The organism is Micromonospora sp. BQ11 (assembly GCF_052068135.1).
Taxonomy (GTDB): domain Bacteria; phylum Actinomycetota; class Actinomycetes; order Mycobacteriales; family Micromonosporaceae; genus Micromonospora.
In genome coordinates, this window is the sequence record NZ_JBQHDB010000011.1 from 1 (window position 1) to 57,163 (window position 57,163).

The 57,163-nt window shown below is 72.1% G+C and carries 48 protein-coding genes and 2 pseudogenes; 28 read left to right on the top strand and 22 right to left on the bottom strand.

The features are described 5' to 3' along the window. Positions 1–174 precede the first annotated feature (174 nt). The 4 genes from ybaK to ACTMSW_RS22060 form a co-directional block, all read right to left on the bottom strand. On the bottom strand, positions 175–654 hold the full coding sequence (gene ybaK / locus ACTMSW_RS22045; protein ID WP_441182574.1) for a Cys-tRNA(Pro) deacylase: 480 nt from the start codon (positions 652–654) through the stop codon (positions 175–177). A 227-nt stretch (positions 655–881) separates the two neighbouring features. Further along, positions 882–2,102, bottom strand: a complete 1,221-nt coding sequence (locus tag ACTMSW_RS22050) for a THUMP-like domain-containing protein (RefSeq protein ID WP_441182575.1) — start codon at positions 2,100–2,102, stop codon at positions 882–884. Positions 2,103–2,146: 44 nt separating this feature from the next. After that, a complete protein-coding gene (locus tag ACTMSW_RS22055; protein WP_441182576.1) occupies positions 2,147–2,338 on the bottom strand; it encodes a DUF397 domain-containing protein in 192 nt (63 codons plus the stop codon). Then, positions 2,329–3,129, bottom strand: a complete 801-nt coding sequence (locus ACTMSW_RS22060) for a helix-turn-helix domain-containing protein (protein WP_441182577.1) — start codon at positions 3,127–3,129, stop codon at positions 2,329–2,331. The genes ACTMSW_RS22055 and ACTMSW_RS22060 overlap by 10 nt, the downstream gene beginning before the upstream one ends. 330 nt (positions 3,130–3,459) lie before the next feature. On the opposite strand from ACTMSW_RS22060, the gene groES reads away from it, so the two are divergent. From groES to ACTMSW_RS22075, 3 genes are all read left to right on the top strand, one after another. Next, positions 3,460–3,774 carry a co-chaperone GroES gene (gene groES, locus ACTMSW_RS22065; protein WP_084757526.1) on the top strand — a complete coding sequence of 105 codons (315 nt, stop codon included), beginning with the start codon at positions 3,460–3,462 and terminating at the stop codon, positions 3,772–3,774. 70 nt (positions 3,775–3,844) lie between these two features. Continuing rightward, on the top strand, positions 3,845–5,491 hold the full coding sequence (groL, locus tag ACTMSW_RS22070) for a chaperonin GroEL (protein WP_441182578.1): 1,647 nt from the start codon (positions 3,845–3,847) through the stop codon (positions 5,489–5,491). Positions 5,492–5,624: 133 nt separating this feature from the next. Then, positions 5,625–7,274 (top strand): molybdopterin-dependent oxidoreductase, encoded by a 1,650-nt coding sequence (locus ACTMSW_RS22075; RefSeq protein WP_441182579.1) that lies wholly within the window; start codon positions 5,625–5,627, stop codon positions 7,272–7,274. A 221-nt stretch (positions 7,275–7,495) separates the two neighbouring features. On the opposite strand, the gene ACTMSW_RS22080 is transcribed toward ACTMSW_RS22075, so the two are convergent. After that, entirely contained in the window at positions 7,496–7,879 is a 384-nt protein-coding gene (locus ACTMSW_RS22080) for a WhiB family transcriptional regulator (protein ID WP_357041335.1), read from the bottom strand. 253 nt (positions 7,880–8,132) lie between these two features. Between ACTMSW_RS22080 and ACTMSW_RS22085 the strand changes: the two genes are divergently transcribed. Next, positions 8,133–8,954, top strand: a complete 822-nt coding sequence (locus tag ACTMSW_RS22085) for a response regulator transcription factor (RefSeq protein WP_441182580.1) — start codon at positions 8,133–8,135, stop codon at positions 8,952–8,954. Between the two features lie 122 nt (positions 8,955–9,076). On the opposite strand, the gene ACTMSW_RS22090 is transcribed toward ACTMSW_RS22085, so the two are convergent. Next, on the bottom strand, positions 9,077–9,481 hold the full coding sequence (locus ACTMSW_RS22090; protein WP_441182581.1) for a DUF5319 domain-containing protein: 405 nt from the start codon (positions 9,479–9,481) through the stop codon (positions 9,077–9,079). 186 nt (positions 9,482–9,667) lie between these two features. Here ACTMSW_RS22090 and guaB point away from each other — a divergent pair, with 186 nt between their 5' ends. The 4 genes from guaB (at position 9,668) to ACTMSW_RS22110 (ending at position 15,359) form a co-directional block, all read left to right on the top strand. Continuing rightward, positions 9,668–11,230, top strand: a complete 1,563-nt coding sequence (guaB, locus tag ACTMSW_RS22095) for an IMP dehydrogenase (protein WP_441182582.1) — start codon at positions 9,668–9,670, stop codon at positions 11,228–11,230. 33 nt (positions 11,231–11,263) lie between these two features. After that, complete coding sequence (locus ACTMSW_RS22100; protein ID WP_441182583.1) at positions 11,264–12,382, top strand: GuaB3 family IMP dehydrogenase-related protein; 1,119 nt, start codon at positions 11,264–11,266, stop codon at positions 12,380–12,382. 50 nt (positions 12,383–12,432) lie between these two features. Continuing rightward, positions 12,433–13,842 carry a M1 family metallopeptidase gene (locus ACTMSW_RS22105; RefSeq protein ID WP_441182584.1) on the top strand — a complete coding sequence of 470 codons (1,410 nt, stop codon included), beginning with the start codon at positions 12,433–12,435 and terminating at the stop codon, positions 13,840–13,842. 71 nt (positions 13,843–13,913) lie between these two features. Next, a complete protein-coding gene (locus ACTMSW_RS22110) occupies positions 13,914–15,359 on the top strand; it encodes a M1 family metallopeptidase (RefSeq protein ID WP_441182585.1) in 1,446 nt (481 codons plus the stop codon). A 1-nt stretch (position 15,360) separates the two neighbouring features. Here the strand turns inward: ACTMSW_RS22110 and ACTMSW_RS22115 are convergent, their stop codons facing one another. After that, on the bottom strand, positions 15,361–16,473 hold the full coding sequence (locus ACTMSW_RS22115; RefSeq protein ID WP_441182586.1) for an LCP family protein: 1,113 nt from the start codon (positions 16,471–16,473) through the stop codon (positions 15,361–15,363). Positions 16,474–16,612: 139 nt separating this feature from the next. On the opposite strand from ACTMSW_RS22115, the gene ACTMSW_RS22120 reads away from it, so the two are divergent. Together ACTMSW_RS22120 and guaA are read left to right on the top strand one after the other, a co-directional pair. Then, the gene (locus ACTMSW_RS22120; protein WP_441182587.1) at positions 16,613–18,310 is read left to right on the top strand and encodes an FAD-dependent oxidoreductase; all 1,698 of its coding nucleotides are present in this window, start codon (positions 16,613–16,615) and stop codon (positions 18,308–18,310) included. Positions 18,311–18,395: 85 nt separating this feature from the next. Next, on the top strand, positions 18,396–19,952 hold the full coding sequence (guaA, locus tag ACTMSW_RS22125; RefSeq protein ID WP_441182588.1) for a glutamine-hydrolyzing GMP synthase: 1,557 nt from the start codon (positions 18,396–18,398) through the stop codon (positions 19,950–19,952). A 7-nt stretch (positions 19,953–19,959) separates the two neighbouring features. Here guaA and ACTMSW_RS22130 read toward each other — a convergent pair whose 3' ends face one another. Beyond that, a complete protein-coding gene (locus ACTMSW_RS22130; protein WP_441182589.1) occupies positions 19,960–20,346 on the bottom strand; it encodes a PspC domain-containing protein in 387 nt (128 codons plus the stop codon). A gap of 144 nt (positions 20,347–20,490) precedes the next feature. Between ACTMSW_RS22130 and ACTMSW_RS22135 the strand changes: the two genes are divergently transcribed. The 3 genes from ACTMSW_RS22135 to ACTMSW_RS22145 all read left to right on the top strand — a co-directional run bounded on the left by ACTMSW_RS22135 (position 20,491) and on the right by ACTMSW_RS22145 (position 23,847). After that, positions 20,491–21,438 carry an NUDIX hydrolase gene (locus tag ACTMSW_RS22135; protein WP_441182590.1) on the top strand — a complete coding sequence of 316 codons (948 nt, stop codon included), beginning with the start codon at positions 20,491–20,493 and terminating at the stop codon, positions 21,436–21,438. A 182-nt stretch (positions 21,439–21,620) separates the two neighbouring features. Continuing rightward, positions 21,621–22,541, top strand: a complete 921-nt coding sequence (locus tag ACTMSW_RS22140; protein ID WP_441182768.1) for an NUDIX hydrolase — start codon at positions 21,621–21,623, stop codon at positions 22,539–22,541. A gap of 385 nt (positions 22,542–22,926) precedes the next feature. Further along, positions 22,927–23,847 (top strand): CDP-alcohol phosphatidyltransferase family protein, encoded by a 921-nt coding sequence (locus ACTMSW_RS22145; RefSeq protein ID WP_441182769.1) that lies wholly within the window; start codon positions 22,927–22,929, stop codon positions 23,845–23,847. 57 nt (positions 23,848–23,904) lie between these two features. On the opposite strand, the gene ACTMSW_RS22150 is transcribed toward ACTMSW_RS22145, so the two are convergent. The 3 genes and pseudogenes from ACTMSW_RS22150 to ACTMSW_RS22160 all read right to left on the bottom strand — a co-directional run bounded on the left by ACTMSW_RS22150 (position 23,905) and on the right by ACTMSW_RS22160 (position 27,406). Next, positions 23,905–25,158: a phosphatidylserine decarboxylase gene (locus ACTMSW_RS22150; protein ID WP_441182591.1), complete on the bottom strand. Its 1,254-nt coding sequence runs from the start codon at positions 25,156–25,158 to the stop codon at positions 23,905–23,907. A 341-nt stretch (positions 25,159–25,499) separates the two neighbouring features. Next, a pseudogene (locus ACTMSW_RS22155) lies at positions 25,500–25,733 on the bottom strand (hypothetical protein); the annotation flags it as partial. Next, positions 25,730–27,406: a PspC domain-containing protein gene (locus tag ACTMSW_RS22160; RefSeq protein ID WP_441182592.1), complete on the bottom strand. Its 1,677-nt coding sequence runs from the start codon at positions 27,404–27,406 to the stop codon at positions 25,730–25,732. The pseudogene ACTMSW_RS22155 and the gene ACTMSW_RS22160, both read right to left, overlap by 4 nt. Positions 27,407–27,604: 198 nt before the next feature. Between ACTMSW_RS22160 and ACTMSW_RS22165 the strand changes: the two genes are divergently transcribed. From ACTMSW_RS22165 to ACTMSW_RS22195, 7 genes are all read left to right on the top strand, one after another. After that, positions 27,605–28,843 carry a PspC domain-containing protein gene (locus tag ACTMSW_RS22165; protein ID WP_441182593.1) on the top strand — a complete coding sequence of 413 codons (1,239 nt, stop codon included), beginning with the start codon at positions 27,605–27,607 and terminating at the stop codon, positions 28,841–28,843. Next, positions 28,843–29,529 (top strand): response regulator, encoded by a 687-nt coding sequence (locus ACTMSW_RS22170; RefSeq protein ID WP_441182594.1) that lies wholly within the window; start codon positions 28,843–28,845, stop codon positions 29,527–29,529. The genes ACTMSW_RS22165 and ACTMSW_RS22170 overlap by 1 nt, the downstream gene beginning before the upstream one ends. A gap of 805 nt (positions 29,530–30,334) precedes the next feature. Beyond that, on the top strand, positions 30,335–31,975 hold the full coding sequence (locus ACTMSW_RS22175; RefSeq protein WP_441182595.1) for a peptide ABC transporter substrate-binding protein: 1,641 nt from the start codon (positions 30,335–30,337) through the stop codon (positions 31,973–31,975). Between the two features lie 99 nt (positions 31,976–32,074). Next, positions 32,075–33,085 (top strand): ABC transporter permease, encoded by a 1,011-nt coding sequence (locus ACTMSW_RS22180; protein ID WP_441182596.1) that lies wholly within the window; start codon positions 32,075–32,077, stop codon positions 33,083–33,085. An 81-nt stretch (positions 33,086–33,166) separates the two neighbouring features. After that, entirely contained in the window at positions 33,167–34,108 is a 942-nt protein-coding gene (locus tag ACTMSW_RS22185) for an ABC transporter permease (protein ID WP_441182597.1), read from the top strand. 5 nt (positions 34,109–34,113) lie between these two features. Then, positions 34,114–35,151: an ABC transporter ATP-binding protein gene (locus tag ACTMSW_RS22190; protein ID WP_441182598.1), complete on the top strand. Its 1,038-nt coding sequence runs from the start codon at positions 34,114–34,116 to the stop codon at positions 35,149–35,151. Beyond that, entirely contained in the window at positions 35,144–36,154 is a 1,011-nt protein-coding gene (locus ACTMSW_RS22195) for an ABC transporter ATP-binding protein (protein ID WP_441182599.1), read from the top strand. The genes ACTMSW_RS22190 and ACTMSW_RS22195 overlap by 8 nt, the downstream gene beginning before the upstream one ends. 151 nt (positions 36,155–36,305) lie before the next feature. Here the strand turns inward: ACTMSW_RS22195 and ACTMSW_RS22200 are convergent, their stop codons facing one another. Beyond that, on the bottom strand, positions 36,306–36,653 hold the full coding sequence (locus tag ACTMSW_RS22200; protein ID WP_441182600.1) for a chorismate mutase: 348 nt from the start codon (positions 36,651–36,653) through the stop codon (positions 36,306–36,308). A 336-nt stretch (positions 36,654–36,989) separates the two neighbouring features. On the opposite strand from ACTMSW_RS22200, the gene pcrA reads away from it, so the two are divergent. Continuing rightward, complete coding sequence (gene pcrA / locus ACTMSW_RS22205) at positions 36,990–39,392, top strand: DNA helicase PcrA (protein WP_441182601.1); 2,403 nt, start codon at positions 36,990–36,992, stop codon at positions 39,390–39,392. Positions 39,393–39,482: 90 nt separating this feature from the next. On the opposite strand, the pseudogene ACTMSW_RS22210 reads toward pcrA, so the two are convergent. Both ACTMSW_RS22210 and ACTMSW_RS22215 read right to left on the bottom strand, forming a co-directional pair. Continuing rightward, positions 39,483–40,262 (bottom strand): annotated as a pseudogene (locus ACTMSW_RS22210) (M23 family metallopeptidase). 273 nt (positions 40,263–40,535) lie between these two features. Further along, on the bottom strand, positions 40,536–41,249 hold the full coding sequence (locus ACTMSW_RS22215) for a M23 family metallopeptidase (RefSeq protein WP_441182602.1): 714 nt from the start codon (positions 41,247–41,249) through the stop codon (positions 40,536–40,538). Between the two features lie 466 nt (positions 41,250–41,715). On the opposite strand from ACTMSW_RS22215, the gene ACTMSW_RS22220 reads away from it, so the two are divergent. From ACTMSW_RS22220 to sucD, 3 genes are all read left to right on the top strand, one after another. After that, positions 41,716–42,120: a cobalamin B12-binding domain-containing protein gene (locus ACTMSW_RS22220; RefSeq protein WP_441182603.1), complete on the top strand. Its 405-nt coding sequence runs from the start codon at positions 41,716–41,718 to the stop codon at positions 42,118–42,120. 441 nt (positions 42,121–42,561) lie between these two features. Continuing rightward, the gene (gene sucC / locus ACTMSW_RS22225; RefSeq protein ID WP_441182604.1) at positions 42,562–43,740 is read left to right on the top strand and encodes an ADP-forming succinate--CoA ligase subunit beta; all 1,179 of its coding nucleotides are present in this window, start codon (positions 42,562–42,564) and stop codon (positions 43,738–43,740) included. A gap of 2 nt (positions 43,741–43,742) precedes the next feature. After that, entirely contained in the window at positions 43,743–44,630 is an 888-nt protein-coding gene (gene sucD, locus ACTMSW_RS22230) for a succinate--CoA ligase subunit alpha (protein ID WP_441182605.1), read from the top strand. A 48-nt stretch (positions 44,631–44,678) separates the two neighbouring features. Here sucD and ACTMSW_RS22235 read toward each other — a convergent pair whose 3' ends face one another. After that, positions 44,679–44,954, bottom strand: coding sequence for a DUF4190 domain-containing protein (locus ACTMSW_RS22235; RefSeq protein WP_441182606.1), 276 nt, complete (start codon positions 44,952–44,954; stop codon positions 44,679–44,681). Positions 44,955–45,109: 155 nt separating this feature from the next. Here ACTMSW_RS22235 and ACTMSW_RS22240 point away from each other — a divergent pair, with 155 nt between their 5' ends. Further along, positions 45,110–46,396 (top strand): cell division protein PerM, encoded by a 1,287-nt coding sequence (locus tag ACTMSW_RS22240; protein ID WP_441182607.1) that lies wholly within the window; start codon positions 45,110–45,112, stop codon positions 46,394–46,396. A 45-nt stretch (positions 46,397–46,441) separates the two neighbouring features. Here ACTMSW_RS22240 and ACTMSW_RS22245 read toward each other — a convergent pair whose 3' ends face one another. Further along, complete coding sequence (locus tag ACTMSW_RS22245; protein WP_441182608.1) at positions 46,442–47,005, bottom strand: DUF4190 domain-containing protein; 564 nt, start codon at positions 47,003–47,005, stop codon at positions 46,442–46,444. A 216-nt stretch (positions 47,006–47,221) separates the two neighbouring features. On the opposite strand from ACTMSW_RS22245, the gene purN reads away from it, so the two are divergent. Next, complete coding sequence (gene purN / locus ACTMSW_RS22250; protein ID WP_441182609.1) at positions 47,222–47,842, top strand: phosphoribosylglycinamide formyltransferase; 621 nt, start codon at positions 47,222–47,224, stop codon at positions 47,840–47,842. Beyond that, complete coding sequence (gene purH, locus ACTMSW_RS22255; protein ID WP_441182610.1) at positions 47,839–49,410, top strand: bifunctional phosphoribosylaminoimidazolecarboxamide formyltransferase/IMP cyclohydrolase; 1,572 nt, start codon at positions 47,839–47,841, stop codon at positions 49,408–49,410. Before purN ends, purH begins: the two co-directional genes overlap by 4 nt. 109 nt (positions 49,411–49,519) lie before the next feature. Here purH and ACTMSW_RS22260 read toward each other — a convergent pair whose 3' ends face one another. From ACTMSW_RS22260 to ACTMSW_RS22285, 6 genes are all read right to left on the bottom strand, one after another. Continuing rightward, positions 49,520–49,810: a hypothetical protein gene (locus tag ACTMSW_RS22260; RefSeq protein WP_441182611.1), complete on the bottom strand. Its 291-nt coding sequence runs from the start codon at positions 49,808–49,810 to the stop codon at positions 49,520–49,522. A gap of 318 nt (positions 49,811–50,128) precedes the next feature. Further along, complete coding sequence (locus ACTMSW_RS22265; RefSeq protein WP_441182612.1) at positions 50,129–51,151, bottom strand: ABC transporter ATP-binding protein; 1,023 nt, start codon at positions 51,149–51,151, stop codon at positions 50,129–50,131. Beyond that, the gene (locus ACTMSW_RS22270; protein WP_441182613.1) at positions 51,135–52,172 is read right to left on the bottom strand and encodes an ABC transporter ATP-binding protein; all 1,038 of its coding nucleotides are present in this window, start codon (positions 52,170–52,172) and stop codon (positions 51,135–51,137) included. Before ACTMSW_RS22270 ends, ACTMSW_RS22265 begins: the two co-directional genes overlap by 17 nt. A gap of 64 nt (positions 52,173–52,236) precedes the next feature. Then, positions 52,237–53,205 (bottom strand): ABC transporter permease, encoded by a 969-nt coding sequence (locus ACTMSW_RS22275; RefSeq protein WP_441182614.1) that lies wholly within the window; start codon positions 53,203–53,205, stop codon positions 52,237–52,239. Further along, positions 53,198–54,136: an ABC transporter permease gene (locus tag ACTMSW_RS22280; RefSeq protein ID WP_441182615.1), complete on the bottom strand. Its 939-nt coding sequence runs from the start codon at positions 54,134–54,136 to the stop codon at positions 53,198–53,200. Before ACTMSW_RS22280 ends, ACTMSW_RS22275 begins: the two co-directional genes overlap by 8 nt. A gap of 82 nt (positions 54,137–54,218) precedes the next feature. Continuing rightward, positions 54,219–55,823 (bottom strand): peptide ABC transporter substrate-binding protein, encoded by a 1,605-nt coding sequence (locus ACTMSW_RS22285; RefSeq protein WP_441182616.1) that lies wholly within the window; start codon positions 55,821–55,823, stop codon positions 54,219–54,221. A gap of 443 nt (positions 55,824–56,266) precedes the next feature. On the opposite strand from ACTMSW_RS22285, the gene ACTMSW_RS22290 reads away from it, so the two are divergent. Continuing rightward, on the top strand, positions 56,267–57,127 hold the full coding sequence (locus tag ACTMSW_RS22290) for a bifunctional methylenetetrahydrofolate dehydrogenase/methenyltetrahydrofolate cyclohydrolase (protein WP_441182617.1): 861 nt from the start codon (positions 56,267–56,269) through the stop codon (positions 57,125–57,127). Positions 57,128–57,163 lie beyond the last annotated feature (36 nt).

Here is a 57,163-nt window from a genome sequence, read left to right on the forward strand (position 1 = left end):
CATGATCGATGATCGCCGCCGGCTCACCGACGAGGGACACGAGGCGCTTCGCGCAGGGAAGTCGAAGGTCCGGCGGCCGGGCCGCGCCGGGCCGGGCCGCGCCGGGCCGGGCCGCGCCGGGCCGGGCCGCGCCGGGGCCGGGCCAGGGCGGGGCGGGGATCGGGTGGGGGAGGGTCAGGGGGTGGCGAGGGGGGCGGTCAGGGCGTCGGTCAGGGTGGCGAGATCCTGCGGGGACAGCTCGACCTGGAGGCCGCGCCGGCCGGCCGAGACGTACACGGTCTCGTGCCGCAGCGCCGTCTCGTCGAGCACCGTCGGGAGCCGCTTGCGCTGCCCCAGCGGGCTGATGCCGCCCCGGACGTACCCGGTGGCGCGCTCGGCGACCGCGCGGTCCGCCATCGCGGCGCGCTTGCCGCCGAGGGCCGCGGCGAGGGCCTTGAGGTCCAGGTCGCCGGTGACCGGAACCACCGCCACCGCGAGCGCACCGTCGACCTCGGTGACCAGCGACTTGAACACGCGCTCCGGCGGCACCCCGAGGGCCGCCGCCACCAGGGCGCCGTAGTTCGGCGCGTCGGGGGAGACGTCGTACGGATGAGTGCGGTGCGCCACCTTCCGCTTCGTCAGCAGCGCCGTCGCCGGAGTGCCCTGTCCCGCCACGATCGTCAACCTAGCCGCGCCCCCGCCGACCGGCCAGCGGGAATCGCCGCCGCGTCACGCGGGACCGGAGGGCAGGGTCGCGTCACGCCGCGACCGGGCGGCAGGGTCGCGTCACGCCGCGACCGGGCGGCAGGGTCGCGTCACGCCGCGACCGGGCGGCAGGGTCGCGTCACGCCGCGACCGGGCGGCAGGGTCGCGTCACGCCGCGACCGGGCGGCAGGGTCGCGTCACGCCGCGACCGGGCGGCACACCAGCACCGTCGGTGCCCCGGCCACCCGCGTCAGCACCAGGCTCGCCGCCTCGCCACCGGCCAGCCGCAGGTCTCGGCGGAGCTTCTCGGGTTCCAGTGCCGAGCCGCGCTTGAGGATCTCGACCCGCCCCACGCCGCGCTCCCGCAGCAGCGTGCGCAGCCGCTTGAGCGAGAACGGCAGCGTGTCGGTGACCTCCAGGCAGCGCGCGAAGGGCGTCGCGGTCGGACTGTCGGCGTACAGGTAGGCGATGCTCGGGTCGGCGAGCGTGGCGTCGAGGTCGGCGGCCAGCTCGGCGACGAGGTGCGCGCGGACCACCGCCGCGTCGGGGTCGTACAGGTAGCGCCGCACCGGGCCGACCGCCGCCTCCTCCAGCCCGGAGCCGGTCAGCTGATAAGAGGGGGCCCTTCCTCTACCGGAGGCGTTAACAGGGGGCCCTTCCTTCACGATGGTGGCGCGGCGCGGGACTTCGGCGAGGGTGCCGCACCAGAGGGCCGCCTCGACGAGGTCGCCGTCGACGCTCACCCACTCGGCCTCGGCGCCGGCCGGGATCAGCGCGTGGTCCAGGCCGGGGGCCACCTTCACCACGGTGCGCGGCACCCGTTCGGCCAGCCCGGTGACGAAGTCCCACGGCGGCGAGTAGGCGTTCGGGTCGAAGATCCGCCGGCCGGTGCCGGCCTTCCGTCGCGCCGGGTCGCAGAACACCCCGTCGACGGTGGACACGTCGAACGCGGTGGCGTCCCCACACTCCACGGTGAACCGATCCGCCAGCCCGGCCGCCTCGGCGTTCGCGGCGGCCATCGCGGCGGTCAGCGGGTCGGCCTCCACCCCGTACACGCGGATGCCGGCGCTGGCCGCGGCGAGCGCGTCGGCGCCGAGGCCGCACCCGAGGTCGGCCAGGCGGGTCACTCCGGCGGCGTGCAGACGGGCCGCCCGCCGGGCCGCGACGACGCCGCGGGTGGCCTGCTCCAGGCCGGGGCGGGTAAGGAACATGCCGGCCGCGGCGGGGCCGAACTTGCCGACCGCGCGGCGGCGCAGCTCGGCCTGGGTGAGCGCGGCCGAGGCCAGTTCCGCCGGGATGCCACCGGACCGCAGCGCGGCCACCGCCGTCAGTGGATCGCCGCCGGCCACGCGCGCGGCCGCGTCCAGCGCGGCCGACCCCTCCGGCGTACGCAGTGCCGCCAGCTGTTCCAGGTTCACCCGCTCATTGTCCCGGCCCCGGTCGGGCTGCCCGGACGGCGGTGTCAGCGACCGGTGGGAAGGGCGGCGACGAAGTCCCGCCAGGTGGCCGGAGTGAACGTCAGCACCGGCCCGGTCGGGTCCTTGCTGTCCCGGACGGCGACCACGTCGGGCAGGTTGTCGGCGACCTCGACGCAGGCGCCGCCGTTGTTGTTGCTGCGGGTGGACTTGCGCCAGGCGGCGCGGGTCAGGTCCATGTCTTCGCCACTTCCTCGATCAGGCGGGCGGACTGCCGGCGCGGCAACGCCTCACCGGTCACAGCCTCCCAGCGCCGTCCCAGCCTGGCAAGGTCGTTCGGACCGTCCACGGTGTGTCCCCGGAGCTGGTTGTCCAGGTGCGCCACCTCGGTGCCGTCGCCGAGTCGGGCGAGGATGAACGGCCCGGAGAGGCCGGTGTACCAGGGCGTGTCTGCGGGAACGATCCGCACCTGCACGTGCGGCTCGGCACCGATGGTCCGCAGGTGGTCCAGCTGCTCCCGCATCGTCGTCCGGTCGCCGACCAGCCGGCGCAGCACCTGCTCGTCCATCACGGCGACCAACTGCGGGGGTTCGACGCGGGTCAACACCGTCTGTCGGGCCATCCGGGCCAGCACCCGCTCGTCGATCTCGTCGTCGGTCAGCAACGTGCCGGCCCGGAGCATCGCCCGCGCGTACGCCTCGGTCTGCAGCAGCCCGGGGACCACCGTCGGGTCGTACCACCGCAGGGCCGTGGCCTCCCGTTCCACCTCCTCCCACGGGCGGAACCAGTCCGGTGCGGCGTGCAGCCGGATCAGCTCCAGCAGGCTGACGAAGAGACCGCCGGTCTCCAGCACCGTGTCGACCCGGGCCAGGTAGTCCGGGCCCAGCGGCTTGTGCCCGACCTCGACGGCGCTGACCGCCGACGACGAATAGTTGATCAGCCTGCCCAGCTCCTCCTGGCTGAGGCCGCGTGCCTGCCGGGCCCGGCGCAACTGGTCGCGCAGGAACCCCAGGGTTGGTACGTCGCTCATCCGCCCGTCCTCCATGTGCCGACTGGTGTCGGAACGTAGGCGCGCGGTCACGGACGCGGAAGCGAGTGTCGGCGTGTCGCGGTGAAGAGTGGCGGAGGAGTGGCGACACGGAGCGCCGACCGTTGGCACTCTCCTTGACGGAGTGCTAGCCGAGGAATAACCTGCGATTAGCACTCTCACCCTGAGGGTGCCAACTTCCGGGCCCCGTGCCCGGCGGTTGAACGCCAGGCGGACCGGCACCCGCGACGACGGCCCCGCCCGGTGGCATGTGGCAGATTGACGCTGGTCGGCTCCGGCCGACCGGTAACGAAACCAGTACCCCAGGAGGGTATGCCCGTGACTACCGCGACCAAGGTTGCGATCAAGCCGCTCGAGGACCGGATCGTGGTCCAGGCGAACGAGGCTGAGACCACCACGGCGTCGGGCATCGTGATCCCCGACACCGCCAAGGAGAAGCCGCAGGAGGGCACCGTCCTCGCTGTCGGCCCGGGCCGGATCGACGACAACGGCAACCGCGTGCCGCTCGACGTGAAGGTCGGCGACACCGTTCTCTACTCGAAGTACGGCGGCACCGAGGTCAAGTACGCCGGCGAGGAGTACCTGGTGCTCTCCGCCCGCGACGTCCTCGCGGTCATCGAGAAGTAAGCAACCGATCAGTGTCGTTGCCCCGGTCCGGCTCGCCGGGCCGGGGCAACGTCGCTTCGAAGGGACATTCATGGCGAAGATCCTGAGCTTCTCGGACGACGCCCGGCACCTGCTGGAGCACGGTGTCAACGCCCTCGCGGACGCGGTCAAGGTCACCCTCGGCCCGCGCGGGCGCAACGTCGTCCTGGACAAGAAATTCGGTGTGCCCACGATCACCAACGACGGCGTGACCATCGCCAAGGAGATCGAGCTCACCAACCCGTACGAGAACCTTGGCGCGCAGCTGGTCAAGGAGGTGGCGACCAAGACCAACGACGTCGCCGGCGACGGGACCACCACCGCCACCGTGCTGGCCCAGGCCATGGTCCGCGAGGGTCTGCGCAACGTGACCGCCGGCACCAACCCGGCCGGCCTGAAGCGGGGTGTCGACGCGGCGGCCGCCAAGGTCTCCGAGGCGCTGCTCGCCAAGGCCGTCGAGGTCTCCGACAAGGAGTCGGTCGCGCAGGTCGCGACGATCTCCGCGCAGGACGCCACGATCGGTGAGCTGATCGCCGAGGCGATGGAGAAGGTCGGCCGCGACGGTGTCATCACCGTCGAGGAGGGCTCCACGCTGACCACCGAGCTGGAGGTCACCGAGGGTCTCCAGTTCGACAAGGGCTTCATCTCGCCGAACTTCGTCACCGACGTGGAGGGGCAGGAGGCGGTCCTCGAGGACCCGTACATCCTGATCACCACCCAGAAGATCTCGGCGATCGAGGAGCTGCTGCCGCTGCTGGAGAAGGTCCTCCAGAACAGTAAGCCGCTGCTGATCATCGCCGAGGACGTGGAGGGCCAGGCGCTCTCCACCCTGGTGGTCAACTCGATCCGCAAGACCATCAAGGTCTGCGCGGTCAAGGCCCCGGGCTTCGGCGACCGCCGCAAGGCGATGCTCCAGGACATGGCGATCCTGACCGGCGCCGAGCTGGTCGCCCCGGAGCTGGGCTACAAGCTCGACCAGGTCGGCCTGGAGGTGCTCGGCACCGCTCGGCGCGTCGTGGTCGACAAGGAGAACACCACCGTCGTCGACGGCGGCGGTCAGTCCGCCGAGGTCGCCGACCGGGTCTCCCAGATCCGCAAGGAGATCGAGGCCTCGGACTCCGAGTGGGACCGGGAGAAGCTCTCCGAGCGGCTGGCCAAGCTCTCCGGCGGCATCGCCGTCATCAAGGTGGGCGCGGCGACCGAGGTCGAGATGAAGGAGCGCAAGCACCGCATCGAGGACGCCATCGCCGCGACCAAGGCCGCGGTCGAGGAGGGCACCGTCCCCGGCGGCGGCGCCGCCCTGGTCCAGATCCGGTCGGTGCTCGACGACGACCTCGGCTTCACCGGTGACGAGAAGGTGGGTGTCTCGATCGTGCGCAAGGCGCTGGTCGAGCCGCTGCGCTGGATCGCCCAGAACGCCGGCCACGACGGTTACGTCGTGGTGCAGAAGGTCGCCGACAGCCAGTGGGGCCACGGCCTCAACGCCGCCACCGGCGAGTACGTCGACCTGGCCAAGGCCGGCATCCTCGACCCGGTGAAGGTGACCCGCAACGCGGTCTCCAACGCCGCGTCGATCGCCGGTCTGCTGCTCACCACCGAGAGCCTCGTGGTGGAGAAGCCGGAGAAGGCGGAGCCGGCCGGCGCCGGTGGTCACGGCCACTCGCACGGCCACGGCCACCAGCACGGTCCGGGTTTCTGACCCTCGCCGTACGCCTCGTCGGGGCGCGTCGCCGGTACACGGCGGCGCGCCCCGACGCCGTTCAGGGGCCCGGCTGCTTACGGAACGCTGACGCGACTGGCCGAGGTGTCCCGTGGTCGGAAAGACTGGTCCGATGAGCACCACGACACCCCGGTACGCCGCCCTGGCCGGGCTCACCGCCGCCGCGGTGGCGATCGGCTCCGCCGAAGTCGTGGCGGTGCTGACCGGCCCCCGCTCAGCGCCGCTGGTCGCGGTCGGGGGACTGGTCGTGGACACCGTGCCCGAGCCGCTCAAGCAGTTCGGCATCGCGCTCTTCGGTACGTACGACAAGATCGCTCTTCTGGTGGGGACGGCGCTGCTGCTCGGCGCGTTCGCCGCGCTGCTCGGCGTCCTGGCGCTGCGCCGGCTGTGGGTGGGCCTGGCCGGCATCGCGGCCTTCGCCGCCCTCGGCGTGGCCGCCGCCCTGACCCGGGCCGGCGCGAATGCCGCCGATGCCCTGCCGTCGCTGGTCGGCGCCGGGTTGGGTGCCGTGGTGCTCTGGGCGTTCGTCGCGGGCCCCCTGGAGCTGGACCCCTGGCCCTGGACCTCGCCGGCCCCCTCGCCGGCCCCCTCGCCGGCCCCCGCGCCGGCCCCCGCGCCGGCTGCCTCGCCGGGGGCCGAGGAGGCGCCGGTGGTCGCGGTCGGTGCCGGGCCGGCGGAGGTACGGGCCACGGACCCCGAATCGCGGCGGCGCTTCCTCACCTCGACGGCGGTGCTGCTCGGGGCGGCCGGCGCGGCCGGTCTCGGCGGTCGCTGGCTGGCCGGCCAACGGGGCGTCTCGGCGGCCCGGACGGCGGTGGCGCTGCCCACGCCGTCGTCGGTCGCGTCGCCGGTCCCGGCGGCGGCCGACCTGAAGCTCGCCCAGCTCGCGTCCTACGTGACGCCCAACTCCGGCTTCTACCGCATCGACACGGCTCTGGTCGTGCCGCAGGTCGACCCGACCACCTGGGAGCTGCGCATCCACGGCCGGGTTCGCAACCCGATCACACTGACCTTCGACGACCTGCTCGCCCGGCCGATGGTCGAGCGCCACATCACCCTGGCCTGCGTGTCCAACGAGGTGGGCGGCGACCTGATCGGCAACGCCCGCTGGCTGGGGGTGCCGATCCGCGAGCTGCTGGACGAGGCGCAGCCGGAGGACGGCGCCGACCAGGTCGTCGGGCGGTCCGTCGACGGGTGGACGTGCGGCACCCCCACGGCGGTGCTGCGCGACGGGCGGGACGCGCTGCTGGCGGTCGGCATGAACGGCGAGCCGCTGCCGGTCGAGCACGGGTTCCCGGTGCGGATGGTGGTGCCGGGCCTCTACGGCTACGTGTCGGCCTGCAAGTGGGTGACCGAGCTGGAGCTGACCAGTTTCGCGGACTTCGACGCGTACTGGGTACCGCGCGGCTGGTCCGCCCAGGGACCGATCAAGACGCAGTCCCGGATCGACACGCCCCGCCGGCGCAACCGCCTGACCGCCGGGCCGGTCACCGTGGCCGGCGTGGCGTGGGCCCAGCAGCGGGGCATCCGCCGCGTGGAGGTACGCGTCGACGAGGGCCCGTGGCAGGAGGCGGTGCTGGCGGCCACGGTGTCGGTGGACACGTGGGTGCAGTGGTCGTGGAAGTGGGACGCCACCCCGGGCGACCACATCCTCCAGGTCCGGGCGACCGACTCCACCGGTGAGACCCAGACGGAGAGGCAGGCCCCGGTCGCCCCGGACGGCGCCACCGGCTGGCACACCGTGCCGGTCAAGGTCCGCTGACCGCCCGGCGGCCCGCCCGCCCCGGCCTGCCCCGGCGACCTGCCCCGGCGGGGCGCCCCTCATGATCGACTCGATGTCGTTGACATCGGGGTGTCCGCCTCGGTCGGATGCCCCGATATCGCTGACATCGAGTTGATCTATCCGTCCGGGCGGGACCACGCAGGACGCGACGCCGCGCCCTGCGTTCGGGCGCGGCGTCGTGTGGTCTTCGGACTGTCGGGTCAGGCGACCTTGCGCTGATCCGGGACGGCCGACTTGTGTGGCCGGCCCAGGCGGGCCTCCAGGCGGGCGATGTCCACCCGGCTCTGGCGGCGGTCGGCCAGGTCCTCCCAGCCCAGCGCCAGCAGGCGGAGCCGCTCGGACTCGCTGAAGCCGCCCCAGACGCCGTACGGCTCACGGACGGAGAGGGCGTGCGCGGCGCACTCGGCCCGGACCGGGCAGGCGCGGCAGACGGCCTTCGCGCCGGACTCCCGGCGCAGGCGGGACGAGCCCCGCTCCCCGTCCGGGTGGAAGAACTGGGCGCTGTCGCGGCCCCGGCAGGCACCGAGCCGCTGCCAGTCCCACAGGTCGACGATGGGTCCGGGCAGTCTGCGTACGTTCGACATCAGCACCCCTCCTCCCGCGCGGCACCGCGGAGATCATGTGAACCGGCGTCCGGGCGGCGGTCCGCGCAGGCGCGCCGTTTCCGGCCTGACGTCCCGGTACCCCCGTCCTTCCCGACTCACACGTCTGTGATCGAAAACGTCGGAGAACGTGCGGCAAATGCCCTAGATGTCGGAAAAGTTCGGAGGATTGCCGGGAACCCCCACCCCGGCCGACCCGCTCATGGTCTGCTCGTTGGCGGAGAGGAGACCCACTGTGCGTACGGTTCTCGTGTGCGTTCGGACACCACTCGCGGCGCAGCACCTGACCTCCGCCGCGGCGCGGCTGGGACTGGCCGCGGTCGTGCGGACGGCCGTCTCCGATCCCGAGGTGATGTTGCGGTTGGCGGAGCGACCGGCCGACGTGGTGCTCGCCGACACGGCGCTCACCCGGCCGGACAGCGCCGGCTTCGTCCGGCGGGTGCTCGCCCGCGCACCGCAGGCCGCCGTGGTGCTCCTCGGGACGGAGGAGTCCGAGGCCGCCGCGGCCACCATCAACGCCGGGGCCCGGGGACTCATCCAGGGCGCCGACCACGACCTGACCAGCGCGGTGGCCAAGGCCCTGCTCCTGCTCTCCGCCCCCGGCCGCGCGGCACGACACCGGATCACCGATCCGGCCCGGGACACGGCGTCGGTCGGCGGGGCGGCACGCTCCACGCCGCCGGGCCGCACCCCGGCCGAGTCGACGCCGTGGCCGGCCGGTACGGCCGACGGCTCCGGCGCCGCGCCGGCCGTGGTGCCGGCCCAGCGGGGCGACGACCCAGCCGATCCGGCCGCCGAGCCGGAGCAGGCCACCCCCGGCGGTACGCGGAAGGGGACCACCGGTCGCAACGGCCGGTCGTCCGTCGGGCTGACCGAGCGGGAGTTGCAGGTGCTGCTCGGCATGGCCGAGGGCAAGAGCAACGCGGAGATCGGCCGCGAGTTGTTCGTGTCGGAGGACACCGTCAAGACCCACGCCCGGCGGCTCTTTCGCAAACTGGGCGCCCGCGACCGGGCCCACGCGGTCGCCGCCGGCTTCCGGGCCGGCCTGGTCGCCTGAACCCGGCGCGTCGGCGCACCGGCCCATCCGCGGCGGCGGCTCGTCTGCGGCGGCGGCGTTAAGAAGGGGCCCTTCCTCTACACCAGGCGTTAAGAGGGGGCCCTTCCTTACATCTCAACCGCTCAGTGGTCGCCGGGCTCCTCGTCGGAGTTCTCGGTCAGCGTGTCGTGCACCCCGTCGGCGTAGCCCCGCGCGTAGTCCCAGGTGACGTAGTGATCCGGGTCGGGGTCGTACGCCGGCTCGTGCACCCGGGGGCGACCGGAGCTGAGCAGGTGGCGCAGGTTGCCCCGGAGCAGGTCCCAGTCGAAGTAGTGGGGCTCCCGGCAGTCCTCGCATTCGATGACCAGCCCGCGGACCCCGATCGGCGCCAGCAGCGCCTGGTAGATCTCCAGGTCGGCGAGGTCCTCCAGCACGTCCTGCCGCTCGACGTCGGTCAGCGGGTCGAGCGGGTCGTCGCCGGGATCGTGCAGCCCCGCTGCCGGATCGGCCGGGTCGCCGTTGAACGGGTCGATGGGCTCGTCGTGCACCCCCTCACCGTAGACCCAACGCCCCGCCCACGCCCGCCCCCGGGGCGCCGGGTGACCTGCCCCGCCACCGACGGGGGACGGGCAGGCCACTGGGTACGATGGGACGACGTGCCGTCACCCGGCGTGCGCCGGTGCCCGCCCGCGCCACCTCGCTGAAGCCCGTTCGAGCAGCTCAGGAGAGCAATAGTGGATATTTCGCCCAGCACCGATCTTCCGGCCGGCGCCGACAACGGCGAGCTGGGCGGCCACCTGCCGGAGCAGCCCGCCGGCTCGGCCCGGGTGGTTCCGCTCGGCCTGACCTTCGACGACGTGCTTCTCCAGCCGGGCGAGTCGGACGTGGTGCCCAGCAGGGTCAACACCCGGACGAAGCTCACCCGCAACGTCGAGCTGTCCATCCCGCTGCTGTCCAGCGCGATGGACACGGTGACCGAGGCCCGGATGGCGATCGCCATGGCCCGCCAGGGCGGCATCGGCGTGCTGCACCGCAACCTGTCCCTCGAGGACCAGGCGCTCCAGGTCGACCTGGTCAAGCGCTCCGAGTCCGGCATGATCACCAACCCGGTGACGGCCAGCCCGGACGACACCCTCCGCGAGGTCGACGAGCTGTGCGGGCGGTACCGCATCTCCGGCGTCCCGGTGGTCGACGGCGACGGCCAGCTGGTCGGCATCGTCACCAACCGCGACATGCGCTTCGTCTCCGAGCCGGACACCCCGGTCCACGAGATCATGACCCGGACACCGCTGGTCACCGCGCCGGTCGGGGTGAGCAAGGACGACGCCCTCGCCCTGCTGCGTCGGCACAAGGTCGAGAAGCTGCCGATCGTGGACGACTCCGGTCGGCTGCGCGGCCTCATCACCGTCAAGGACTTCACCAAGAGCGAGCAGTACCCGGACGCCACCAAGGACGACGCCGGTCGGCTCCGGGTCGCCGCCGCCATCGGCGTGGGCGAGGACGCGTACAAGCGGGCCCGGGCCCTGGTCGACGCGGGCGTCGACGTGATCATCGTGGACACCGCGCACGGCCACCAGCGTGCCGTGCTGGACATGGTGCGCCGGCTCAAGAAGGACGTGACCGTCGACGTCGTCGGCGGCAACGTCGCCACCTACGCCGGGGCGAAGGCGCTCGTCGACGCCGGCGCCGACGGCGTCAAGGTCGGCGTCGGGCCGGGCGCGATCTGCACCACCCGGATCGTCGCCGGTGTGGGCGTACCGCAGATCACCGCGATCATGGAGGCGGCGCGCGCCGCGCGGCCGGCCGGTGTCCCGGTGATCGGCGACGGCGGCATCCAGTACTCGGGCGACATCGCCAAGGCACTGGTCGCCGGCGCCGACACGGTGATGCTCGGCAGCCTGCTGGCCGGCTGCGAGGAGAGCCCCGGCGAGCTGATCTTCGTCAACGGCAAGCAGTTCAAGGCGTACCGCGGGATGGGCTCGCTCGGCGCGATGCAGTCCCGGGGGCAGGCCAAGTCGTACAGCAAGGACCGCTACTTCCAGCAGGACGTGCTCAGCGACGACAAGCTGGTCCCGGAGGGCGTGGAGGGCCAGGTGCCCTACCGGGGCCCGCTTTCCCGGGTGGCCCACCAGCTGGTCGGCGGACTGCGCCTGGCGATGGGGTACGCCGGTGCGGAGAACATCCCCGACCTGCACCACCGGGGCCAGCTGATCCGGATCACCGCGGCCGGGCTCAAGGAGAGCCACCCGCACGACATCCAGATGACCGTCGAGGCGCCGAACTACCACACCCGCTGACCACCACCATCCCCCAACATCCTGGAGTCCCCCATGCGTGACGTGGTCGAGATCGGGCTGGGCAAGACCGCGCAGCGCGGCTACCACCTGGACGACATCGCCATCGTGCCGAGCCGCCGGACCCGGGACGTCGACGACGTCTCCACGGCCTGGCAGCTCGACGCGTACCCCTTCGGCATCCCCTGTGTCGGCCACCCCTCGGACGCGACGATGAGTCCCGCGTCCGCCGTGCGGCTCGGCCAGCTCGGCGGTCTCGGCGTGCTCAACGTCGAGGGCCTGTGGACCCGCTACGAGAACCCGAGCAAGGTGCTGGAGGAACTGGCCGGCCTGGACGAGGACTCCCGGGCGACCAAGCGCCTCCAGGAGGTGTACGCGGAGCCGATCCGCCCCGACCTGATCGCCGAGCGGGTGCGTGAGCTGCGCGCCGGGGGCGGCACCGTGGCGGTGCGGGTGTCCCCGCAGCACACCCTGGCGCTGGCCCCGGTGATCCTCGACGCGGGCGTGGACATCCTCGTCATCCAGGGCACCATCGTGTCGGCCGAGCACGTCTCGACCACCGACGAGCCGCTGAACCTCAAGGAGTTCATCGCCGACCTCGACCTGCCGGTCATCGTGGGTGGCTGCACGGACTACAAGACCGCGCTGCACCTCATGCGGACGGGCGCCGCCGGCGTCATCGTCGGCATCGGTGGCGACGACTGGTCCACCACCGAGTCGGTGCTCGGCATCCGGGTGCCGATGGCGACCGCGATCGCGGACGCCGCGGCGGCCCGGCGGGACTACCTCGACGAGACCGGCGGCCGGTACGTGCACCTCATCGCCGACGGCGACATCCAGACCTCCGGCGACATCGCCAAGGCGCTGGGCTGCGGGGCGGACGCGGTCATGCTCGGTGAGGCGCTGTCGCTCTGCGAGGAGGCCCCGGCCGGCGGTGCCTGGTGGCACTCCGCCGCCAGCCACCCGTCGCTGCCCCGGGGCGCGTTCGAGGTGGCCGGCGAGCCGCTCGGCTCGATGGAGCGGCTGCTCTTCGGCCCGGCCGACGAGCCGGACGGCCAGCTGAACCTCTTCGGCGGCCTGCGCCGCGCGATGGCCAAGTGCGGCTACCGCGACCTCAAGGAGTTCCAGAAGGTCGGCCTGGTCCTGGACCGCTGACCCGTTCCAAGACGCCGCACACGCACCGGTCGCGCCGCTAGGCTCGACCGGTGCGTCGTACCTCGGACCGGATCCGGCCGGCTCTCGTCGTGGCCGTCGCCGCCGCGCTGGTGGTCACCGGATGCCTCGCGTCCGACGACGACGACCGCTTCCGCCTCGGCGCCGTGGACCTCGCCGACCCGTACGTGCCGGGCAGCGGCAACGGCGGCTACGACGTCTCGCACTACCGCCTCGCCGTCGGCTACGACCCGCCGAGCGACCGGCTCACCGGCCGGGCGGTGCTCACCGCGACGGCGACGCAGGCGTTGTCCCGCTTCAACCTGGACCTCGCCGGCCTCGACGTCACCGCCGTGCGGGTCGGGAGCGCACCCGCGGAGCACCGGCGCGACGCCGACGAACTGGTGGTGACACCGGACGCGGGGATCGCGCGGGGCGGCCGGTTCACGGTCGAGGTCGACTACGCGGGCGTGCCCACCGCGAAGGCCGACGGCCAGTTGGGCAGCGGCGGGTTCCTGCACACCGCCGACGGGGCGGTCGCCCTCGGCCAGCCCTACTCGGCGGCCACCTGGTTCCCGGTCAACGACCACCCCTCCGACAAGGCCACGTACGACCTGGAGGTGACGGTCCCGGACGGGCTGGAGGCGTTGTCCAACGGCGTGCCGGGGGAACGGACCAGCGCCGGGGGGCGGACCACCTGGCGCTGGTCGGAGGCGTCGCCGATGGCGAGCTACCTGGCGTTCCTGGTGATCGGTGACTACCGGGTGTCCACCGGCACCCACGCCGGCCGGCCGATCGTCACGGCCGTACCGGCCGGCATGCCGGAGGACAGCCCGCAGGCGCGGTCGCTGGCGCGCACCGGCGAGATCGCCGACTTCCTGGCCACCCGCTTCGGCCCGTACCCGTTCGGGTCCTACGGCGGGATCGCGGTGACCGACGAGCGGATCGGGTACGCCCTGGAGACGCAGTCGCGGCCGGTCTACGGCCCGGGCTTTTTCCGGGGCGGGCGGCCCAACGTGGACGTGGTCACGCACGAGCTGGCCCACCAGTGGTTCGGCAACAGCGTGGCGCTGAGCCGGTGGAGCGACATCTGGCTCAACGAGGGCTTCGCCACGTACGCGGAGTGGTTGTGGACCGAGCACGACGGCGGGCGTACCGCGCAGCAGAGCTTCGAGCGGCAGTACGCGGTCACCGACTGGTCCCGTGCCTCGCTGGACCCGGGCCGGGCGCGGCTGTTCGGCTCGGCCGTCTACCAGCGGGGTGCGCTGGTCGTGCACGCGCTGCGTCGCACGGTCGGTGACGACGCGTTCTTCCGGATCCTGCACACCTGGACCACCGAGCGGCGGGACGGCAACGCCACCACCGACGACTTCGTGGCGCTGGCCGAGCGGGTCTCCGGGCGGTCGCTCCGGTCCTTCTTCGACACCTGGCTGACCGGGACGTCCGCCCCCGCCCTGCCGTGACCTGGAGTTGACCCAGGCTGGATAGGCTGCCCGCGTCGACACAGGCCGTCGACGCAGGGGAGGGCAGGGCGATGACGTTGTTGCGCCGGAGCGTCGGGCTGCTGATGACCGGGGTGCTCGGGGTGACCGCGTGCGGGTCGTCGCCCGAACCGACGCCGACCGCCACCAGCGCCGCTCCCAGCCCGTCCCGCCAGTTCAAGCCGGGTGCGGCCGGCGTCGGGGACCCGTACTTCCCGACCTACGGCAACGGCGGCTACGACGTCGGCCACTACGTGGTGCAGGTCCGGTACGACCCGGAGCAGGACCGGCTCACCGGCACCACCACCGTGCGGGCCGCCGCCACCGCCGACCTGTCCGCGTTCAACCTCGACCTGGCCGGCCTCACGGTGACGTCGGTCAAGGTGGACGGTGTCCCCGCGAAGCACACCCGCACCGACGACGAGCTGGTCGTCACGCCGGCCGCCGGGCTGGTCTCGGGCAACGGCTTCGTGGTCGAGGTCGCGTACGAGGGCGCGCCGGAGCCGTTGAAGAACGAGGCGCTCGGGGTCGGTGGCTGGCTGCACACCGGCGACGGAGCGATCGCCCTGGGCCAGCCGGAATCGGCGAGCACCTGGTACCCGGTCAACGACCACCCCTCCGACAAGGCCACCTACGACGTCGCGGTGACCGTGCCGCAGGGGCTGACCGCGGTGAGCAACGGCGTGCCGCAGGGAAGGAGCACCGCCGGCGGCTGGACCACGTGGAAGTGGGCGGAGCGCAGCCCGATGGCCAGCTACCTGAGCACGGTGGTGATCGGGAAGTTCCGGCTGACCCAGGCGAAGCACAAGGGACGGCCGGTGTTCCACGCGGTGACGACGTCGATCCCGCAGGGCCCGGCGGACCGGTCGATCGCCGGGACGGTGAAGGTCGCGGACTACCTGGAGAGCGTCTTCGGGCCGTACCCGTTCGAGTCGTACGGCGGCGTGGTGGTCTCCGACCCGCGGATCCGGTACGCGCTGGAGACGCAGAGCCGGCCGGTCTACTCGGCCGGGTTCTTCCGCGGCGGCGAGAACACCGGGGTCGTCGCGCACGAGCTGGCGCACCAGTGGTTCGGCAACAGCGTGGCGCTGGAGAGCTGGCAGGACATCTGGCTCAACGAGGGCTTCGCCACGTACGCGGAGTGGCTCTGGGGCGAGCACGACGGCGAGGGCACCGCGCAGGAGGCGTTCGACGCGGCGTACGCCGGCTCGTCGAGTGCGGTCTGGCGTACCCCGCCGGGAAAGCCGGGCATGGAGAACCTGTTCAGTGAGTCGGTCTACGAGCGGGGCGCGATGACGGTGCACGCGCTGCGGGTCGCCGTCGGCGACAAGGCGTTCTTCGAACTGGTGAGAACCTGGACGGCGCAGAAGCGCGACGACAACGCGACCACGGCCGACTTCGTCGCCCTGGCCGAGCGGGTCTCCGGCAAGCAGTTGGACAAGCTCTTCGACGCGTGGCTCCACGGCACCGAGCGCCCGGCCCGCCCCGAGCCGCTGTAGGTCAGCGGCGGACGCGCAGCTCGGGGTGGGCGTCGAGGTACGCCTCGGCGCGACCGGCCCGCAGCTCGGTGAGGAACGTCCGGCCGACCTGGGTCAACTGCTCGCCCCGGTAGCCGCTGCCCCGGCCGACGGAGGCGCCGGGCAGGCCCACCGCGACGAACCGGTCCGGGGACATGCCACCGAGGGCGTAGGAGATGTCGACGATGCGCGGCCCGCCGGCGTAGACGAGTGTGTCGCCAAGGGCGGCGACGACCTGTTCGACGCGGTCCGGCTGCCGGGCCAGGTCCTCGCCGAGGATCTTGGTGACCAGTGCCCTGACCAGCTGCTGCTGGTGCCGCTGGCGGGCGTAGTCGCCGCCGCTGAGGTAGCGCTGGCGGGCGTAGTCCAGCGCCTGCCAGCCGTTGAGGTGCCGGTCGCCCTTCTCGTAGACCATCTGCGGCCCGACGTACCCGCCGCCGCCCGGTGCCGGGTCCCGGTGCCGGCCGTCGGGGCGGCGGTGCAGCGACACGACCTTCTGGTCGACGTAGATGTCCACGCCGCCCAGGCTGTCCACCAGCCGGTCGAAGCCGCCGAAGGTGATGGCCGCGCCGGCGTCGATCCGCAGCCCGGTGTAGCCGCTGACCGCGCTGCGCAGCAGCTCGTACCCCTGCGCGGCGCTCGGCTCCTTCGGCTTGCCGGGGACCCGGCTGCCGTAGCTCATCGCATGGGTGAGCTTGGTCCGGCCACCCCGGTAGCCGGCCTTCGGAAAGGCGGGGATGTCGACCAGCAGGTCGCGGGGGAGCGAGAACAGGTACGCGCGGTCCAGCCCCTTCGGTACGTGCAGCACCAGGACGGCGTCGCCGTGCGGCTCCCAGCCCGGCTGGCTGACCCGGGTGTCCACACCGACCAGCAGCAGGTTCAGCGGGCCGGTGAGGTTCGCGCCCGGTGGCGGCCCGCTCGGTGAGGGCGCGGGCGGCGCGGTGGCGGTCGGTGTGCCCGCACCGGGGTCCACCGGTGCCGGGCGGCCCCCGTCGCGGTCTCCGGTCAGCCGGACCACCGCCACCGTGCCGGCCGTGAGCAGCACCGCGGCGAGGACGGCCAGGCCCAGCACCCAGCGGCGCCGCGGCGCTCCCATCCCGAGGACCATGCCCGCCCCTTTCCCCACTGACTCAACGCTCCGACACGGGCATCGGGTTGCGGTCGCCGGGTGGATCATGCACGATGCGCCGAATCGTCCCCTGGCGCAATGGCTACCAGCCGGTAATGATTCGTCCATGCGGTACGACGTGGTCGTCATCGGGTCCGGCTTCGGCGGCAGTGTCACCGCGCTCCGACTCGCGGAGAAGGGCTACCGCGTCGGGGTGCTGGAGGCCGGCCGCCGCTTCACCGACGAGGAGTTCCCCCGCACCTCGTGGCGGCTGCGCCGCTTCCTGTGGGCGCCGAAGCTCGGCTGCTACGGCCTGCAACGGATCACGCTGCTGCGCGCGGCCGACCGGAGGGCGGGCGGCGGCGTCATGGTGCTCTCCGGGGCCGGGGTGGGCGGCGGCTCCCTGGTCTACGCCAACACGCTCTACGAGCCGCTGGACGCCTTCTACGCCGACCCGCAGTGGCGGGACATCACCGACTGGCGCGCCGAACTGGGCCGCCACTACGACCAGGCGAAGCGGATGCTCGGGGTGACCACGTACCCCCGGACGACCGGTGCGGACCGGGCGATGCGCGCGGTGGCCGACCGGATGGGGGTGGGGGACACCTTCCACGCCACCCCCGTCGGAGTGCACATCGGCCGGCCCGGGGAGCGGGTCGCCGACCCGTACTTCGGTGGCGCGGGGCCGGAGCGCACCGGCTGCACCCACTGCGGCTCCTGCATGACGGGCTGCCGCCACGGTGCGAAGAACACGCTGGTGAAGAACTACCTGTGGCTCGCCGAGCGGCTCGGCGTCCAGGTCCACCCCCTGACCACGGTGACGGCGGTCCGCCCGGCCGCCGACGGGGGGTACGAGGTGCACACCGAGCGCACCGGGGCTTGGCTGCGCCGGCGACGCCAGGTGGTCCACGCCGACCAGGTGGTCTTCGCGGCCGGGGCGCTCGGCACGCAGCGGCTGCTGCACGAGATGAGGGAGACCGGCGCGCTGCCCGCCCTGTCACCCCGGCTGGGCGAGCTGACCCGGACCAACTCCGAGGCCATCCTGGGCGCCTCGGTGCCGCGGCAGCGGGCCCGGGCCGAGCGGACGGACTTCACCCAGGGCGTGGCGATCACCAGTTCGTTCCACCCCGACCCGCAGACCCACATCGAGCCGGTCCGCTACGGCCGGGGGTCGAACGCGATGGGCCTGCTCCAGTCGCTGCTGGTCGACGGCGGTCCGCACCGGGTGCGCCGGTGGTTGGGCAGCATCGCCCGGCACCCCGGCCAGGCCGCCCGGATGCTGTCCGTCCGCGGCTGGTCGGAGCGTACGGTGATCGCCCTGGTCATGCAGTCGGCGGACAACTCGCTCACCACCCGGCTCCGGCGCGGTCTCCTCGGTCGGCGGCTCGTCACGGGGCCGGGCCACGGGGCACCCAACCCGACCTGGATCCCGGCCGGCAACAACGCGGTTCGGCTGCTCGCCGAGGAGATCGGCGGCACCCCGGGCGGCGCTCTGACCGAGCCGTTCAACATCCCGATGACGGCGCACATCCTGGGCGGGGCGGTGATCGGCGCGTCCCCGGCCGACGGCGTGATCGACCCGTGGCACCGGGTGTACGGACACCCGGGGCTGCACGTGGTGGACGGCGCGGCCGTCTCGGCGAACCTGGGCGTGAACCCGTCGCTGACCATCACCGCCCAGGCGGAGCGGGCGATGTCCTTCTGGCCGAACCGGGGCGAGGAGGACCCGCGACCGCCGCTCGGCTCGGCGTACACCCGTCTGGAGCCGGTGCCACCGCGCACCCCGGCGGTGCCGGCGGACGCCCCCGGGGCCCTGCGGGGGTGACCGGCCCGACACCCGGTGCGGCCCGCCGCGCCGAGGTGTCGCCCGCCGCTGGGGGCGGCCGTGACGGTGGGTAGGCTTTCTGCACATGAGCACGCCTCGCCCCGTCCTCGTGGTGGACTTCGGAGCCCAGTACGCCCAGCTCATCGCGCGCCGGGTGCGCGAGGCGAAGGTCTACTCGGAGATCGTCCCGCACACCATGCCGGTCGCCGACATGCTGGCGAAGAACCCGGCCGCGATCATCCTCTCCGGCGGCCCGTCGAGCGTGTACGCGCCCGGTGCCCCGCAGGTCGACGCCCGGATGTTCACCTCCGACGTCCCCGTCTTCGGCATCTGCTACGGCTTCCAGGCGATGGCGCAGGCCCTCGGCGGCACGGTCGCCCGGACCGGCAACCGTGAGTACGGCGGCACCCCGCTGCGCCCGCGCCTCCTCGACCCGGGCGTGCTGCTCCGCGATCTGCCGGCCGACCTGCCGGTCTGGATGAGCCACGGCGACTGCGTGACCGAGGCCCCGGAGGGCTTCACGGTGACCGCCGAGTCGGCGGGCGCCCCGGTCGCCGCGTTCGAGGACCTCACCGGCCGGCGCGCCGGCGTGCAGTTCCACCCCGAGGTCGGGCACACCGCCCACGGGCAGGAGATGCTCACCCGGTTCCTCTACGACATCGCGGGCATCGAGCCGACGTGGACGTCGGAGAACATCATCGACGAGCAGGTCGCCCGGATCCGGGAGCAGGTGGGCGACAAGGAGGTCATCTGCGGCCTGAGCGGCGGTGTCGACTCGGCGGTGGCCGCGGCGCTGGTGCACAGGGCCGTCGGCGACCAGCTGACCTGTGTGTTCGTCGACCACGGCCTGCTGCGGGCCGGCGAGGCCGAGCAGGTCGAGAAGGACTACGTCGCGGCCACCGGCATCACGCTCAAGGTGGTCGACGCGAGGGAGCGGTTCCTGGGCGCGCTGGCCGGTGTCACCGACCCGGAGCAGAAGCGCAAGATCATCGGCCGGGAGTTCATCCGGGTCTTCGAGGCCGCCGCCCGGGAGATCGCCGCGCACGGCGACGTCGAGTTCCTGGTCCAGGGCACCCTCTACCCGGACGTGGTGGAGTCCGGCGGCGGCACCGGCACCGCCAACATCAAGAGTCACCACAACGTGGGCGGCCTGCCGGAGGATCTGAAGTTCGCCTTGGTCGAGCCGCTGCGGACGCTCTTCAAGGACGAGGTCCGCGCGCTCGGCATCCAGCTCGGCCTGCCCGAGGCGATGGTCTGGCGCCACCCGTTCCCGGGCCCCGGCCTGGCCATCCGGATCATCGGCGCGGTCGACGAGGAGCGGCTCGCCGTACTGCGCCGGGCGGACCTGATCGCCCGGGAGGAGCTGACCGCCGCCGGCCTCGACCGGGGCGTGTGGCAGTTCCCGGTGGTGCTGCTGGCCGACGTGCGCAGCGTCGGCGTGCAGGGTGACGGGCGCAGCTACGGACATCCCGTGGTGCTGCGCCCGGTCTCCAGCGAGGATGCGATGACCGCCGACTGGTCCCGGCTGCCGTACGACGTCGTCGCCCGGATCTCCACCCGGATCACCAACGAGGTCGCCGAGGTCAACCGGGTCGTCCTGGACGTGACCAGCAAGCCGCCGGGCACCATCGAGTGGGAGTGAGCCCGGCTCACGCCGCCGGCGGCACGGTCGGCGGCGTGGTCGGGGTGGTCGGCGTCGCGACGGTCGGCGGCTCGGCCTGGCTGGTCGGCCACGTCGGGGCCACGACGGTCGGCGGCGTGGTCGGAGCGGGCGCGGGCTGCGGCGCGGTGCTCGTCGGGTGCGGCCAGGCGGGGGCGCCGGCCGGCTCCTCGGGCATCAGGAACCACATGATCGGGTACGCGAGCAGTGCGAGCCCGCCGGTGAGCAGGCCGCCGACGGCGAAGACCACCCGGACGAGGTTGGGGTCGACGGCGAAGTAGCGGCCGACTCCGCTGGCCACCCCGGCGACCATCCGGTCGTGGGTGGGGCGGCGGAGCTGCTTGTACGGGGCCTGGGGAGGGGTGGTGGTTGTCATGCCTCCACGGTCCGCGTACGCCCGCCGGCCGACCTCGGTGACCGCCCGGATCCCTACCCTGACGCGCCCCTGATCCGGGAGCATTGAGTCAGGAATCCGACTCTCTTCGATGAAGGTAACCCGGGACGGGGAGAATTTGGCTCCGTGACCACCTTGCTGGAGCCGCTCCGCAGGATCGCGGCATACGCAGTTTGTGCTGACTCAGTTGGCCGAGTGTTGCTGGTCCGCGCATCGGAGCGCTCCGGCACCCCCGGCACGTGGTCGCTGCCCGGCGGGGCGGTCGACCACGGCGAGGACCCCCACCACACCGTCGTTCGTGAGACGGCAGCCGAGACCGGGCTCTCGGTCTCCGTCGCCGGCCTGCACGACGTGCTGGCCGACATGCGGGCGCTGCCCGAGCGGGGCATCACCATCCACACCGACCGCCTGGTCTACCAGGTCTCGGTGCGGGGCGGGACGCTCAACGACCGCGTGGACCGGCCGACGGACCTGGCCCGTTGGTTCACCCTCGACGAGGCCCGCACGCTGCCGCTGCGCTCGTTCACCGCGCGCGCCCTCGGCCTGCCCGCCTCGTCGGCCGACATCGTTCCCGACGAGGCACCGGATTTCCCCTCCTTCTACGCCGTGCCGGGCCCGGACGGGCTGCACCGGGCGCAGCGTTTCGCCGCGTACGCCGTGGTGACCGACCCGGACGACCGGGTGCTCCTGACCCGGGTGTCCGACGGCTATCCGGGCGCGGGCTGCTGGCACCTGCCCGGTGGCGGCACGGACTACGGCGAGCAGCCGGGCGCGGCCCTGATCCGCGAGCTGGTCGAGGAGACCGGGCAGACCGGCCGCCTGGTCGAGCTGCTCGGGGTGGCCAGCCACCGGGACGCCGCCTCGCTCGGCCCCGAGGGCTACCCGATCGACTGGCACGGCGTCCGGGCCTTCTACCGGGTGGTCGTCGACCAGCCGGCCCCGCCCACCGTCGGCGACGTCGGCGGGTCCACCTGCGAGGCCCGCTGGTTCGCCAAGGAGGAGCTGGGCGCCCTCCCCGCCGACCGCCTCACCGAGGTGACGGCCGAAGCCGTCCAAGCCGCCCGCCTAACCTGACCCCACCCCACCCCACCCCACCCCACCTCCACCCCCACCCCACCAACCCACCAACCCTCCAGGTCCGTCGCCCACAGGGTCGATCATGAAGTTATTGTCGGGACACGCCGAGCCGGCGGGCGACAACTTCATGATCGACGGCCCGGGGGCGGGCGGACGACGGTGCGGGGGAGTGGTGGGTGGTGGAGGAGCGGCGGCGGGTCGGGGCGTACGGGATCCTCGGGGATTCGTCCGGGCGGGTGCTGCTCGTGCGGGGTTCGGCCCGGGCGGACTTCCCCGGGGTCTGGTCGCTGCCCGGCGGCGGGCTGCGGCACGCCGAGCACGCGGCGCACGCCGTCGTCCGTGAGGTCGCCGAGGAGACCGGGCTGACCGTGGCGGTGACCCGGCTGCGGTCCGTGATCGCCGACGTCGTCCCGTACGCCGACCTCGGGGTGGCGCTGCACACGGACCGACTGGTCTTCGACCTCACCGTCACCGGCGGGACGTTGCGCGACGAAGCGGACGGGACCACCGATCTCGCCCGCTGGCTGAGCCCGGCCGAGGTCGGTGAGCTGCCGCTGCTGCCGTTCACCGCCGAGGCGCTCGGCCTGCCGGTCATCCCGCTGCCGCCGGGAGCCCTGCGTCGTCGGGAACCGTTCGCCACCCCGCCGACGGACCGGCGGCTGCGCTTCGCCGCGTACGGGCTGGCGACCGACCCGGCCGGACGGGTGCTGTTGACGATGATCGCCGAGGGCTACCCGGGAGCCGGCCGCTGGCATCTGCCCGGTGGCGGTACCGACCACGGTGAGCAGCCGGTCTCCGCACTCCTGCGCGAGTTGGTCGAGGAGTCCGGCCAGCTCGGCCGGGTAATGGACCTGGTCGGCGTGGACAACCTGCACAACCCCGCCGCCCTGGGGCCCGAGGGTCGCCCGCTGGACTGGCACGGCGTACGGGTGGTGTACCGGGTCGCGGTCGACCTGCCCACCGAACCCCGGGTCACCGAGCTGGCCGGCGGCTCCACCGCCCGCGCCGGCTGGTTCACCCGGGAGCAGCTCGCCGGCCTGCGCCTGACGGAGATCGCCGCCAAGGTGGTCGACGGCAGACCGCTCGCTTACGGTCCGTAGGCGCAAAAGGCTCTCATACAGGGACATCCGGGCAGGTGGCACGTGCTCAGCGAGCCGGCATCGCAAGGGTCCGGTACATTTGGGGTGGGGTTGATGGAGGAAACGGGCGATGAAGCCCGGGATGGGAATAAGAGAGCGGTTCGCGCGGTTTAAGGCAGATATAAGTACCGCCGGCAGCTATCGCCAACCCCCGTACCCCTGTGCGATGGTGTACTCCGCAAAATGGCTGCCGGGTCAGAGCATGGTCCGGCACGAGACAGCCGGACGCCCGCCTGGAGTGGCGGTCAACCGATCCGGTGATGGAGGAAACGTGCCGAGAGCCCCCTGGCGCCGGCGTCGTACCACTGACAGTCCGCGCCCCGCAGGGCGTCGTTGGGCGGGGCCGCTGCGCCGCAGTGGCACGTTCGCCCGGCAGGTGCTCCTGGTCCGGGTGGGCCGCCGCGACGGCGACCTGCGCGGAGCCACCGACCTGGCGCTGCCCGAGCACCGCTACACCGACCGGCCGCGTCGCCGGTACGGCCTGAGCCGTTACGAGCGGGCGCAGGTCGAGGCGGTCGTCCCGGTCAGCCCCGCCCTCGCCCCCGTCACCCCCGTCGACGACGAGGCGGCGCGGTCGATCCCGCTGCTGCCCGGTGAGCGGACGATGGCCCGGCGGATGAAGTTCGCGCTGGTCAACGCCTGCACCCTGGCGAGCCTCATGCTCGGCATGTTGGCGATCTTCCTCGCCATGCAGGGCGAGGCCCGGATCGCGGCGCTGTGCCTCATAGCCTGCGTCGTCTTCGACGGCCTGGACGGTGCGCTCGCCCGCAAGCTCGGGGTGGCCAGCCCGTTCGGCGCGCAGATGGACTCGCTGGCCGACATGTGCTCGTTCGGTCTCGCCGCGCCGGTCGTGGTCTACGCCTCACTCGCCGGCTCCGTGCCCCCGGCCGCCGCGGCGGTCGCGTGCGCGCTCGTCGCGGCCTGCGCCGCCGTTCGGCTCGCGCGGTTCAACGTCTCGCCGAAGGACGGCCGCTTCTTCTGCGGCGTTCCGACGACCATGGCTGCCGCCGTGCTCGCGCTGACGGTCGCCATCGGCCTGCCGATCCCCGGTCTGGTCCTGGTCATCGGCGTGGCGCTGCTCGCCTTCGCGATGGTTTCCAGCTTCCCGTACGCCAAGCTCGCCCGGCTGGTCAAGCTCCCGCCGTGGGTCTGGCTGGCCCCGGTGGTCGGCGCCCTGGTCGACGTCCGCGTCACGTTCGCCCTGATCGTGGTCGGCTACCTGGTCAGCGGCCCGGTCCTCTGGCTGCGCCAGCGCCGCACCGCCTGACCCGTACGCAGAAAGGGGCGCCGCGACGACCGCGGCGCCCCTTCTCCGTCTGCGGACTCAGCGCCAGCGTGCGATGACGGTCGAGCCGCCGACCACCTTGTCGCCGGGGCCGACCAGCGGTTCCGCCGCCTCGGCGGGCAGGTAGACGTCGGTGCGGGAGCCGAACCGGATGAGTCCGAAGCGCTCGCCCTTCGCCAGCAGCGCGCCGATCGGCGCCCGCTGCACGATCCGCCGGGCGATCAGCCCGGTGCGCTGCGCCACGACCACCGTGCCGCGGGCGGTGTCCAGCACCGTGTACGCCGCCACGTTGTGCTCGGCGTCCGGCTTCATCGCGTTGACGAAGCCGCCGTCGGCCACGAAGTAGTCGACCACCTTGCCGGCGACCGGAGCGCGGTTGACGTGCACGTCGAGCACCGACAGGAAGACCGCGATCCGCAGCCACTCGCCGTCGCCGAAGCGCTCGTCGTGCAGCCGCTGCACCGACAGCACCTGGCCGTCCGCCGACGCGACCACGGCCGACGGGTCCTCCGGCACGTCCCGCTGCGGGTCGCGGAAGAAGGCGGCCACCGGGGCGGCGGCCAGCGCCGGAAGCAGCCACAGCTTCGAGTTCGGTCGGGTCAGTCGGGCCAGCGCGGCCAGCCCGAGCGTGATGCCGGCGGCGGCCACCCCGTTGGAGTCGATGTGCATACCGCGGGTCAGCGGGACGCTCGACGGGCGGTACGCCGGAGCGAGCCGGTCGGCCGCGGCGGCGTCGGCCGGGGTGAACCGGAGCCGGTGCACCCGCAGCGGCGGCGTGTTGCGCAGCACCAGGTCGCTGCCGACCCCGTAGAGCGCGCCCTGCCGATCCAGCTCGGCCGCCGCCCCCGCGGTACGCCCCGGCGTGGCCGTCGTCGCGACGCTCAGCACGGCGCCAGCGGCGAGGTACTTCGCCAGCTCCTCCACGGCCGCGCGGGCCTCCTCGGGCGTGCCGGTGAGGGGCTCGGCCGCGACCACCACCGCGGCGGGCTCCGCCTCGGCGACGGTGTCGACCACCCGGACCCGCTCGGCGACCCAGCGTCCCTGCGCGGTGACGTGCTCCCGGAGCAGCCTGGCGTCGGTCGAAGCGGCCGGCACGAGGGTGAGCGTGTCGCCGGGCAGCAGCGCGTCGATCGCCGCGGCGAGCACCGCGGACTCCGGGGTCGCGCCGACCAGCAGGGCGGCCTTCGGGTCGTTCATCCGGGCGAGCTCGGCGACGAGGGTGCGGGCGGCTCGCTCGCCGATGCGGACCGGACCGGGCTGGCCGGAGGTGCGCACGGCGGGGGACTGCGTCATGTCGGTCGGGCTCCTGACGAGGTGGGGACGAGATCGCGGCGGGACCGCCCCGACCGGCGTCGCTGCGCCGGAGGCGGCCCGGCGGCGCGGGCCGGGCCGGCGGAGGCGGGTCTCCACCGGCCAGCATAGGCGGCTCCGAGGGGGGTCGGCACCGCCGCAGGTCAGCCCGGGAAGCGGTCCCGGTCGTCGGTGCGGTCCGCGGACGGCGGTGCGGGCCGCTCGTCGGGCCGTTCGTCGCGATCCCTGGGCCACTCGTCGGCCCGTTCGTCGCGATCCGTGACCGCCTCGGTGGGCCACGCGTCCGCCCGATCGTCGTGGTCGGTGACGGCCTGCGGCGGCCACTCGTCGGTGCCCGGAGCCGGCGTGTCGCCGGACGGCGGCCCTCCGCCCCGTCGCGCCGACCGCACCGCCCCGGCCAACCCCAGCACACCGACCAGGAGCAGGGCGCCGGCCAGGAACCAGCCGACCGGCGGCAGGACGAGCCCCAGGATCTGGGCCACCAGCCACCAGACGGCGAAGCCGAGGAAGAGCAGGCCGAAGGCGAGGGACACGAGGTCGGTGCGGTGGGCCTTCATCGGGTCACCTCCAGATTGCCGGCATTGACATGGATCAACAGGCGCAGTGTGCCTCCACCGGCGCCGTCCGGGCCCAGGTCGGTGGTCTCCCGCAGCGGCCCGTCGACCCCGCCCGCGCGGTCGTCCAGGGTGCCGTAGCGCCGGCCGAAGACGGTCGCGTCCCCGGCGTTGACGTCGGCCTGCGTGGTCACGTCGACGTTCGGAGGAACCACCACGGTGGCCTCGCCGAAGTTGATCGAAACGGTGATCTCGGTGGTCTTCTTGTCGAAGTCGACGGCGCGCAGGTCCAGGATCGCGTCGCCGAAGCTGTTCTCGTACCGGGTGGCCAGCTCGGCGTGGCTGGCCGGTGCCCAGGTCACCGCGCCGTCCACGCCCCGGATCCGGTCGTACGACTCGGACACGGTGGCCACGGCCAGGGCCGCGCTGGTGACCAGGCCCAGTGCGATCAGCCAGCGCGCCCGGCCGAACCAGGTCCCGACCAGCAGGCCCAGCCCGATCGTGGCCAGGGTCGCCGCGAAGTACGCCGAAGCGCCCATGTCGAAGACGTCCAGGAGGTCGAGGACGGCCACCGTGCCCAGGGCGAGGAAGATCAGCGAGAAGGTGATCGCACCCAGCGGCGACCGTTCCCGGGGCCGCTTCGGCGGCTTGACCGGCGGCGGCGGCGGTGGCGGCGGCAGGATCGGCCGCCCGGCGTACGGGCCGTGCGGGGCGAACGGTGGCTGGTAACCGGGCCGGGCCGGGGGAGCGCCCACGGGGGGACCGGCGGGCGTGCCGGTGACCGGTGGCGCGGGCCAGCCGGACGTGGGGAACGCCGGCACCGGCCAGCTCAGGGTCGGTGCGCCGGCGGGCGGAGCAGCGGGCTGGACCGGCAGTTCCGCCGTCGGCTCGGTCGGCGTACCCGGGACCGTCGGCGGGGCGGGCGCGGGCGGGGCGGCGAGCGGGTCGGCGTACGCCCAGGGGGTGGTGGGTGCGGCGACCGGCGGCGGCGCGGCGGCCGGGCCGGGGTAGGTGACCGGGGGAACCGGACCCGGCGGCGCGGCGGCGGGCCCCGGAGGCACGACGCCGGCCGGCGGATCGGGCTGCCGGTCGCGGTTCTCACGGTTGAGCAGCAGCGAGCCGCCCACGAGGATCGTCGCGCCCAGCAGCAGCGCGCGGAAGGCGTCGGTGACGATGTACGCGAAGCTGACCGCGACCAGGATGCTCAGCACGATCACGGTGACCGGGGACATGCTGGACCGGCCCCGGCCGAGCATCGACTCGACCGGCGAGGCGCTGTCCCCCTCGCCCGGGATGATGAGCCAGGCGGTGACGTAGACCAGGATGCCGATGCCGCCGAAGAAGCCCAGCACCGCCAGGAGCACGCGCCACACCACCGGGTCGGTGTTGGTGGCCCGGCCGATCGCCGCGCAGACGCCCGCCAGGTAGCGGCCGTCCCGGGGACGCACCAGCCCGTACCGGGAGGTGAAGCCGGCGCCACCGGGCGGAGGCGGCGCGAAGGCGTTCGGCGCGGCGCCCTGCGGTGGCGGTGCCGCGCCGGGGGCGTCCGCGCCCGGGGAGCCGGCGGTGGCCGGTGCCGCGACCGGCGGGGCCGTACCGGCGGCCGGTGTCGCCGGTGGCGGTCCGCCCGGCGGTGCCGCTCCCGGTGCCGGGGGCTGGGCAGCTTCGTCGTTCATGCCCCGATCCTGCTCCCTGGCCGACCCCGCCGACCTCAGGAGGGGACCCTGACCCCACCCTGAGATACCGGAGGGCCGAATGTCGGGGGCGTCCCCGTGGTCGGGGGACCGGCCGGCGTGTGACGATCGAGCCGGCGCCGGCAGCGGACGGTTGCCCGCGCCGTACCCGCCGTCACCAGGGAGCCTCCGATCAGCGCCGTGACTCAGCCACCACGCCTCTACCGCGCCCCCGAGCACCGGATGGCCGCCGGGGTGGCCGCCGGAATCGCCGAGCACCTCGGCATCTCGGTCCTGCGCGTGCGGGTCGCCTTCATGGTGCTGCTCGGGTTGAGCGGCCTCGGTCTGCTGCTCTATGCCGCCTTCTGGGCGGTGGTGCCGCTGCGCCCCGGCGACACCACCGCGCCGCCCCGGCGCGACGTCGGCCAACTGCTTCCGTTCGTGGCGATCGGACTGGTCGTCCTCGTGGTCCAGATGGTCGTCTTCGACTCCATCGGCGCGACCGGCACCGCCGGCTGGCTGGTCGCGATCATCGCGGTCGGCGCCGGCGTGATCTGGCACCAGTCCGCGCCGGAACGCCGCCGGCAGTGGGGTGATTCCCTGCCGGTGCCCTGGCTGGGCGCGGTGGTGGAGGAGAGCGACCGGCGGGCCTTCGTGCTCCGGTTCATCGGCGGCGGGGTGCTGGTCGCGGTCGGCATCATCGGCGTCGCGGCGGTCTACTCGCCGGCGCAGAACTTCGACGCCGTGCTCAACGGCGTGATCTTCGCGCTGGTCGGGCTGGCCGGTGTCGGTGTGGTCGCCGCGCCGGTGCTGTGGCGGACGTACAACCAGCTCCGCTCGGAGCGCGAGGGGCGCATACGGGAGCAGGAACGGGCGGAGCTGGCCGCGATGGTGCACGACCAGGTGCTGCACACCCTCGCCCTGATCCAACGCAACGCCGCCGACGTCAAGACCGTCCAGCGGCTGGCCCGGGGCCAGGAGCGCTCCCTGCGCAACTGGCTCTACAAGCCCACCGCCTCGCCCAGTGAGCGGTTCGCGGCCGCGTTGGAGCAGGCCGCCGCGGAGGTCGAGGACACCTACGCGATCACCGTCGAGGCGGTCGTCGTGGGCGACCGGGAGACCGACGAACGGGTCGGCGCGCTGGTCGCCGCCGCCCGCGAGGCGCTGGTGAACGCCGCGCGGCACGCCGGGGTGCAGACCGTCTCGCTGTACGCGGAGGTCGAGCCCGATCAGGTCAGCGTCTTCGTCCGCGACCGGGGCAAGGGCTTCGACCCGGATACGGTGGAGGACCACCGGCACGGCGTTCGCGGTTCGATCATCGGACGGATGAAGCGGCACGGCGGCCGGGCGGAGATCCGGTCCGGGCCGGGGGAGGGGACCGAGGTCCGGTTGATCCTTCCGATCAGCAAGGACCAGGCCACGGCGGAGAGGGACAAATGATGGGCGAGCTGTCGATGGAGCCGACCGAGGGCGCGGGTGCGGGGCCGGAGCGGCTGCGGGTCTTCCTCGTCGACGACCACGCCATGTTCCGGGCCGGGGTACGCGCCGAACTCGGCGCCCATGTCGAGGTGGTCGGCGAGGCGAGCACGGTGGCCGAGGCGGTCACCAGGATCGCCGCGGTGCAGCCCGACGTGGTCCTGCTCGACGTGCACATGCCCGACGGCGGGGGCCGTGCCGTGCTGGACGCCATGCGGCGTACGCACCCGCAGGTCAAGTTCCTGGCGTTGAGCGTCTCGGACGCAGCCGAGGACGTGATCGGGCTGATCCGGGCCGGTGCCCGGGGGTACGTCACGAAGACCATCTCCCCGGACGAGCTGGCCGCGGCGATCCGGCGGGTGGCCGACGGCGACGCGGTGTTCAGCCCTCGGCTGGCCGGCTTCGTGCTGGACGCCTTCGCGGCCCGGCCGGACGCCCCGGTGGCCGACCCGGAGCTGGACCAGCTCACCAACCGCGAGCGGGAGGTGCTGCGCCTGCTCGCCCGTGGGTACGCCTACAAGGAGATCGCCAAGGAGCTGTACATCTCGATCAAGACGGTCGAGACGCACGTGTCCAATGTGCTCCGCAAGCTCCAGATGTCCAACCGGTACGAGCTGTCCCGGTGGGCGGCCGACCGACGCCTGGTGTGATCCGTCGATCGAGGCGACGCGATGACTGTCGGTGACGCCAGCGGCATGGCCAGGGGTCGGCCGCCGGCGTACCGGACCTCCCGCGCGACCCCCGGCTCCGGACCGGCCGCCAGCACGTTGCTGAACACCTCCGCTCGCGGGCGTCCGGGTGGGGCGGGTACGTCGCCGCCTGAGCGATGGCGAGGCGGTCGGGTCGTCGCTCCCGGCCGGGTGCCTCCACCGGCGTAGAGGTGCGCTGGTCAGGACCCGATTTGGGCGGAACCGGCGGATGGTCGCCGGCGAGGTCCCGCCGTGGGCCGGGCGCCCGGACGACGCGACGTCCGGGACGCCGGTGAGGGAGCCGATCCGTCGGAGCCCGACTGCCGCGGCGGCTGGCCGTCGTCCTCCGCCCGGTGCCGCACCGGCTCGACGCGGGACGTCGTCGCGACCATCGTTGTCACCGAGCGTGACCAATGGGTACGCCGTTCGCCGCCGCCTCCACTCGGCTGGCGAGGGCGCCCGCACAGCCGAAGTCGACATCGTCCGGACGGGCGAGAATGGTCGGTGCCCGGCGGACGTCGCCCAGGGGCGTGGGAACGTCACGCGCCCCGGTGCCGTTGGCGGTACGGGCGCACGCGAAGAACGTTCGCGCAGGTCCTACCACGCCTCGGCGTGGCGGCGGCGACGCACCTCACGTCGATGTCGGCACCGTCCCGGCCGGGTATCGGCTTGATAACACGCCTTCCCGCCAGGACGCATCGGGTGTCACAGTGGCAGGCACCTCACAACCCCCTCCGTGAGCTGAGCGCCCTGAGGAGGCACTCCCATGCGCGGGAAATTTCTGAAGGTGGCGGTCGCGGCGACCGCCATCACCATGTTGGCCACTGCTTGCAGCGGTGGCGGCGATGACAACACCGGCGACACCGGCGGCAAGGCCGGTGGCGAGCTCCGCATCTACAACGCGGAGCCGGCGTTCCTGCTGCCGTCCGCCGGTGACGACGAGCCGTCGCTGTACGTGATCCGTCAGCTCTACCGCGGTCTGGTCAAGTACAACGCGGAGAGCGGTGCCGCGGAGAACGACCTGGCCGAGTCGATCGAGTCGACCGACCAGAAGCTCTGGACGATCAAGATCAAGAGCGGCTACACCTTCGACAACGGTGAGCCGGTCAACGCCGACGCGTTCATCCGCTCGTGGAACTACGCCGCGTACGGCCCGAACGGCCAGAACAACGGCTACTTCATGAAGCGGATCGCGGGCATCAAGGACGTCTCGTCCAGCGACCCGGACGGCGACGGCCCGAAGAAGGCGCCGGAGCCGAAGGCCAAGGAGCTCTCCGGCCTGAAGAAGATCGACGAGCAGACCTTCACCGTCGAGCTGGAAGGCCCGTTCTCCGGCTTCCCGACCACGATCGGCTACCCGGGCTTCTTCCCGATGGCCAAGGCGTGCGTCGAGGCTGCCGACAAGTGCAACGAGACGCCGATCGGCAACGGCCCCTACAAGATCGAGGGCAGCTGGCAGCACAACCAGGCCATCAACCTGGTCCGCAGCGACACCTGGAAGGGTGAGCCGGGCAAGCCCGACAAGCTGAGCTACAAGATCTTCGCCGACGTGGACGCCGCGTACGCCGCCTTCCAGTCCGGCGAGCTGGACGTCATGTACACCCTGCCGCCGGCGCGTTACAAGGAGGCGAAGAGCCAGTACGGCGACCGCCTCTTCGAGCTGGCCGGTGACAGCCTCACCTACGTCGGCATGCCGATCTACCAGCCGGAGTTCCAGAAGAAGGAGATCCGCCAGGCGCTTTCGCTGGCGATCGACCGGCAGTCCATCGTCGACGCCGTCTTCGACGGCCGGTTCGCTCCGGCCACCGGCTACGTCGCGCCGTCCTTCCAGGGTTCTCGCGAGAACGTCTGCACCTACTGCAAGAAGGACGTCGAGAAGGCCAAGCAGCTCCTGGCGCAGGCCGGTGGCTGGCCCGCCGGCAAGAAGCTGACCCTGTGGGCCAACGCCGGTGCCGGTCACGACCAGTGGCTGCAGGCCGTGGGCGACCAGATCAAGGCCGCGCTGGGCATCGACTACGAGCTGAAGGTCAACCTGCAGTTCGCCGAGTACCTGGAGACCGCGGACAACCGGAAGTTCACCGGCCCGTTCCGTCTCGGCTGGGGCCCGGACTACCCGTTCCTGGAGACGTTCCTCGCCCCGCTCTACAGCACCGGCGCGGACAGCAACAACTCGACCTACTCCAACCCGCAGTTCGACGAGCTCCTGAAGCAGGGCGACGCGGCCAAGTCGATCGACGAGGCGATCCCCTTCTACCAGAAGGCTGAAGACCTCATCGTCGAGGACCTGCCGGTGATCCCGATGTGGTGGCGCAAGGAAGCGGCCGTCTACAGCGAGAACGTCGACAAGTTCGTGTGGAACAAGGTCTCGGACGCCGACTACGGTGCGACCTCGCTGAAGCAGAACTGAGCTTCGGCCATCTGATCCAGCCGTAACACGACGTGGCGGCAACGGTCTCCCCACCGGGGGATCGTTGCCGCCACGTCAGCGCCGAGAGGAGACCCCGTCATGGGGCGCTACGTCATTCGACGGTTGCTCCAGTTCATCCCGACCGTTCTGGGCACCATGTTGCTGCTGCACTACCTGACCTCGCTGGCGATCCAGTTCAGCGGTAACCCGGTCCGGGCTCTGTTCGGCGACCGTACGCCGCCGCCGGCACTGCTGCAGGCGATCACCGAGCGGCTCGGGTACGGGGACCCCTGCCTCGACCAGAGGGGCAACCCGTGCTTGGGGCTGTTCTTCAACCGGCTGGGCGACATCTTCCTCCGCTTCGACTTCGGCACGAACCTGCGCCTGCGGCCGGTGACGGAGCTTGTCGCCGATGCGATCCCGTTCACGCTGAAGCTGCTCGTAATCGCCATCGTCTTCCAGGCGGTGGTCGGCATCGCGGCGGGCGTGTGGGCGGGTCTGCGGAGCGGCAGCATCGCCGACAACGCCGTGAAGATCAGCACGGTGTTCGTCATCTCGGTGCCGATCTTCGTGCTTGGCCTGCTGGTTCGTGAGTTCGTCGGCGTCAAGTTCGGTAACGTCCTGCGCGACCAGGCGTGGGTTCCCGAATTGATCTCGACCGGCATCTTCAGCTCCGGTTTCAAGGCGGACTACCCGTTCGCCAGCCTGATCATTCCGGGCATGGTGCTCGGTGCGGTCTCGCTCGCCACCACGGCGCGGCTCACCCGGACCAGCATCATGGAGAACATCCGTGCCGACTACGTCCGTACGGCCCGAGCCAAGGGCCTGGCGAACAAGCGCGTGATCGGCGTGCACACGCTGCGCAACTCGTTGATCCCGGTCATCACCTTCCTGGGCGTGGACATCGGCTCCGCCATGGCCGGCGCGGTGGTCACCGAAACGATCTTCAACGTGCCGGGCATCGGCCGGTTGGTCACCCTCTCGGCTCGTACCGGTGAGTCGTCGGTGGTCATCGGCGTGGTCACCATGCTGGTGCTGGTCGTGCTGCTGGCGAACCTGCTGGTCGACATCCTGTACGCCGTGCTCGACCCGAGGATCCGCTATGAGTGACCGGACGGTGGCGAGTGACCGGCGGCGGGAGCAGGGTCTTCCGGCCGCCCGTGGTACGGCGAAGCGAAACGAGGTGTGGACATGAGCGACCTGACGAGTGCTGGCACCGCCATCGGCGGTGCCCCGGTCGGCGGTGACGGCCCCGTGCCGGACGCGCCGGCCACCGGGGGCAAGGAGCGCAGCGCCAGCCTGTGGGCGGACGCCCGGCGGCAGCTGGTCCGCGACCCGGTCTTCATGATCTCCCTCCTCTACATTCTCGCCATCGGCTCGATGGCTGCGTTTCCCCGGTTGTGGACCAGTCAGGACCCGCGGGCCTGCAGCACCGACCGCTCGCGGATCTCGCCGAGCGGCGACCACCTCTTCGGCTTCGACATCCTCGGCTGTGACTACTACTCGCACGCCATCTACGGCGCCCGACCGTCGATGATCATCGCGATCATGGCTACCGGGGCGATGGTCGTGGTCGGCGGCGGTCTCGGTCTGCTCGCCGGCTACTACGGCGGTTGGGTCGACACGATCATCTCCCGGGTGATGGACATCTTCCTGTCGCTGCCGTTCCTGCTCGGTGCGATCGTGTTCCTCACCGTGATCAAGCGGCAGAACCCGTTGACGATCGCCCTGGTGCTGTTCCTGCTGACCTGGCCGGTGATCGCGCGGATCATTCGAGGCAGCGTGATCTCCTCCAAGGACCTCGACTACGTCCAGGCGGCCCGGGCCGTGGGTGCGGGCAACGGTCGGCTGATGTTCCGGCACATCCTGCCCAACGCCCTCGCCCCGATGCTCGTGTACGCGACCATCGTGCTCGGCTCGTTCGTCGCCGCGGAGGCCACTTTGACCTTCCTCGGTGTCGGGCTCCAGCCGCCCGCCCAGTCGTGGGGCATCATGATCTCGGTCCACCAGGTGTACTTCCTGGAGGACCCGTGGTTGCTGCTCTTCCCCTGCGGGCTGTTGGTCGGCACGGTGCTGTCCTTCATCCTCATGGGTGACGCCCTGCGTGACGCCCTCGACCCGAAGTTCCGGTGAGCGCCATGAGCACTGATGTGAACGTCAAGATGGACGCCATCCCCGGCCTCGACCCGAACGCCCTGCCGCTGCAGGTGAAGGACCTCCACGTCGAGTTCCGCACCCGCAACGGCATCGCGCACGCGGTCAACGGTGTCAGCTTCGACCTGCAGCCGGGTGAGACCCGGGCGATCCTCGGCGAGTCCGGCTGCGGCAAGAGCGTCACCGCGCAGGCCATCATGGGCATCCTGGACACGCCCCCCGGGTTCGTCACCGGCGGCCAGATCCTCTACCGCGGTGTCGACCTGCTCAAGCTGCCCGAGGCACAGCGGCGCAAGGTGCGGGCCAACAAGATCGCGATGATCTTCCAGGACGCGCTGTCCGCGCTGAACCCGGTCTTCACCGTCGGGTTCCAGCTCGGTGAGTTGTTCCGCAAGCACCGGGGCATGTCCCGCCGGGATGCGAAGGCCCGCTCGATCGAGCTGCTCGACCTGGTCAAGATCCCTGCGGCGAGGCAGCGGGTGAACGAGTACCCGCACCAGTTCTCCGGCGGTATGCGCCAGCGCGTGATGATCGCGATGGCCCTCGCCCTCGATCCGGAGGTGCTGATCGCCGACGAGCCGACCACCGCGCTCGACGTGACCGTGCAGGCGCAGATCATGTCCCTGCTGGCCGAGCTCCAGCGCGAGCGGAACATGAGCCTGGTGCTGATCACGCACGACATGGGCGTGGTCGCGGACGTGGCCGACCGGATCTCGGTGATGTACGCCGGTCGGGTCATCGAGGAGGCGCCGGTCGAGGACATCTACGCCAGCCCCGCCCACCCGTACACGAAGGGCCTGCTGGAGTCGATTCCGCGACTGGACCTCAAGGGCCAGGAGCTGAGCGCCATCAAGGGGCTGCCGCCGGCGCTGACGAACATCCCCCGGGGATGCGCGTTCAACCCGCGGTGCCGTTACGCACAGGACGTCTGCCGGCAGGACCCGCCGCCGCCGCTGTACCAGGTGTCGCCGGTCCGGACCGCCGCCTGCCACTTCTGGAAGGAGGTCAAGGGCGATGAGTGAGTACGTGCTGGAGACCCGCGACCTGGTGAAGCACTTCCCCCTCACCAAGGGGATCCTCTTCAAGAAGCAGATCGGTGCGGTCCGCGCGGTCGACGGGGTCAACCTCCAGTTGCGCCGGGGAGAGACCCTCGGCATCGTCGGTGAGTCCGGCTGTGGCAAGTCGACCCTGGCCCGCATGCTGGTCGGGCTCGAGACGCCGACCTCGGGTGACCTTTTCGTGCAGGGCCGGAACATGGCCAAGGTCGGCGGCGCCGAGCGGCGTCGTGGCCGGCGGAACATCCAGCTGGTCATGCAGGACCCGTACACCTCGCTCAACCCCCGGATGACCGTCGGCGACATCGTCGGCGAGCCGTTCGAGGTGCACCCGGACGTGGTTCCGCGCGGCAATCGGCGGGCCCGGGTCCAGGAGCTGCTGGATCTGGTCGGCCTGAGCCCCGACCACATCAACCGGTACCCGCACCAGTTCTCCGGCGGCCAGCGCCAGCGCATCGGCATCGCCCGGGCGCTCGCGCTCAACCCGGAGATCATCCTCTGCGACGAGCCGGTCTCCGCCCTGGACGTGTCCATCCAGGCGCAGGTGATCAACCTGCTGGAGAAGCTCCAGAACGAGCTGGGTCTGTCGTACGTGTTCATCGCGCACGACCTCTCGGTGGTCCGGCACATCGCCGACCGGGTCGCGGTCATGTACCTCGGCAAGATCGTCGAGATCGGCACCGAGGACGAGATCTACGAGAACCCGACCCACCCGTACACCCAGGCACTGCTCTCCGCGGTGCCGGTTCCGGACCCGAAGCTCCGCGGGCTCCGGGATCAGATCGTCCTGACCGGTGACGTGCCGTCGCCGGCCAACCCGCCGTCGGGTTGCCGGTTCCGGACCCGCTGCTGGAAGGCTCAGGACATCTGTGCCGAGAAGGAGCCGCTCCTGGTGCCGCAGGCGAAGTCGCCGCACCCGAGCGCCTGCCACTTCGCCGAGGTACGCGACGTGGTGCACGCGGTCGACTGACCGCCCAGACGCCGTCGCCCGGCCACCGCAGACCGGGCCGGCGGTGAAGGTAGTGCCTCCTCAGTGATCCGGGGCGTCGACCGCACAACGGTCGGCGCCCCGGTCCTCGTTCGGGGCCGGGCGGTGCGACCGCAGCCGACTGGCCACCAGGTCAGAGGGGCCCGCGACCGGCCCGGAGCAGCAGCAGCGCCACCTGGATACCGTCCGCGCCGAGGGCGGAACGGAACCGCTCCAGGATCTCCTGCTCCCGGGAGAGCACCAGGCGGGTGCCGCCGGAGGCCATCCGGGTCGCCCCGACCTCCTGGGACAGCCGGGCGCGTTCCTGCCACAGGTCGATCAGCGCACCGTCGATCTCGTCGATCCGCTTACGGATCTCGGCGATCCGGGCCGCCGCCATCGGTTCGGTGGTGCCCGTACGGGTGTCGCCCGCGCTGCCGTCGGTCTTACCGGCCTCCGGTCGCGCCAGGCTGCCGCTCTGCTCCGCCACGTCTGTCATCATCGCCGTACCCCTCGGACGTCGGGCCCGGTGCCCGGATCCCGGGACGAAAAAGCCCCGGGCTCTCGGAGCCCGGGGCTTTTCGTAGGTCTTGTCGTTCAGGCGCGACCTACGGCTGCCGGACTCCCGGTGCCGTAGTAAAAGTAGAAGCGCTGACCGAACACGCCGTCGAGTATGCCGCGCCGGGCTCGGACCGCGCAAGGAAACACCCGAAGACCGCCGAGGCGGGCGTTAAGAGGGGGCCCTTCCTCTACCGGAGGCGTTAAGAAGGGGCCCTTCCTTACACCGCGGGCGTGCGTCGGCGGAAGTGTCCGGCGGGCGGCATAGACTCGCCGTGCGATGCATCCTCTCTTCGACATCCCCGCGTCCCCGCCCGCGCCCGAGCCTGCCCGGACCCCGCCCCGCCGGCCCGGGCCGTCCGCGCACCTCGACCCCCGTCAGCTGGTCGAGGGCCTCAACGGCCCCCAGCGGGACGCGGTCACCCACTCCGGCTCGCCGCTGCTGATCGTCGCCGGTGCCGGATCGGGCAAGACGCGGGTGCTCACCCACCGGATCGCCTACCTGCTCGCCGCGCGGGACGTGCACCCGGGGGAGATCATCGCGATCACCTTCACCAACAAGGCCGCCGGCGAGATGAAGGAGCGGGTGGCGCACCTGGTGGGTCCTCGCGCCCGGCTGATGTGGGTGTCGACGTTCCACTCCGCCTGCGTCCGCATCCTGCGGGCCGAGCACGAGCACGCCGGCCTGAAGTCGACCTTCTCGATCTACGACGCGGACGACTCCCGCCGGCTGATGCAGATGGTCGCCCGCGAGCTGGACCTCGACCCCAAGCGCTACCCGGCACGCGGGCTGGCCGCCCAGGTGTCGAACCTGAAGAACGAGCTGGTCGACCCGGAGGAGTTCGCCGGCCGGGCCAAGGGGCCCAACGAGCGGGCGCTGGCCGAGGCGTACACGCTCTACCAGCGGCGGCTTCGCGAGGCGCACGCGCTGGACTTCGACGACCTGATCATGACGACGGTGCACCTGCTCCAGTCGCACCCGCACGTCGCCGAGAGCTATCGCCGGCGGTTCCGGCACGTGCTGGTCGACGAGTACCAGGACACCAACCACGCCCAGTACGTGCTGATCAAGGAACTGGTCTCCGGCACCGAGGGGATCGAGCCGGCGGAGCTGTGCGTGGTCGGTGACGCCGACCAGTCGATCTACGCGTTCCGGGGCGCGACCATCCGCAACATCCTGGAGTTCGAACGGGACTTCGGCGACGCCCGGACGATCCTGCTCGAGCAGAACTACCGCTCCACCCAGACCATCCTCAACGCCGCCAACGCCGTGATCGACCGCAACACCTCGCGGAAGCCGAAGCGGCTGTGGAGCGAGGCGGGGGCCGGCGATCCGATCGTCGGCTACGTGGCCGACACCGAGCACGCCGAGGCCGACTGGGTGGGCCGCGAGATCGACCGCCTGGTCGACGCGGGGGAGACCCGCCCGGGGGACGTGGCGGTCTTCTACCGCACCAACGCGCAGTCCCGGGTCTTCGAAGAGGTGTTCATCCGGGCCGGCCTGCCCTACAAGGTGGTCGGCGGCGTGCGCTTCTACGAGCGCAAGGAGGTCCGCGACGCGCTGGCCTACCTGCGGGCGGTGGTCAACGACGACGACACGGTGAGCCTGCGGCGCATCCTGAACACCCCGCGCCGGGGCATCGGCGACCGCGCCGAGGCGTGCGTGGAGGCGCTCTCCAGCCGGGACCGGATCTCCTTCGGCGCGGCCCTGCGCCGGGCGAAGGACGCGCCGGGCATCTCCACCCGGGCCGCCAACGGCATCGGGGAGTTCGTCGCCCTGCTCGACGGCGCCCGGGAGCTGGCCGAGACCGGCACCCCCGAGGAGGTGCTGGAGGCACTGCTCACCCGCTCGGGCTACCTGACCGAGCTGGAGGAGAGCCTCGACCCGCAGGACGCCGGCCGGGTCGACAACCTCCAGGAGCTCGTCAGCGTCGCGCGGGAGTACACGGAGCGCATCGAGGCGCTGGGCGAGGAGGGGGAGCGGGCCACCGTGGCCGGTTTCCTGGAGCAGGTCGCGCTCGTCGCCGACGCCGACCAGATCCCCTCCGACGACCCCGACCACCAGGGCGTGGTCACCCTGATGACCCTGCACACGGCCAAGGGCCTGGAGTTCCCCGTGGTCTTCCTGACCGGCCTGGAGGACGGGGTCTTCCCGCACCTGCGCTCGCTCGGCGACACCCGCGAGCTGGAGGAGGAGCGGCGGCTGGCGTACGTCGGCATCACCCGTGCCCGGCAGCGCCTCTACCTCTCCCGGGCGGTCACCCGATCGGCGTGGGGGCAGCCGGCCTACAACCCGCCGTCGCGGTTCCTGGAGGAGCTGCCGACCGAGCTGGTGCACTGGGAGCGCACCGAGGGCTCGTACACCTCGTGGGCCGGCGGGGGCGGCGGGGTGGGCGGCCGTGCGGACCGCGCACCCGGCGGGCGTGGCGGCTTCACCGGGGGTACGCCGAGGGCGGCGCAGCTCGCCAAGCGGCTCGGCGTCGACGCCAGCCGCCTGACCACGGCCAGCGAGCTGCCCCAGGGGCCGAAGGTGGCGGCCGGGGACCGGGTCAACCACCAGCGGTACGGCCTGGGCCGGGTGCTCGCCGTCGAGGGGCACGGCCCGGGGGCGCGAGCCCAGATCGACTTCGGCGACCAGACGATGTGGTTGGTGCTGCGCCACGCCCCGATCGACAAGATCTGACGGGCCGGGTGCCGCGGAGGCGCCGACGCCCGACGTGCCGGCGGCCCGGGGCCGGCGAACGCCGGACCCGGGCCCTCGTCGTCGAAGGGCTCAGCAGCCCACGTCGACGCCCCGGGAGCGCAGGAACGGCCCCGGGTCGATCTGGTTCCACATCTGCCCCTGGTGCACCTCGAAGTGCAGGTGCGGGCCGGTGGAGTCGCCGGTGGAGCCCTCCAGGCCGATGGTCTCGCCGGCGCTGACCTTCTCGCCCACGCCGACCGACGCGGTGCTCAGGTGCGCGTACTGCGTGAGGTAGCCGTTGCCGTGGTCCACGACGACCGAGATGCCGTAGCCGTCGCCGACGTCGCCCGCCTTGGTGACGGTGCCACCGAAGGCGGCGCGGACCGGCGTGCCGGCGGGCATCGCGAAGTCGATGCCGGCGTGCAGCGTGCCCCAGCGAGGGCCGTAGCAGGAGGTGATCTCCGCGCCCTTCATGGGGATGACCTAGGTGGGCTTCGGCTTGGCGGTCTTCTTGGGCCGCGGCTTGGCGGTGGTCGCCCTGGGGCTGGGCTTGGCGGACGGGCTGGCCGTCGACGGGCGGGGCGTCGGGCTGGCCGGGCTGGCCGAGGGGGTGGTCGGAGCGCTGGACTCGCGGGCGGAGCGGTCGGCGCGGTCGGCGGCCTCGGCGCGGGCCTGGGCGTCGATGGCGGCGGCCGGGACGGCGGGCTCGTCGGCTCCGGTGGTCGCGGCGACCGCGACACCGCCCAGGCCGAGACCGCTCAGCGCCACGGCGGCGACGATCAGGTGACGGGTACGCCGGCCGGGTCGCGGCCGGTGCCGTCCGGGGCTGTCGGGGGTGTTCTCGTTCGGGATGAAGTTGTCTTCCTGCACGGCGGACCTTCACTGATCGAGGGGCACTTGACCTCGAAATAGTGGTGTCGGCCGGTCGGGCGAGGGGTACCGGGACCGGTGAGCCGGCCGTGACGCGGGTGGCTGGCTGCCGCTTGTGTCCGGGAAGCGCCGTCTTCGTCCCGGTAAGCGGTCATGCGTCGCCGTGCCTCCGGTCACACTTCGTCCTGTGGCCTGGATTACTTCCGGCGCCGACGCGCGACAAAAAACCGCCCGGATCGGTCGATCCGGGCGGTCAATGGTCGATACGCAGCGTCAGGACGCGGCTACCTCGCTGTAGATTGCCTCGGTCTGGAGCTTGATGTCCACTCCGCGGTCCTGGAGCCACGGCACCGGGTCGAGAGGTTCGCCCTTGACATGGATCTCCACGTGCAGGTGCGACCCGTACGAGTGGCCGGTGCTGCCCACCAGGCCCAGCTGGTCGCCGGCCTTGACCTGCTGGCCCTCACGGACGCTGACCGCCGACGAGTGGCCGTAGATCGCCTCGCTGCCGTCGGTGTGCTGCACGATCACGGTGTAGCCGTAGCCGCCGAACCAGCCGGCCTTGGTGACCATGCCGTCGTGGATGGCGACGTAGGGCGTGCCCTCGGGCGCGACCAGGTCGACGCCGGTGTGCAGCTTGCCCCACCGCATGCCGTAGGGGGAGTTGAAGTCGTAGCCCTGGAGAGGAAGCAGCCAGACCTCGTCCTCGGCGGCCGCGTCCCCGCCCCGCTCGCTGTCCCGCGAGGCGCGGTTGGCGGACTCGGTGCGGTCGGCGGCTCCCTGGTCCAGGGTGGAAGCGGCCCTGAGGTCGTCGAGGACCGACGGGTTGACGCTCTTGGCGTCCGGCATGGCGCCCGCGCCGAGCGCGACGACACCGGCGCCGACGAAGGCGGTGGTGACGACGGCGGCGTAGCGGCTCCGGGGCGGGGTGGGTACGCGGCGACGACCGCGATATCTATCGGGCTCAGACGACAGGCGCTGGCGCACGCACACCCTCCGTTGTCGGGGTTCCGAAGCGGCCCGCCGTCGTCCGTGAAGCTCTGGTGAACCTCGGCTGGCCGCGTCGTCACCCGTCCGTGGACCTGATGACAACCGTGGACACGTTAGCCAACCACCACGGCCGTCACAAGCCGAAGCGCCGAATCAGTGCTGCAATCTGTCCCTTTGTGTCCATGATTGTCATGGCTCGTGGCCCGGAAAAGATGTCCCCGTCCTCGCCCGTTCGTCGCTCACCGTGACCGAACGGCGGAGTCGTCCCGCTTGACGGTCCCGGCGTCGGACCTCCGGTGTGTGCCCTTCCGGGCGGGAGCCCGACGAGGGTCCGACGAGGTCCGGAACGGCGCCGGCCGACGACCACCGAGGGACACCGGGGCCGCCCGGATTTCCCGGGCCGGCCCGGTCGGGTTACCGTTCGTTCAGGTGAAGCCGCGAAGCCGGTGAAAGGGATGCGCAGATGAGCTCTCGTGTTCGGGTCGTCGTCGCCAAGCCGGGCCTGGACGGCCACGACCGCGGCGCCAAGGTCGTCGCGCGTGCCCTCCGGGACGCCGGTATGGAGGTCATCTACACCGGCCTGCACCAGACCCCGGAGCAGATCGTGGAGACCGCGATCCAGGAGGACGCCGACGCCGTCGGTCTCTCCGTGCTCTCCGGGGCGCACATGACGCTGTTCCGGCGGGTGCTGGAACTGCTCGGCGAGCGGGACGCCCGCGACATCGTCGTGTTCGGCGGCGGCATCATCCCGAACGCCGACATCCCCGAGCTGGAGAAGCTGGGAGTCGCCAAGATCTTCACCCCGGGCGCGACCACCGGGTCGATCGTGGAGTGGGTGCGCCAGAACGTGGCCCAGCCGGTCGCCTGACGCCGGGCGGGGCCCCGCAGGTGCCGGTGCCACCGGCGTACGGGCAGGGGGAGGGGCCGGACGCACCCCTCACACGTCCGGCCCCTCTATGCACGATGCCCCGCCGCCACCCCTCGACCGACAGGGCATCGGCCGTCTCCCGCCGTCGCGCTGAATCAGCGCTCCGACACCTGACTCAACGACGCCCTCGGGGAGGGGTTACGCACCCGGCGCAATGTCGCCCGGAAGGCTGACCGCGGGGCGACGTCCGCGCGAACGGGTGCACCGACGGGACTGTTGTGCATTACCGCACACCGCGCACCCGCTCGGTTGCTAGCGGTGCCCACCTCGCTAGGCTGCGCCCAATGGCCTGTTTCAACTGATGACAGGCGTCAAACTGTTTTCCATAACGCTGGTGGCGGCGCGACGGCGCGCCGCGGAGACGGGACGGGACGCGCAATCGTGGACCTGTACGAGTACCAGGGGCGGGACCTGTTCGAGCGGCACGGCTTGCCCGTGCTCGCCGGCGGCGTAGCCACGACCCCGGAGGAGGCCCGCGCGATCGCCGAACGCCTCGGCGGTCGGGTGGTCGTCAAGGCGCAGGTGAAGGTCGGTGGCCGCGGTAAGGCCGGCGGCGTGAAGCTCGCCGAGGGCGCGGAGGAGACGGTGGCCCGCGCCACCGACATCCTCGGCATGGACATCAAGGGTCACACCGTCCACAAGGTCATGATCACGGTGACCGCGGACGTGGCCGAGGAGTACTACTTCTCCTACCTGCTCGACCGGGCGAACCGCACCTTCCTCTGCATCGCCAGCGTCGCCGGCGGCATGGACATCGAACAGGTCGCGGTCGACACCCCGGACAAGGTCGTCAAGGCCCCGATCGACGCCAACACCGGCGTCGACGAGGCGAAGGCGCGCGAGATCGTGGCCGCCGCCGGCTTCCCCGCCGAGGTCGCCGACCAGGTCGTCGAGGTCGCCGTGGGCCTGTGGAAGGCCTTCGTCGCCGAGGACGCCACGCTGGTCGAGGTGAACCCGCTGGCGACGACCGGCGAGGGGCGGCTGCTGCTGCTCGACGCCAAGATCACTCTGGACGAGAACGCCGCGTTCCGGCACCCGGACCACGAGGCGCTGGTCGACCAGGCCGCGGTGGACCCGCTGGAGCAGGCCGCCAAGGAGAAGGACCTCAACTACGTCAAGCTCGACGGCGAGGTCGGCATCATCGGCAACGGCGCGGGTCTGGTCATGTCCACCCTGGACGTGGTCGCGTACGCGGGCGAGCGGCACGGCGGCGTCAAGCCGGCCAACTTCCTCGACATCGGCGGTGGCGCGAGCGCCGCGGTGATGGCCAACGGCCTGGAGATCGTGCTCTCCGACCCGTCGGTCCGCAGCGTCTTCGTCAACGTCTTCGGCGGCATCACCGCCTGCGACGCCGTCGCCAACGGCATCGTGCAGGCTCTCGCGCTGCTGGAGCAGCGCGGCGAGAAGGTCACCAAGCCGCTGGTGGTCCGCCTCGACGGCAACAACGCCGAGGCCGGTCGGGCGATCCTCGACGGCGCGAACAACCCGCTGATCCAGCGGGTCGACACCATGGACGGCGCGGCCGAGCGGGCCGCCGAGCTGGCAGCTGCGGGGGTCTGATCATGGCTATCTGGCTGACCAAGGACTCGAAGGTCATCGTGCAGGGGATGACCGGTTCCGAGGGTTCCAAGCACACCCGGCGGATGCTCGCCGCCGGCACCACCGTCGTCGGCGGCGTCAACCCGCGCAAGGCCGGCACCACGGTCGACTTCGACGGCACCGAGCTGCCGGTCTTCGCCTCCGTCGCGGACGCGATGAAGGAGACCGGTGCCGACGTCACGGTCATCTTCGTGCCGCCGCAGTTCACCAAGGGCGCGGTCGTCGAGGCCATCGACGCGGGCATCCCGCTGGCCGTCGTGATCACCGAGGGCGTGCCGGTGCACGACACCGCCGCGTTCTGGGCGTACAACGTCGCGCAGGGCGAGCGGACCCGGATCATCGGGCCGAACTGCCCGGGCATCGCCTCGCCGGGCGCCTCGAACGCCGGCATCATCCCCGCCGACATCACCGGCAGCGGCCGGATCGGCCTGGTCAGCAAGAGCGGCACGCTGACCTACCAGATGATGTACGAGCTGCGCGACATCGGCTTCTCCACCTGCGTCGGCATCGGTGGTGACCCGATCATCGGCACCACCCACATCGACGCGCTCGCCGCGTTCGAGGCCGACCCGGAGACCGACGCCATCGTCATGATCGGTGAGATCGGTGGCGACGCCGAGGAGCGGGCCGCCGAGTTCATCAAGGCGAACGTCACCAAGCCGGTGGTCGGCTACATCGCCGGCTTCACCGCCCCGCCCGGCAAGACCATGGGTCACGCCGGCGCGATCATCTCCGGCTCGGCCGGCACCGCGGAGGCCAAGCAGGCCGCCCTGGAGGCCGTCGGCGTCAAGGTCGGCAAGACGCCGACCGAGACCGCCAAGCTGATGCGGGAGATCATGTCCGCGGGCTGAGCCCGCACGACGTACGACGAGAGGGTCGACCGGGTCCGGTCGGCCCTCTCAGTCGTTGTTGTAATACGGGTGGTTGCCGCCGGCCCAGAGGATCCCGCTGCCGATGATGTTGAGCACGCCGAAGGCGATGCCCAGGTAACCGAGGATCGGCGACTTGCCGTAGCGCTTCGCGTCGCGGACCGACAGGTAGCCGAAGACGATGCCCAGGATGCCGCAGCAGAGCAGACCGGTGACGATGCCCAGGACGCCCCAGAGGGTCGTGCGGTCGCGGCCGGCAGCCGGTGGCGGCGGGGGCGGCGGGGGCGGCGGGTACGGAGCGTTCACGACTTCCCTCCGAACGTCAGGTGCCGTGCGGTCGTCCCCCCGGGCCGAGGCTAGACCGGATTCCCGGGTACCCGGGAGTGGATCAGGCAACTCGTAGCCGGTCGGAGGCGGTATCGGACTGCCGTCACCGGTGCGGCATGCCAGAGTAGACCCCGATGTCGTCCGTCACCCCCGAACAGCCCGGAAGCGCCGCCCCACGGGTCGGCGCCGGTCCCCGGCCGCCCGGCCGCCCCGGCCCCGCCCGGCGGGTCCCCGCGCCGCGTTCCGGTGAGCCGGCCCGCCGCCGTGCCCCGCTCGCCGTGGCGGCCTCGGTGGCCGCCGGTGGCGCCGCCCTGACCTCCTGGCTGCCGGTCGCGCTGGTGCTCTGGCTGTTCCAGCTCAGCGAGGACGCCGCGTCCCTGGGCGGCGCGCTGCGCGCGGGCCTGGCCGGTTGGCTGCTCGGGCACGGGGTGCCGTTGACCACCGCCGCCGGGCCGCTCGGGCTCGCCCCGCTCGCACTGACCGGGCTGATCCTCTGGCGCCTCGCCCGCGCGGGTGTGCACACCAGCCGTGCCATCGGGGCCCGCGGTGGCCGGTCACCCCACCGGATGCTCGCCGCCGCCGGCGCGGTCGGCGTGGCGTACGCGCTGCTCGGTGTCCTCGCCGCGCTGCTGGTCGGGACCGGCGGCACGGACGTCGCCCCGGTCCGGGCCGGGCTGACCCTCGTGGTGGTCGGCACGCTCGCCGCGCTCGTCGGCGCGGCACGGACCACGGGCGTCGCGGGCCTGCTCGCCGAACGGGCGGCGCCGCCACTGCGCGACGGGGTACGCACCGGACTGGTCGCCGGGCTGCTGCTGCTGGGTGCCGGCGCGGGCGCGGCCGGGCTGGCCGTGGCCACCGGCGGCGGCGACGCCGCGGACCTGATCGGCGCGTACCGCACGGGCGTCGCGGGGCAGGCCGGGATCACCCTGGTCAGCCTCGCCTACGCCCCGAACGCGGCGATCTGGTCGACCAGTTACCTGCTCGGGCCCGGCTTCGCCGTCGGCACCGACACTGCGGTCCGCACGAGCGAGGTGGCCGTCGGCGCGCTTCCCGCCGTACCGCTGCTGGCCGGCCTGCCGCGCGGCCCGGTCGACGGGCTCGGGACCGCGTTGCTCGCGGTGCCGGTCCTCGCCGGGATGGTCGCCGGCTGGCTGCTCGCGCGCCGGCTGCTGCGGCTCGCCGCCGACGACCGGAAGCCTCCGGGCTGGGGTTCGGTGCTGGCCCCGGCGGCGCTCGCCGGGCCGGTCGCCGGCCTGGTGCTGGGCGTCGCCGCGGCGGTCTCGGCCGGGCCGGTCGGTGGCGGCCGGCTCACCGAGATGGGTCCGGTCGCCTGGCAGGTGGGGGCCGTCGCCGCCGCGGTCACCGCGGCCGGCGCGCTGCTCGGCACCGCCGCGACCTGGTTCCTCGGTCGCCCGCGCTGAACGGCCGCCGGGTGCCCGGCCGGCACCCGGGGCGGCCGCTGCGGGTCAGTACGTGTCAGGCAGGTTGAGCCCGGCGACGACCAGGACGATGAAGAGGAGGCCCAGCACCGCGCCGATGCCGCCGCAGATCAGGCCGGCGAGAGCCTGGCCGGAGTTGCCGGCGAGCCCCTGGTCCGCCTTCTGCTTGCCCAGCCAGCCGGTCACCACGGCGGCGATGCCCACCGGAAGACCCAGGTAGCAGCAGACCAGCGGGATCGAGGCGATGCCGAGGATCATCGAGACCAGCCCGAGCGTGTTCTGCTGTCCACCCGGCGGCGGGTAGCCCGCGTTCGGGTACATCGGGGTCCCGCCGTACGGCTGTTGTCCGTAGGGCTGCTGCTGTCCGTACGGCTGCTGTTGCCCGTAGGGCTGCTGTTGCCCGTAGGGCTGCGGGGCGTACGGGTCCTGGTGCGGCTGCTGATCCCACGGCTGACCCGAGGTGGGCGGCTGCGCGTACGGGTCGTAGGGCTGCCCGGGAGAGGGCTGCTGACCGTACGGCGGCGGAGGTGGGGGCGGGGCGGTCGGGTCCTGGTGGGGCTGCTGACCGTACGGGTCCTGACCGGGCTGCATCGCGGCCTACTCCTCGGGCGGGGGACCGACGCGGGGCGCCGGAATCACGGACGGGCGGGCCGGATGCGACCGGGCCCGGGAGACGGCAGCGTACCCGGTCCTCGCTCGCCCGGCCTCCCGTGAACGACGGCCCGCCCACCCTCCGGACACCCCGCCACGCCCCTGCCGCACTGCCCGGCGATCGGGGCGCCCAGTGGTGCCCGATAGGGTTGTCCGGTGACCGAGCCCGCGTCCGCCGCCCGCATCGTCGTCCTCGTCTCCGGCTCCGGAAGCAACCTTCAGGCCCTGCTCGACGCGTGCGCCGACCCCGCGTACGGCGCCCGGGTGGTCGCCGTCGGCGCGGACCGGGACGCCATCCGCGGCCTGGACCGGGCTGCCGCCGCCGGGGTGCCGACCTTCGTCGACCGGGTGCAGGACCACCCGACCCGCGAGGACTGGGACAAGGCGCTGACCGCGCACGTCGCCGAGCACGAGCCCGACCTGGTCATCTCCGCCGGTTTCCTGAAGCTGGTCGGCCCGCACTTCCTCGCCGCGTTCGGTGACCGCTACCTCAACACGCACAACACGCTGCTGCCGGCGTTCCCCGGCATCCACGGCCCCCGCGACGCACTCGCCTACGGCGTGAAGGTCACCGGGGCCACCCTCTTCTTCGTCGACGCCGGCATGGACACCGGCCCGATCGTTGCGCAGGTCGCCGTGCCGGTGCGCGACGACGACGACGTGGACACGCTCACCGAGCGCATCAAGTCCGCCGAGCGGCGCCAGCTCGTCGAGCAGGTGGGCCGCCTGGTCCGCGAAGGTTGGACGATCACCGGAAGGAAGGTCACGGTTCCGTGAGTGCCACTGAGGGCGAGCGCCGCCCGATCCGTCGGGCGCTGGTCAGCGTCTACGACAAGACCGGCCTGGTCGAGCTGGCCCACGCCCTGCACAGGGCCGGCGTGGAGATCGTCTCGACCGGGAGCACGGCGTCGACCATCGCCGGTGCCGGCGTGCCGGTGACCCCGGTGGAGACCGTCACGGGTTTCCCGGAGATCCTGGACGGCCGGGTCAAGACCCTGCACCCGTTGATCCACGGTGGCCTCCTGGCCGACCTGCGCAAGGACGCGCACGCCGCGCAGCTCGACGAGCACGGCATCGCCGGGATCGACCTGCTGGTCTCCAACCTGTACCCGTTCCAGGCCACCGTCGCCTCCGGCGCCAGCCAGGACGAGTGCGTGGAGCAGATCGACATCGGCGGTCCGGCGATGGTCCGGGCGGCGGCGAAGAACCACGCCTCCGTCGCGGTGGTGACCGACCCGGCCGCGTACCCGGCGCTGCTGGCCGCGCTCGACGCGGGCGGCTTCACGCTGACGCAGCGCAAGGCGCTCGCGGCCCGCGCCTTCGCCGACATCGCCGAGTACGACGTGGCGGTCGCCGAGTGGTGCGCCCAGGAACTGGCGCCGGCCGCGGACCGGTGGCCGGAGTTCGCCGGGCAGGCGCTGCGCCGTGAGGCGGTGCTGCGCTACGGCGAGAACCCGCACCAGCAGGCTGCCCTCTACACCGACCCGAACACCCCGGCGGGTCTGGCCCAGGCCGAGCAGCTGCACGGCAAGGAGATGTCCTACAACAACTACGTCGACGCGGACGCCGCGTGGCGGGCGGCGAACGACTTCACCGACCAGCCGGCGGTGGCCATCATCAAGCACGCCAACCCCTGCGGCATCGCGGTCGGCACCGACGTGGCCGACGCGCACCGCAAGGCGCACGAGTGCGACCCGGTCTCCGCGTTCGGCGGGGTGATCGCGGTCAACCGGCCCGTCTCGGTCGAGATGGCGCGGCAGGTCGCGGAGGTCTTCACCGAGGTCGTCGTTGCTCCCGGCTACGAGGACGGCGCGGCCGAGGTGCTCCAGGCCAAGAAGAACGTCCGGCTGCTGCGTGCGCCGGCCTTCGACCCGGCAGCGGTGGAGTGGCGGCAGGTCACCGGCGGTGTGCTGGTGCAGGTGCGGGACGCCGTCGACGCCGAGGGTGACGACCCGGCGAACTGGCGGCTGGCCACCGGCGAGGCGGCGGACGAGGCGACCCTGCGCGATCTCGCCTTCGCCTGGCGGGCGGTCCGCGCGGTGAAGAGCAACGCGATCCTGCTGGCCTCCGACGGCGCGACCGTCGGGGTCGGCATGGGCCAGGTCAACCGGGTCGACTCGGCCCGCCTGGCGGTGGACCGGGCCGGCGCCGAGCGGGTCCGCGGTTCCGTCGCCGCCTCCGACGCCTTCTTCCCGTTCGCCGACGGCCCGAAGATCCTCATCGAGGCGGGCGTACGGGCGATCGTCCAGCCCGGTGGCTCGATCCGCGACGAGGAGGTCGTCGCGGCCTGCAAGGAGGCCGGCGTGACCATGTACCTGACCGGCACCCGCCACTTCTTCCACTAACCCCGTCCACCGCACTCCAGTCGCACTCGACCGGTCGCACTCGAACAGAGAAAGAGTGGCTATTCCACCGGGAATGGCCACTCTTTCCGTGTATCTGCGGCCCGGGGTGTCAGCCGGCGCGGAGAGCGAGGGCGGCGCGGGTGCCGTCGGTACGATCGGCCCGGACGGTCCAGCAGCCCGGAGCGGAGAACGTCCAGAAGCCGCCCCACTCCTCCCCGGGAGCCTGCCAGTCGCTACCGCCGGTGTGCCGGACCAGGTCGGCCACCTCGACGACGGCCCCGTCCGGCCCCTCGGCCCGCAGGGTCAGATCGCCCGAACCGGGAACCTTGAAGGCGATCTTGATTGGAACGCCCGCCCGCACCTCGGCAGCGAACAGCAGCGCCTGAAACGTTGGCGGCACGCCAGCCAGCACCGGGGGTTCAGCCCAGCCGTAGCGGAAATCGGCCGGGCAGGGAACGGCCGGGCCGGCCGCGACGGCTGGGGACCGGGCGGCCGTACCTTCGGGCGGGTCCGGTCTCCCGGGCGTGGCGTCGCAGGCGGTCACCGCCACGACCAGCAGAACGGCAATGGCCCTTCTCGCACCCCGTCGACCCATCACCCCATCCTCCGGGAGAGCGGCGCGTTACGGGACCCCGAAACCCCGCCGGCGGGCCGTGCGCGGCTGATTCGTTAAGAAGGGCCCCTTGTACAACGCGAGGCGTTAACAAGGGGCCCTTCCTTACACCCGGAGCTCGGCGAAGTGGCAGGCGGACGGGTGCGGGTCGGCCGCGCGGGGGACAGCCGGCGGGTCCTCGCGCGCGCAGACCTCCTGGGCCTTCCAGCAGCGGGTGCGGAAGTGGCACCCGCTCGGCGGGTCGGCCGGGCTCGGCACGTCGCCCACCAGGCGGATCATCGACGTGTGGTCGCGCAGCTCCGGGTCCGGCACGGGCACGGCGGAGAGCAGTGCCTGGGTGTACGGGTGGGTCGCGCGCTGGTAGATCTCGTCCTCGGTGCCGATCTCGACGATCCGTCCGAGGTACATCACCGCCACCCGGTCCGAGATGTGCCGGACCACCGACAGGTCGTGCGCGATGAAGACGTACGACAGGCCCAGCTCGTCCTGGAGCTGCTCCAGCAGGTTGATCACCTGCGCCTGGATCGACACGTCCAGGGCGGAGACCGGCTCGTCGCAGACGAGGATCTCCGGCTTCAGGGCGAGCGCCCGGGCGATGCCGATGCGCTGGCGTTGGCCGCCGGAGAACTGGTGCGGGTACCGGTTGATGTGCTCGGGGTTCAGACCGACCACGTCCAGCAGCTCCTGCACCCGCCGCTGCTTGCTGCCCTTCGGGGCCGCCTCGGGGTGGATCTCGAATGGCTCGCCGATGATGTCGCCCACGGTCATCCGGGGGTTCAACGAGGTGTACGGGTCCTGGAGCACCATCTGCATGTTGCGCCGCAGCCGGCGCAGCTCGGAACCGGACGCCTTGAACAGGTCCCGGCCCTCCAGGGTGGCACTGCCGGAGGTGGGCGTCTCCAGGCGCATCAGCAGCCGGGCGAGGGTGGACTTGCCGCAGCCGGACTCGCCGACGATGCCGAGCGTCTCGCCCCGGCGCAGCTCGAAGCTCACCCCGTCGACGGCCTTGACCGCGCCGACCTGCCTCTGGAACACCACGCCGCGGTTGATCGGGAAGTGCTTGACCAGGTTGTCGACGGACAGGATCGTCTCGCCGCGGACCTTGGTGGAGCTAGCGGGCGCTGTCATCACGGACCTCCTGCGCGAAGTGGCACGCGCTGGTCCGGCCGTCACCGAGGACCAGGTCGTGCGGCACCACGTCCACGCAGACCTGCTGCGCGTACGGGCAACGGGGGTGGAACGGGCAGCCGGAGGGGATCCGCATCAGGTTGGGCGGCAGGCCCTTGATCGTCGACAGTTGCTGCCCACGCTGGTCCATCCGCGGGATCGACTCCAGCAACCCCTTCGTGTACGGGTGGGCCGGCGCCTTGTACAGCGGGCGGACGTCGGCGTGCTCGACGATCCGGCCCGCGTACATGACGGCGATCCGGTCCGCGACTCCGGCGACCACGCCGAGGTCGTGGGTGATCAGGATCATCGCCATGTTGAGGTCCCGGCGCAGGTCGGCCAGCAGGTCCATGATCTGGGCCTGCACGGTGACGTCCAGCGCCGTGGTGGGCTCGTCGGCGATGAGCACCTTCGGGTTCATCGCGAGCGCCATGGCGATCATGACGCGCTGGCGCATGCCGCCGGAGAACTGGTGCGGGTAGTCGCCGAGGCGGTTCTCCGCGGCCGGGATCTTCACCAGGTCCATCAGCTCGATCGCCCGGCGGCGGGCGTCGCCGCGGGACATCCCCACCCGCTGGCGCAGCGTCTCGCCGATCTGCCAGCCCACCGGGAACGTCGGGTTGAGGGCGGACAGGGCGTCCTGGAAGATCATGGCAATCTCCTTGCCCCGCACCTGCCGGCGCTTCTCCTCCGGCTGGGTGAGCAGGTCCCGGCCCTGGTAGAGGATCTGGCCGGAGCGGATCACCGCGGGCGGGGTGTCCAGGATGCCCATGATCGCCTGGGCGGTGACCGACTTCCCCGAGCCGGACTCGCCGAGCACGGCGAGCGTCTCACCGGCGTTCAGGTGGTACGAGACGCCGTTGATGACCTTGGCGACGCCCTCGCCGGTGCGGAACTCGACGTGCAGGTCCCGTACCTCCAGCAGGTGACCGCCCTCGGGCGTCGGGGAGGCCGGGGTGGGGTGGACGGCGGACTGGCTCACTGGGCTGGCCTTTCGCTCGCGACTGCGGGGCTCGCTTCGCTCACTCCTTGCGCTCGCACTTGTGTCACCGGAGCTTCGGGTCGAAGGCGTCACGGATCGCGTCGCCGAGCATGATGAACGCCAGCACGGTGAGCGCGAGGAACATCGAGGGCACGACCAGCGGGGTCGCCGACTCCCGCATGTGCACCCGACCGTTGTTGATGTCGATGCCCCAGGAGATGGTGGGCTCCCGCAGGCCGATGCCGAGGAAGGACAGGGTCGCCTCGGCGGCGATGAACGAGCCGAGCGCGATGGTCAGCACCACGACAGCCGGCGCGAGGGCGTTCGGCAGGATGTGCCGCCACATGATCCGGCCGTTGCTCGCGCCGAGCATCCGCGCGGCGGCCACGTAGTCCTGCTCCTTGGCGGTGATCACCGAGGAGCGGACGACGCGGGCCGTCGTGGTCCAGCCGAGCACCGCCAGCACGAAGATCACTGCCGCGATCCGGACCGCGGAACTCTCGCTGCTGACCCGCTTGAGCAGCACGATCGCGGCGAGCAGCAGCGGGATGCCGAGCACGATGTCGATCACCCGGGACAGCACCGCGTCGACCCACCGGCCGAAGAACCCGGCCAGCATGCCGACGACCAGCGCGATCACCCCGGTCAGCAGCGCCGACAGGGCACCGACCAGCAGCGAGGCGCGGGCACCGTGCACCGCGCGGGCGTACGTGTCGCAGCCCTGGAAGTCGTACCCGAAGATCGCCCAGCCGGACGGGGCGGCGTGCTGGCGGGCGAGCACGCAGTCGGCGGGGTCGTTGCCGGTGAACAGGCCCGGTACGGCGGCCATCGCGGTGACCAGGACGACCAGGGTGAGGCTGAGCCAGAAGATCGGCTTGCGACGCAGGTCGCGCCAGGCGTCACCGGCGAGGCTGCGCGGCTTGCCGGTACGGGTCGAGGTGCCGCCGACCTGGTTGGGGGCTCCGGGCTCACCCGAGGGTCCCCGCAACGCGGCCTGGTTCTCGCTGGCCGCCACCGTTTCAAAGTCACTCATAGCGGATCCTCGGGTCGAGTACGGCGTACAGGACGTCCACCACCAGGTTGGAGAGGAGGTAGACCACGACGAGCACGCTGACGATGCCCACCACCAGGGGGCCGTCCTCGGTGCGGATCCCGCGGAAGAGGTTGAAGCCCACGCCGGGGATGTTGAAGACACCCTCGGTGATGATCGCGCCGCTCATCAGGTTGCCCAGCTCGACGCCGAGGAAGGTGACCACCGGGATGAGCGAGTTGCGCAGGACGTGCACGCCGACGATCCGGCGCTTGACCAGTCCCTTGGACCGGGCGGTCCGGACGTAGTCGGCGCGCAGGTTCTCGGCCACCGAGGTCCGGGTCAGGCGCAGCGCGGTGGCCAGCGACAGTGAACCGAGGACGATGCCGGGCAGCAGCAGCGCGTACCAGTCCGGGTCGGCACCGGCGGTGGGCGGGAAGACCTGCCACCGGACGCCGAGGAAGTACTGCGCCAGTGGGGCGAGCACGATGGTCGGGATGCCGAGCACCAGCAGGGTCAGCACCAGCGTCGAGTTGTCGAAGATGCTGGCCCGCCGGATGCCGGCGAGGACGCCCGCGGTGACGCCGACGACGATGGTGACCACCATGGCGATCAGGGCGAGCTTCACCGTGACCGGCCACGCGTCGGCGAGGATGTCGCCGATCTGCCGGCCGGTGAGGGACTGGCCGAGGTCGCCCTGGAGCAGGTTGGAGATGTAGTCGAAGTACCGGTAGAAGAAGCCACCGACCCCGGTCTGGTCCAGGTGGAACTTCTCCGTCAGGTATGCCCGCTGGGCGGCGGTGACCGGACGCTCGCCGGCGAGCGCCTGGATCGGGTCGCCCTGACCGGCGAACATCAGCGCGTAGACGATCAGTGTGGTCCCGAAGAACGCGAGGACCATCTGGAGCAGACGCCGCAGAATGAAGCGGAACATACTTGGCAGTCTCTCTGAAAAGGGATGAAGCGGGAGGCGGGTCGGGCCACCGTCCGCCGATGGCCCGACCCGTCGTGCCGTGTTACTTGACGGCCTCGATCTTCAGCAGGTCGATGCGGTCGAAGAGATCCATCTCGACGTTCGTGACCTTGGTCGAGTGACCGAAGTTGTTCTGGCCGAACCGGAGCGGAATCACCGGCAGGTCCTTGGCCAGAAGGTCCTCGGCCTGCTGGTACTTCTTGATCGCCTCTTCCTCGCTGGCGGCTGCCGAACCCTCGGCCAGGAGCTTGTCGAACGCCGGGTTGCTGTAGCCGTAGTAGTTCGACGAGCCGTTGGTGCTGTACAGCGGGCCGAGGTAGTTCTCCATGGACGGGTAGTCCATGACCCAACCCATCCGGAACAGGCCCACCGGCTGCTTGGCCTTGAGCTTGGTCAGCAGGTCCGCGAACTTCGGCTCGGCGGTGCCCACGCAGTCCACGCCCAGGTTGGCCTTGAGCTGGTTGCAGGTCGCGTCGATCCAGTCCTTGTGGCCACCGTCGCCGTTGTACGACAGCTCGATCCTGCTCGGGCCGCCGGCGGCCTGGTACAGGGCCTTGGCCTTCGCGGCGTCGAACTGGCCGGCCTCGCCGATGGTGTTGTCGCGGAAGCCCGCGACGACCGGCGAGGTGAACGCGCGCGCCGGCTTCTGCGAGTCCTTGAAGATCGACTTGGTGATCTCGTCACGGTCGATCGCCATCGAGATGGCCTTGCGGACGTCCGGGTTGCTGTACTCCTTCTGGAAGGTCGGGAAGGCCAGCATCTGGAACGTCGAGGCGGGGCTCTGCTTGAACCGGTCGCCCAGGTCCGTCGAGGCGGTCGACAGGTTCTCGGTCGGGATCGTCTTGATCACGTCGAGGTTGTCCGACAGCACGTCCGCGTACGCGGCCGTCTGCTGCTGGTAGATCCGGAACTCGACGCCGGCCACCTTCGGCTTCTCGCCGGGGAAGGCGTCGTACTTCTCGACCTCGACCTTGGCGTCGTGCTGCCAGGTGCCCTTCATCTTGAAGGCACCCTGACCGATCGGCGCCTGCTCGTAGCCCTCGGCCAGCACGCCGGGCGCGGAGAACGCGGCCTTCGGCATCGGGTAGAAGGCGGTGTAGCCGAGCATGGTCTTGAACTCGGTGTACGGCTGGGACAGCGTGACGGTGAAGGTCAGGTCGTCGGCCTTCTTCAGCCCGGTGAGCTTGTCGGTCTTCGGCTTCTCACCCTGCAGGTCCTCGTACCCGGCGATCTTCTCGTAGAAGTAGCTCGAGTTCTGACCGTTCGGGGCGTACGCGCCGTAGTTCCACGCGTCGATGTAGTTGTCGGCGGTGACCTTCTCGCCGTTGTGGAACGTGTAGCCGTCCTTCAGCTTGATCGTCCAGACGGTGTTGTCCGACGACGTCACCGACTCGGCGGCCTGCTCGACCGCCTTGTTGGCCTCGTCGTAGTCGACCAGCGGGCTGAACAGGGCGCTGAGCACCTGCGAGCCGCTCGTCTCGTTGGTGTTGGTCGGCACCAGGTGCTGCGGCTCGGCGATCTCGATCCGCACGGCCGCGTTGGGGTCGCTCTCGCCGGATCCGCTGCCGCCGCCCGAGCCGCAGGCCACCAGGCCCAGGGTCACCGCGAGCGGGAGAGCGGTCCAGGCAGCCAGCCTACGAACACGCATGGAGTCTCCTCATCTCCTCACGCTGCGCAGTCAGGCCCGGCCTTGGGTGACGCTGCGCAACGTTTGGCAACGGTAAGTCGTGGGGCGTCCGTCGGCAACGAGGGCGTTGCGAAGCGGTAACGGTGCGGTCCGGGCCGTCTTGCCTCGGGTGCCGGCTTCTGCTAGGTCGCCTCCAAAATTGGGCACTTCACCAGGCACTTCTGGTGCGCGTTGGTGGCGAGCGAGGGTCGGGTCCGGCCCTCGTGAGCCGTCTGGTGACTCCCGTACGCTTTGCGCCGGCAGCGTCCGCTCGTCGCTTACGGCTGTGAGGAGCTCAACAAAAAATCACTCACAGTGACTAACCGCACTTCACATACCGTTACCTTTATGTGCGTCCGTCGGTCTGCCGGGCGGGCTGGCAGGTCGTCGTGATCGTGGGGCGCCGGACATGAGACGATCTGGGCGTGACGGCGACGCTTCTGGACGGCAAGGCGACCGCGGCCGAGATCAAGGACGAGCTGCGGACCCGGGTGAAGGCACTGGCGGAACGCGGGATCACGCCGGGACTCGGCACCGTGCTGGTCGGCGCGGACCCCGGTTCGCAGGCGTACGTCAACGGCAAGCACCGCGACTGCGCCGAGGTGGGCATCTCCTCTATCCGGCGCGAGCTGCCGGCCGACGCCACCCAGGAGCAGGTCGACGCGGTCCTGGCCGACCTGAACGCCGACCCGGCCTGCCACGGCTACATCGTCCAACTGCCGCTGCCCGATCACCTGGACACCCAGCGGGTGCTGGAGCTGATCGACCCGGACAAGGACGCCGACGGCCTGCACCCGGTGAACCTGGGCCGACTCGTGCTGGGCTACCCCGGGCCGCTGCCCTGCACCCCGCGCGGCATCGTGGAGCTGCTCCGCCGGCACGACGTGCCGCTGCGCGGCGCCAAGGTCGCGGTCGTCGGTCGGGGCAACACCGTCGGCCGCCCGCTGGGCCTACTGCTGACCCGCCGCAGCGAGAACGCCACCGTGACCCTCTGCCACACCGGCACCCTCGACCTCCCCTCGCACACCCGCGCCGCGGACGTCGTCATCGTCGCGGCGGGCGTACCGGGCCTGCTCACCGCCGACATGATCAATCCCGGCGCGGTGGTGGTGGACGTGGGCATCACCCGGGTGATCGGCCCCGACGGCAAGGGCCGCTACACCGGCGACGTCGACCCGGGAGTGGCCGAGGTCGCCGGTGCGCTGGTCCCGATGCCGGGCGGTGTCGGCCCGATGACCCGCGCCATGCTCCTCAGCAACGTGGTCGAGCGGGCCGAGCGCGACTGAGCGCGGCCGAACCGGACGGTGGTGACGTTCACCCCA

Excerpts from the sequence above, each read along its gene's own strand:
- sucD (WP_441182605.1), top strand. The coding sequence starts at position 43,743 with ATGGCTATCTGGCTGACCAAGGACTCGAAGGTCATCGTGCAGGGGATG.
- ACTMSW_RS22110 (WP_441182585.1), top strand. The coding sequence starts at position 13,914 with ATGACGTTGTTGCGCCGGAGCGTCGGGCTGCTGATGACCGGGGTGCTC.
- pcrA (WP_441182601.1), top strand. The coding sequence starts at position 36,990 with ATGCATCCTCTCTTCGACATCCCCGCGTCCCCGCCCGCGCCCGAGCCT.
- ACTMSW_RS22175 (WP_441182595.1), top strand. The coding sequence starts at position 30,335 with ATGCGCGGGAAATTTCTGAAGGTGGCGGTCGCGGCGACCGCCATCACC.
- ACTMSW_RS22100 (WP_441182583.1), top strand. The coding sequence starts at position 11,264 with ATGCGTGACGTGGTCGAGATCGGGCTGGGCAAGACCGCGCAGCGCGGC.
- ACTMSW_RS22080 (WP_357041335.1), bottom strand. The coding sequence starts at position 7,879 with ATGTCGAACGTACGCAGACTGCCCGGACCCATCGTCGACCTGTGGGAC.
- ACTMSW_RS22130 (WP_441182589.1), bottom strand. The coding sequence starts at position 20,346 with ATGACAACCACCACCCCTCCCCAGGCCCCGTACAAGCAGCTCCGCCGC.
- ACTMSW_RS22150 (WP_441182591.1), bottom strand. The coding sequence starts at position 25,158 with ATGACGCAGTCCCCCGCCGTGCGCACCTCCGGCCAGCCCGGTCCGGTC.
- ACTMSW_RS22055 (WP_441182576.1), bottom strand. The coding sequence starts at position 2,338 with ATGGACCTGACCCGCGCCGCCTGGCGCAAGTCCACCCGCAGCAACAAC.
- ACTMSW_RS22170 (WP_441182594.1), top strand. The coding sequence starts at position 28,843 with ATGGGCGAGCTGTCGATGGAGCCGACCGAGGGCGCGGGTGCGGGGCCG.
- ACTMSW_RS22120 (WP_441182587.1), top strand. The coding sequence starts at position 16,613 with ATGCGGTACGACGTGGTCGTCATCGGGTCCGGCTTCGGCGGCAGTGTC.
- ACTMSW_RS22240 (WP_441182607.1), top strand. The coding sequence starts at position 45,110 with ATGTCGTCCGTCACCCCCGAACAGCCCGGAAGCGCCGCCCCACGGGTC.
- groL (WP_441182578.1), top strand. The coding sequence starts at position 3,845 with ATGGCGAAGATCCTGAGCTTCTCGGACGACGCCCGGCACCTGCTGGAG.
- ACTMSW_RS22280 (WP_441182615.1), bottom strand. The coding sequence starts at position 54,136 with ATGTTCCGCTTCATTCTGCGGCGTCTGCTCCAGATGGTCCTCGCGTTC.
- ACTMSW_RS22200 (WP_441182600.1), bottom strand. The coding sequence starts at position 36,653 with ATGATGACAGACGTGGCGGAGCAGAGCGGCAGCCTGGCGCGACCGGAG.
- ACTMSW_RS22195 (WP_441182599.1), top strand. The coding sequence starts at position 35,144 with ATGAGTGAGTACGTGCTGGAGACCCGCGACCTGGTGAAGCACTTCCCC.
- ACTMSW_RS22180 (WP_441182596.1), top strand. The coding sequence starts at position 32,075 with ATGGGGCGCTACGTCATTCGACGGTTGCTCCAGTTCATCCCGACCGTT.
- ACTMSW_RS22160 (WP_441182592.1), bottom strand. The coding sequence starts at position 27,406 with ATGAACGACGAAGCTGCCCAGCCCCCGGCACCGGGAGCGGCACCGCCG.
- groES (WP_084757526.1), top strand. The coding sequence starts at position 3,460 with ATGCCCGTGACTACCGCGACCAAGGTTGCGATCAAGCCGCTCGAGGAC.
- ACTMSW_RS22265 (WP_441182612.1), bottom strand. The coding sequence starts at position 51,151 with ATGACAGCGCCCGCTAGCTCCACCAAGGTCCGCGGCGAGACGATCCTG.
- ACTMSW_RS22060 (WP_441182577.1), bottom strand. The coding sequence starts at position 3,129 with ATGAGCGACGTACCAACCCTGGGGTTCCTGCGCGACCAGTTGCGCCGG.
- ACTMSW_RS22285 (WP_441182616.1), bottom strand. The coding sequence starts at position 55,823 with ATGCGTGTTCGTAGGCTGGCTGCCTGGACCGCTCTCCCGCTCGCGGTG.
- ACTMSW_RS22245 (WP_441182608.1), bottom strand. The coding sequence starts at position 47,005 with ATGCAGCCCGGTCAGGACCCGTACGGTCAGCAGCCCCACCAGGACCCG.
- guaA (WP_441182588.1), top strand. The coding sequence starts at position 18,396 with ATGAGCACGCCTCGCCCCGTCCTCGTGGTGGACTTCGGAGCCCAGTAC.
- ACTMSW_RS22220 (WP_441182603.1), top strand. The coding sequence starts at position 41,716 with ATGAGCTCTCGTGTTCGGGTCGTCGTCGCCAAGCCGGGCCTGGACGGC.
- ACTMSW_RS22075 (WP_441182579.1), top strand. The coding sequence starts at position 5,625 with ATGAGCACCACGACACCCCGGTACGCCGCCCTGGCCGGGCTCACCGCC.
- ACTMSW_RS22115 (WP_441182586.1), bottom strand. The coding sequence starts at position 16,473 with ATGGGAGCGCCGCGGCGCCGCTGGGTGCTGGGCCTGGCCGTCCTCGCC.
- ACTMSW_RS22190 (WP_441182598.1), top strand. The coding sequence starts at position 34,114 with ATGAGCACTGATGTGAACGTCAAGATGGACGCCATCCCCGGCCTCGAC.
- ACTMSW_RS22275 (WP_441182614.1), bottom strand. The coding sequence starts at position 53,205 with ATGAGTGACTTTGAAACGGTGGCGGCCAGCGAGAACCAGGCCGCGTTG.
- ACTMSW_RS22185 (WP_441182597.1), top strand. The coding sequence starts at position 33,167 with ATGAGCGACCTGACGAGTGCTGGCACCGCCATCGGCGGTGCCCCGGTC.